Origin of the sequence: Haliscomenobacter sp. (assembly GCF_041740695.1) — a bacterium.
GTDB lineage: Bacteria > Bacteroidota > Bacteroidia > Chitinophagales > Saprospiraceae > Haliscomenobacter.
In genome coordinates this window covers 1-54,853 of the sequence record NZ_JBGSLK010000023.1, presented here as the reverse complement: position 1 = coordinate 54,853, position 54,853 = coordinate 1, and the positions used below count along the sequence as shown (strand labels likewise).

The window sequence follows — 54,853 nt, the reverse complement described above, 5'->3', positions numbered from 1 at the left end:
TAGGCTCCGCAGGCGACTCTGACACGTCCTTGTCCAAGTCGCTTGCGGAGCCTAAACCTTCTCAACCTCCCTCAACCTCCCTCAACCTTTATCAAAATGGAATTAAACCATAAATCGCTCGGCCAAGGCGAACCGCTCATTGTGTTGCACGGCCTGTTTGGCACTTTGGACAATTGGCAAACCCTGGCTAAATCCTGGGCAGAGCATTACCTGGTCTACCTCGTTGACTTGCGCAACCACGGGCGTTCGCCACATGTGGATGGATTGAGTTATCCGGCGATGGCGCAGGATTTGCACGATTTTATGGAGCTAAACTGGATCCACAAAGCTCATGTCCTGGGGCATTCGATGGGGGGTAAAGTGGCCATGGAGTTCGCATTGACCTATCCAGACATGGTGGATAAACTCATCGTAGTTGACATTGCACCTCGTGCTTACGCCCCTGGGCACGACGAAATTTTTACCGCCCTTTTTGCCATTGACCTCAACACCTTGGAAAGCCGTCAAGCCGCTGAAGCCGTCCTCGAACAATACATTCCAGAATGGGGGGTACGGCAGTTTTTGCTTAAAAACCTGTCGCGAATCAAAGAAGGTGGTTTTGAGTGGAAAATGAACTTGCCGATCATTTATCGGGATTATGCCCAGATTTTGGCGCCGCCAAGTGAGGCTGATCCATTTGAAGGCCCCGCTTTGTTCATTCGGGGGGAACAATCTCGGTATGTACGCGACGAGGATATCCTGCACATTCAAGAACTTTTTCCTCGCAGCACGTTGCAGACTGTACCCAATGCAAGTCACTGGGTACATGCGGAGCAACCGGAGCTATTAAATGGGATGGTGATGGAGTTTTTGGAGAAAGGGTAGTGCTACATCAGCACATTAACAAATTAGCACATCAGCACATTAAGACATCAACATGATCATCGGTTTCATCCTTTTCCCTCGCCTCACCCAGCTCGACCTCACCGGGCCTTACGAGGTTTTTGCTCGTTTGCCAGAAACGCAGGTTTTGCTCTTGGCCAAAACCCTTGATCCCATTGTCACCGAAAAAGGTTTGGCCATCTTGCCCAATAGCACTTTTGATGCGGCACCCCAGCTCGATGTGCTCTGTGTACCCGGTGGGCCAGGAATCAACGACTGTTTGCAGGACGAAGTGCTGCTCCAGTTTTTGCGCCAGCAAAGTCAAGGAGCACGTTACGTCACCTCGGTGTGCACGGGAGCCTTGATTTTGGCGGCAGCAGGTTTATTGGATGGCTATCAGGCGACTACACACTGGCTTTCGCTGGATTTGTTGCGCCAGTTTGGGGTAGAGGTGCGCACAGAGCGGGTGGTACAAGACCGCAACCGCATCACGGGTGGCGGCGTTACAGCGGGTATCGATTTTGGACTGACAATTGCAGCGGCGCTGTTCGATCAAACGACTGCGGAGGCCATTCAGTTGATGATGGAGTACAATCCACAGCCACCATTTGAGAGTGGGCACCCTTCAACGGCGAGTAACGAAGTGATTGAAAAGGTGGAATTGGCGGCGGCACCATATCAGGAAGAAAGAAAAAAGATAATTGAGGGGTTACGGAAGTAGGTTATTTCAAACCTTGCCAACCCACGGATTTATCCGTGGGAGGCCACATACAGCACCACCCCATGACTTTAGTCGTGGGTCGTGGGCAGACGGCGCTAGCAGACTTACAACTCTGCTAACAACACCTTAATAATCCCCGACAATCTTTTCTCCGCCCCCTTGGCCACGGTCACCACATCCTCCAAACTCGTCTCCCGAATGTCCTCAATCGGATAACAACGATTCGTTGCCACGCTGGCTACAAAAATCGGCAAACTCATGTGCCGAGCCACCAATACCTCTGGCACTGTAGACATCCCCACCACATCAGCACCCATCATGTGGGCAAAATTGTATTCCGCAGGCGTTTCCAGATTGGGACCTTGCAGGCCCAAATACACCCCTTCGTGCGCCGCAACCCCTTGGGAACGCGCAATTTCCAGTGCCCTTATATTCAAAGCACGGTCGTAGGCATTCAACATGTCGGGAAAACGAGGCCCCAGGCGTTCGTCGTTGTGGCCCCGCAGTGGGTTGTCAGCTTGCAGGTTAATGTGGTCTTTCAGGAACACCAAATCCCCGGCATAAATATGCTGATTGACACTCCCTGCCGCATTGCTGATGAAGAGGCGCTGAATGCCGAGGAACTTCATCACACGCACCGGGAAAGTGATTTGTTGCATGCTGTAACCTTCGTAGTAGTGAAAACGGCCAGCCATGGCGGCCACTTTACGACCAGCCAGGTAGCCAAATACCAATTCCCCCTTGTGGCTTTCCACCGTAGAAATAGGGAAATGAGGGATGTCTTTGTAAGGAAAAACGGCCACCCTGTCGATTTCCTGGGCCAAATCGCTGAGGCCAGTGCCGAGGATGATTCCAAAATCGGGTTCAAAATCCGTTTTTGAACGCAAATAAGTCAGGGCTTCCTGAATTTGATCGTATAGCTGCATGATGGAAAATTGAAGTCCAAAGATAGGGAACGAAAATAAAATAAAGTAAACACTTGACAAGCTCTTTATTGATTTCGCTGCGTTACTCGTCAGTTGCGTAGTTCACTATGCGCCTTCCTCGTGCCTTGCCAAATCAAAAAACAGCCAAGTCAACCGGTTTACTTTATTTCATTTTCGTTCCTAACAAATCATCACATGGTAGATCGGCTTTACTTACCTTTGTAGCCAAATTTGGCTTCATCTATGAGAGTACTATTCATCTTTGTTTGCATGAGCTGTTGTTTTTGGTCTTGCAAAAACGAAAACCTGGAAATCCCCCAAGACCAGGTTGCACAAGTATTGACGGAATATGGTAAAACCAATCCCGAAACCGAAGCCGTCATTCACACCAATGAGGGGGATATCCACCTGCGCTTCTATACCGAAACGCCCTTGCACCGCGCCAATTTTGTGCGCATGATCAAGGCAGGCCATTACAAACAAGGCCATTTTTACCGCATCATCAGCAGTTTTATGGTGCAGGGAGGCAGTGAAGCCGAAGGGAAGTACCATTACCTGGTGCCCAACGAAACCAGCCCGGATCGCTTGCACAAATACGGTACCTTGGCCATGGCGCATTTCGATGAGGGCAACCCTGAAAACAACTCTTCTGCAACCGAATTTTACATCGTGCGGGGTCGGCGTTTTTTGAATGAAGACCTGGAAGAGTTGGCCGAAAACTACAATCCTGAACAGCTCAAAATTTTTGAAACCATCGGTGGTGCCCCCAACCTCGATGGAAAATATACCGTATTTGGTGAAGTAACTAAAGGTATGGACATCATTGAAAAACTGTCCGAAGTGCGCACCCGTGGCGAAGACGAACCCGAACAGAAGATTCGTTTCTCTCTGGAATTGAAATAATGTCCGAAAACAATACCCTTTCCGACCAGGCCGCTAAGCCACAAAACGCCAACATTGCCAGCATCGAATTGTTGCGCGGCCTGGCTTCTGCGGTGGTTTGTTTGTACCATTTTACCAATGGCCACAACAACTTCATTTCCGAAGCCAACTGGATCAAAGCCATTACGGGCAAAGGCTGGTTGGGGGTGGAAATCTTTTTTGTCATTTCTGGGTTCATCATCCCTTATTCCATGGCGCGGAGCCACTACCGCTGGCGCGATTTTCCGCTGTTCATGCTGAAACGCTGGGCGCGGATTGACCCACCTTTTTGGTTGAGCATCTTGTTTGTACTGGGCTTAAATGTATTGGCTACTTTGTGGTTGGTTCCATCTTTCAAGGTATCCTGGTCGCGCTTGTTCCTGCATTTTGGGTATTTGATTCCTTTCTTTCCGCCCAACCAATGGCTCAATGGGGTGTACTGGACACTGGGTGTAGAGTTTCAATACTACATTTTGGTGGGGCTCCTCTATCCTTTGCTCTTTCATAAACGCAGCTTGTCCTTTTGGTTTACGGCTGCGGGGCTCCTAACCATTACAATATTTACCAATCAACCCGCCTTTTTTTTCGATTACAGCATGTTTTTCATTCTGGGATTTGCCCTGTTTCGGCGTTTTGATGGCCAGCTGAAGCCCTGGGAATTTTACCTTTTTTCAGCCATCGTTTTTTGGGTCATCGAGTACAAGTTTAGTCTGCAATACCTCGTGGCTGGATTTATCCCTTGGTTATTGATTGCCTTTTGGCCAGATTTAAAAATACGCGGCTTGCGTTGGTTGGGCATGATTTCTTATTCCTTGTACCTGATCCATTTGCCGCTAGGCAAAAAGTTGATTCCCCTGGCAGCCCGCTATATCGAAGGGGATGGGCCGCGTTTGGTCTTTGTCATTTTCCTGTTTGCTTTTACCCTCTCGTTGGCTTATGGTTTTTATCAGCTCATTGAGCGGCCGGCGATGCGTTGGTCCAAGCTGGTACACTATGGGGAGCGGGAAGTGAAAAGTGAAAAGTGAAAAGTGGGCACCAGTCAATTCCAGCGCCACATAATTTTTCACCCTTCACTCTTCACTTTTCACTCTCAAAAGTTTGGCAGGCGACCAATAACACTAAATTTTCTTCTGACTTTCCTCGGAAATCTGTATATTACCGCTCTTAGTTAGAGGCCCACTTCCAATTTCAAAGTATGCGATTTGTATTGTCACTTTGTTTCTGGTTTTTTGTTACCGGGGCCATTGCGCAAGATGCGTATGTGGTGGTAGATAGTATTGCCATCAACGGAAACAAACGCACAAATATCCAGGTCATCCTCCGCGAACTTCCCTTCCAGATTGGAGACACCATTTTACGCAAAAATTTAAAGGACCGCCTTGCCTGGGCCAAACAACAGGTGCTGAACACTGGCATGTTCCGTGAAGGTATCATCAGCCATACCCCTAGTGCTACCAAGCCCGATCACATTTGTATTGCTCTGGATTTGGCGGAGAGCTGGTACATTTATCCCACGCCTTATTTTGAGTTGGCCGACCGCAATTTCAACGTGTGGTGGGTGGATCAAAACCGCTCCCTCGATCGCATCATTTACGGGATGGACTTTGTACACCGCAACTTTTCGGGCAATCGCGATCGTTTTCAGATCAAATTCACCAATGGCTATACCCGCAATTATTCCCTGGGGTACAAATTGCCTTTCATCAACCGGAAAAAGACCCTGGGCATAGATGCAGCTGTTTCCTTTGCACAAAATCGAGAAATCAACTACGCGACAACACAAAATCGCCAGCAGTTTTTTAAAGACGAAGACAAGTTTGCTTACCACCGCTTTCGCTCGCGCTTTTCCATGGTGTACCGGCCTAAGTTGCGCGAACAGCACGAAGCCCGGCTTAGCTACGAGGACAACAAAATCATGGATCAAATCGCCAAAGACCTCAATCCGGATTTTTTCCTGCAAGGGCGGAGCCGCCAACGCTATTTTTCATTGGCTTATACGTATACCTACGATTCGCGCGACTGTCGGCCTTACCCGCTCGAAGGGCAATATTTTTCAGCTACTTTGGAAAAAGATGGTTTGGGTCTCGTGTCCAACGACCGCAGCGCCCTGACTTTCAGCAGCCGTTACGCCCAGTTTTTGCCCTTGGGCAATCGTTGGAATTTCTCCTTCATCGGCCGGGCCAAATTCTCCTTCATCCGCAGCCAACAGCCCTACAACGACAACCGTGCCGTTGGTTATTCCGACAACGATTTGGTTGGTTACGAGTATTACGTCATCGACGGACTGGACATGGGCATCATCAATACCAGCTTTCGGGTCAAAATTGCGGACAATCGCCTCTGTTTTGGAAAAATCATCCCGGTAGAACGCATGCGGGAACTACCTTTTAAAGTATATTTGGCCGTGAACAACGACTTTGGCTACGTCAACCATCCTTTTGATTTTGGAGCCAACTCATTTACCAATCGGATGTTGTGGGGCAAAGGGATCGGCCTGGATGCAGTATTCTTTTTCGATAAGGTTTTTAAAATCGAATACAGCTTCAACCACCTCTGGGAGTCGGGGATTTTTTTTCATTTCAACATGAATATTTGATGCGGGTTGTCGTATACGCCTACGTGCTGAAGGATCATGATGTGCCGCACATCCAGCGCCTGTTTGATGCCTTGCACGAGGAAGGCATTTCGGTATACGTGTACGGCCCATATCTGGACCTGATGCGTGACAAAATCGTGTTTCAAAAGCCGGTAGGCGAGTTTGATGGTTACATCGATTTTACCCTGAAAAAATTTGACTTCTTGATCGCACTGGGTGGGGATGGGACCATCCTGAGCGCCATTACCCACGTCCGCGAATCGGGGGTACCAATCCTGGGCATCAACCTCGGGCGCCTGGGCTTTTTGGCGAGTATTGAAAAAAAACGCATCCGCGACGCCGTACAATTGCTGGCCAAAGGGCGTTACAGCATTGAAGAACGGGGCTTGTTGTACCTCGAAAGCAGCATGCCCTTGTTTGGAGACACCCGTTTTGCACTCAATGACTTTACCATTCTGAAGCGCGATACCTCCTCCATGATCACCATCCACACTTACATCAATGGCTCATACTTGAATACCTATTGGGCGGACGGGATCATTGTGGCTACTCCAACGGGTTCCACGGGCTATTCCTTGAGTTGCGGGGGGCCGATTATTTTCCCCAATTCCGGCAATTTTGTGATCACTCCGGTAGCTACCCACAACCTCAATGTACGCCCAGTGGTCATCTCCGACGATTCGATCATTTCTTTTGATGTAGAAGGACGAGCTGAAAACTTCCTCTGCACCTTGGATTCCCGTTTTGAAACCATTACTTCCGCGCATCAATTGGCGGTGCGGAAAAACGATTTTTCCATCAATCTGGTGCAATTGCACGATTATGGGTTTATGGATACCATGCGGGATAAGTTGGCTTGGGGGCAGGATTCACGGAATTAGTGCGATTGGGCCCTGCTTCGTAGTGCTATTCTTTTCACCACCTTAGAAACTAAAGGAACGAAGGGTCACCTCAGGGGATGGTGCGTTTTAGTTTGACGTCGCTTGTTGTTTAATCGCCGCTTTGTACAATAAGGGTGCCAGCCCAAATTTTTTGCGGAACGCATTGTAAAACGACACTTTGTTGTTGAATCCCGCCAGGTAGGCGATCTCTTTGACCGACAACTCTGGTGCGGCCTCACTCAGCAGTAGCTCCCGCGCTTTTTCCACCCGTAAATTGTTGATGTACTCATAAAAATTGCAGCCAATCACCTCATTGATCGTTTGGGAAAGATGGTATTTGGACACATCCAGGCGCTGCGCCAGTTGCTCCAAACTCAATTCCGCCTCCAGGTACAATTCTTCCTGTTCCATTACCAGTTTTAATTTGCGTTCGATGGCCGACAACACACTTTGGGGCAAAGCAGAACTGGGATTTTTGCTCACAAGTACCGGGTTTTTCCACCCCAAACCATCAAATACCGCTGGCTGCGTATAGCCCGCGTAGGCAATAAAAAAAACCAAAACCGTCATGGCCATCGAGATTTGATAATCCCAACTCAGGTTGAAAAAAGAGAAACGGATCAGTACAAAATAACTGCTGTAACAAAGGGCAAAACCCAAAAACGCCCAAGCCAGGCCACGGGTCCAAAAATTGATGCTGCTGTTGATTTTGCTTTGCCGATAGGCATAACGGATGATCCAAATCGAAAAGCCGAGCAGGTAAAACAAACGAGCATACAACAAAACTAACCTGATCCAGCCAGCCTGAGGGTAAATGGCCTGGCTTTGTAAAGCACTGGTTTTGTACGCCGCCGAACTGAAATACCAGGGCAAAAAAGGCAAGATCGCGAGGCAAAAAGGCAAAAAGAGCAGGTAGTCTAGCGGGCGCGGCCAGTAACGCTCATACACCCAACGCTGGTAAAACCACAAAAGCGGGCCAAACAAAAATGGAACCTGCAAGCCCAACATCGCAAAATGGGGAAACTGGTAAATGTACCGCGTCCACCACAAAACGTATTCGGCCATCATCAACCCAAAACCACACAACAAGAGTGCCAGCCACAAGTTGCCCCTCCGCTCCCGATCGGCTTTACGCCAAAAAACCAGGGTGAGGAACCAGGCCTGAAAAACGGCGAGTGCAAAAAGGATTGTCCAGGTATCCAGTGAAGGGGGCTGCGGCATCGCTTCTTTTTTGGCAAATAATACACATTTGTAAGAAGAAAGGGTAAATCTGGTTTCAGGTTTACTCCACTTTGCCAGTGAATGTACACATTTGGACAAAAAAGAATGCAGAACACCCGACTAGAATTCAAACCGTTGCGCTGCGGAGGCACCTTTGGGATGGCCTCCGCTATCTGGCTCGCCTCCGCCTTTTGGTTTGGCCTGTTGGCCCAAAGCCAATTTTCCCTTTTGAAAGACAGCCTTAACCCCGCGCTGAGTTTTCAGAATACTCCGGCTCGTTACAAGGGCGCTGCCTGGATTGATCTGGATGACGACAATCGCCCCGATCTGCTGGTTTGTCAGCGCTTTTTGTTCCACAACGAAGGTAATGGCAAGTTCCGCCAATTGCCCGATGTAACCCGTACTCATGGCGCGCAAGGGGCAGCCGGAGCAGCCTGGGGTGACATCGACAACGATGGCGACCCCGATATGATCCTGGCCGCACGCAATTCCGGGCTGTACCGCAACGACGGAGCGGCTGGTTTTGTCAACATCAGCCTGGCGCTACCTGGCCTGCGCGACAGCTTCCCCGCCTGGGATGCCACCTTGGCCGATGCCGACAACAATGGCCGTCTCGATCCGCTTTTTGTACACGCCCGCGGTTTTCATGGTAATCCGGCCTCACCCTGTAAGTTTTTTTTGCAAGGCAGCGATGGCCAATTTGTGGCCCAAAGTGGCTGGTCTTTTGTAGATTCCCTAGGGCCTTTCACCATTCCAACCTGGAGCGATTACGACTTGGATGGCGATCAGGATTTGTTCATTGGCAGCGGTCCCGGTGGCCGACCGGGTTTTGACCATTGTTTTCAAAATCAGCTCAAAGAAACGGGCACTTTTGGGTTCAAACGCCTAAAAACTTATCCCTTCGACCAGCCACAGGATGGGCAGGTGTACAATTTTCCCGATGTAGACAATGATGGTGACTTGGATCTGTGCCTGAGCAATTACAGCGGTGCGGTGTCGGGGCTTTGGCGCAATGAGGGCGGCAAATACGTCCCATGGCCCAGCCCTTTTTCCAATCGTCGCAGCTACCTGAGCAACAACTGGGCCGACCTCGACAACGATGGCGATCTGGATGCGCTCTTCACCCGCGATTCCGCCAATTATGTGCATTGTTACTGGAATGATGGCAAAGGTAATTTAAGCGAAACCCAAACCCCTACCGCTGCGGTTTTTGGCCTCGCTGGGGTCTCTCTGGCTGATTACGACAACGATGGCGACCTGGATTTGTATACCAATGGAGCTGGGGCGGCCCGCTCGCTCTTTCGCAATGAGTTGGTTAGCGGCAGCCAGCGGCATTGGTTACAGCTCAAATTGCAGGGTACCCGCAGCAATCGATCGGCGCTGGGCGCACGGGTTTGCATCAAGGCGAATGGCCTTTGGCAAACCCGGGAAGTGTTGGCGCACAATAATTTTCAGGGACACAATGACCTGCGGGCGCATTTTGGATTGGGCTCAGCACTGCTGATCGACTCCATGCGGGTCTTTTGGCCTTCGGGGCAGGTCGATGTATTCAGTCAGTTGGTGGTGGATCAGTTTTTCAAGCTGGAAGAGGCCGGGCGTTTGCAGGTGATACCAGAGCAGGTCATTGATTTGGTGGTAAAACCGGGGCAAAAAAAGGGGGCATTGCAATTGAACTTGCCAACGGGCGTTCAAGCAGGTTCATTGTCGCTGGCGAATGAACAAGGAGTGATGATTCCGGTGGATTTTCAGGTCAAGGGAAGCAGCTTGCTTTTGACGGCGGGGAAAAAGATGGAGGCAGGGAGGTATTATTTGACTATTTGGGGAAAGGATGGGGTAAACGTGCGGGGTCGGTTTAAACTAGCAAATTAAATCCTGAGGTGATTCCTTTAGTGTCTTAGGTTTCTTAGGTGGTGAAATAATTTTTTTACCACCTAAGAAACTTAAGACACTAAAGGGACACCTTAGCAAAGCCATGAATTTACTCCTAAAGTTTTACTCCTTTTTGAACTTTTACCAATAGCTTTAAGCCCCAAAAACACAACCATGCCACGCACCGCCCTTGCCGCCCTTCGCACTGCCCTCCAACGCCAGGAAATCGCTGCTTACATCGTGCCCAGCAACGACCCGCACCAAAGCGAATACGTGCCCGAATATTGGAAGCTCCGCGAATGGTTGTCTGGCTTTACGGGTTCAGCGGGTACGCTGGTGATTACGGCCACTGAGGCGCAGGTTTGGACCGATGGGCGTTACTTTCTTCAGGCGGAACAAGAACTGGCTGGCGGCCCCTTTGTGCTCAAAAAGCAACAAGTGCCCCATGCCCCCGAGCACATCGACTGGTTGGTGGCCAACTTGCCTGCGGGTGCGGTGGTGGCTGGGGATGGCAAACTCTTCAGCATACAACAGCAGCGCTACATCGAAAAACGTTTTGCGGCCAAAGGCATCGAATTTGATACCCAGCTCGATTTGTTAGGGCCACTCTGGGAAGCGCGCCCGGCCTTGCCTCTCAACCCTGTTTTTGAGCAAGATACCTATTTTGCTGGGCTGAGTCGGGCGGAAAAGTTGCAGGCGCTGCGCATCGAAATGCAAGCCCTAGGCTGCACCCAGCACCTGGTGTGTACCCTCGAAGACATCGCCTGGCTGCTCAACCTGCGCGGCAGCGACGTGGCCTACACGCCTGTGTTTGTAGCTTACCTGATCGTAGGTTTGGAAGATGCCTGCTTGTTCATCCATTCTGCCAAAGTGCCTGCCGATATTTATACCCAATTGCAGCAGGATAAAGTCCGCTTGATGCTCTACACGGGCATCGATGGGTTCTGCGCCGAAATGAGTGCCCGCGACACCATTTTAATCGATGCAGGCTCTTGCAGCGGGCACCTGTACCACTTGCTGAGCAAAGTGCGCATCAAAGAGGGAGAGCACCTAATCCGGCGACAGAAAGCCATCAAAAACCACGCGGAAATCTACCATTTTAAAGGCGCCATGCGCAAGGACAGTGTGGCACTTTTGCAGGCTTTTCGCTGGTTGGAAGCGGCCTTAGCCAAGGGTGAGACGCCGAGTGAGTACGATTTTGCCCAAAAAATTGCCGCCTCTCGCGCCGAACAAAGCGATTACGTCAGCGAAAGTTTTCCGGCCATCATTGGCTACCAAGGCAATGGCGCCATCATTCACTATCGCCCCGCCCAGGAGGGATCGGCGCGCATCAAACCCGAGGGGATTCTGTTGGTTGATTGTGGGGCACAGTACCGCGATGGCACCACCGACATCACCCGAACCATCGCGTTGAGTGAACCAAGCGCACAACAGCGCCTACATTTCACCTTGGTGCTCAAAGGGATGATTGCCCTGAGCAGCGCGGTATTCCCCCGAGGTACCAACGGCATGCAACTGGATGCCCTGGCCCGGCAACCCCTCTGGCAGCACGCCCTGAATTACAACCACGGCACCGGACATGGCGTTGGCGCATTCCTGAGTGTACACGAGCCCCCACAGGGTTTTGCCAGCAATGCTACGACCAGCAGAGGCACAACTGCCCTAGAGCCTGGCCACATTTGTTCGAATGAACCCGGTTTTTACCTCGCCAATGAATACGGCATTCGGATCGAAAACCTGATCCTTTGTGCGCCGCACGTGGAGAGTGAATACGGCGAGTTTTTGCACTTTGATACCTTGAGTCTGTTTCCGATTGATCTGAACTTGATTGAGCAGCATTTGTTGACTGCTGCAGAGGTGCAGTGGCTGAATGTTTACCACGAGCGAGTAGTAAGGGAGCTGTCGCCTTTGCTTAGCGAGGAAGAGTTGAAATGGTTGCTTGAAAAAAGTAGGCCAATTTGATTTTAGCTGATGTGCACATAGGCCCGATCCACTACGCCAGCCAAGGGGGGATTCTTTTTACTCAATTTCACTTCGATTTTAGTGGCAAAGGGAAATTGCATTTTTAGCCGATTGTAAATGCGCTGCGCCAGGGTTTCGATCAGGCGGGTCGTTTTTTTCATTTCCATTTTGCAAATCTCGTAGATCATTTCGTAATTGACGGTGCCAGTGAGGTCGTCGGCAATCGTCACCTCACGCATACTTTTGTCCCCAATTTGCACGTAAACATCTACGATAAAATAGGTGCTGGTAACCTGTTCTTCCTCGTAATAGCCATGATTGGCAAAAAACTGCATACCCTCCAGTGCAATCGTCGTCATAAAAGCGGATTTAACGGCGCGAAAATACTAAAACTGAGCAGGATAAATCCGTATTTTTGTAGATTGAATGAATTATTAAAATCCTAACCACAAAAAACAAACAGTATGTCCTTAGAAAATGGGGCGAGCACACCGCCAATTCAGAAGCGAGCACGTGAGGATCGCTTTCAGGGGCACGATTATTACAACATTGATGAGCTGCTCAGCGAAGACCATCTCTTAGCCCGCGATGCAGTGCGTACCTGGGTCAAACAAGAAGTAACTCCCATCATTGAAGAATATGCAGATCGGGCGCAGTGCCCTACTCATTTGTTCAAAGGTCTGGCCGAAATTGGCGCTTTTGGGCCTAGCTTACCCGAAGAATATGGCGGCGGCGGCATGGATGAAATTGCCTATGGCATCATCATGCAGGAGCTGGAACGCGGCGATTCCGGGATCCGCTCCATGGCCTCGGTACAAGGCTCCCTGGTGATGTACCCAATCTATCGGTTTGGCTCGGAAGAGCAACGCCGCAAATACCTGCCCAAACTGGGCAATGGCGACTTCATCGGCTGTTTTGGCCTGACCGAACCCGATCATGGTTCCAACCCCAACGGGATGGTGACCAACATCAAAGAAGATGGAGATTCCTACATCCTCAATGGGGCCAAAATGTGGATCACCAACTCCCCCTTGGCCGACGTAGCCGTAGTTTGGGCCAAAGACGAAGGTGGAGTGGTTCGCGGGGTGATTGTCGAACGCGACATGAAGGGTTTTTCCGCCCCCGAAATTCATGGCAAATGGTCGCTGCGCGCCTCCATTACCGGGGAATTGGTTTTTGAAGATGTACGGGTACCCAAAAGCAACATCTTGCCCAATGTACAGGGCATGAAAGGACCTTTGTCCTGTTTGTCCAAAGCCCGTTATGGCATCGCTTGGGGCGTGATTGGTGCCGCCATGGATTGTTACGATTCCGCGCTGCGCTACTCCAAAGAACGCATGCAGTTTGGTCGGCCAATTGGTCAGTTCCAGTTGACCCAGAAGAAGTTGGCGGAAATGATCACTGAAATCACCAAAGCTCAACTGCTGGCTTGGCGCCTCGGCACCCTGGCCAACCAGGGCAAAGCTAGCCCTGCGCAAATCTCCATGGCCAAACGCAACAACGTACACATGGCCCTGGAAGTAGCCCGCGAGGCCCGACAAATCCACGGAGGCATGGGCATTACCAACGAATACCCGGTAATGCGCCACATGATGAACCTCGAAACCGTGCTCACTTATGAGGGCACTCACGATATTCACCTGCTGATTACGGGCCATGATGTGACCGGCCTCAATGCTTTTCAATAAAAAGTGAAAGAGAAAAGGTGATAATTTGACCGGAAACGGTAGTTTTGTAGTAGTGAAAGGCTTGGCTTTTGATCAGGGTCTGGATGAAATTTTTAGTTAAAATTGAAATTTTCAGCTCTTCTCAGCGGCTAAGCCTTTCTTTTTTTATGCAAATGGTATAATTTGGGTATGAGAAAAGACCATTTGGCACTTTTTCAACGTTCCTTTTCCAATTAGGCAAACTATCCGAAAATACTGTTATATGAGGAGTGGACTATTCTTTTTTGGGGCCCTGGTACTTGTTTTCGGAGGAACCAGCAGCTTTGCGCAAGCCCAGGAGCAAAAGATTCAACTCAAAAACGCGTCTTTTGAGGATACCCCTAGACACAGTCAAACGCCGAAGGACTGGATTGACTGTGGCTTTCCCGGAGAGTCAGAACCGGATGTACAACCCAGCGGGGAGTTTGGGGTAACCATGCTGCCGCAAGATGGTGATACCTATCTGGGGTTGGTGGTGCGCGACAATTCCACCTGGGAAAGGGTCAGCCAACGCCTGACTGGACCCATGGAAGGAGGCAAATGTTATGAGTTCAGCATTTATTTGGCCAAAAGCCCACAATACTTGAGCCAGAGCCGGGTGACCGACGAAAAGGTAAACTATGTGCGCAACGCCAAAATACGAATTTACGGCGGTTTTTCACCTTGCCATCGCCAACAATTGCTGGCCGAATCGCCCTTGATCGGCAGCTACAACTGGCGGCAATTCAATTTCAAGTTTGAACCTACCGACGATTTTACCTACATCACCTTTGAGGCATTTTATCAAACGCCCAATTTGTTTCCTTACAATGGCAACATCTTGCTGGACAATGCTTCTGCGCTGACCGCAGTACCTTGTAAGGAAAAACCGGAAAAACCCGTTGTGACCAACAAACCCCCGGTAACCCCTCCTCCTGGAAAAGATACTTCAAATGGCCCCAAAACCGCTGGAGGGCCTCGAAAACCTACAGTAGACAACCCTAAAAACACGGATCCACCGGTTTCAAACCCGGTAAGACCTCCGGTCAACTCAACAACTGCAAACACCACGCCTAAAGGCCCGAAAGTCATCGAGAATCCTAACCTGGATACCCTGGACAATTTTACCAAGGGACAAACCATAAGGATACGCTCCATTGTTTTTACTGTGAATGACACCACCTTAAACCGCAGTTCTTATGTGGATTTAGATAAGCTCAACAACTTCTTGAAGCAAAATGATAAAGTGGTGATTGAAATCGGGGGTCATACCAATGGTCTGTGCGACGATTCCTATTGCAATAGTTTATCTTTGCGCCGGGCCAGAGCTGTGGCCAATTATTTAATCAAACATGGGACCAATCCCGATCGCCTACAAGTGAAAGGTTATGGTAAAACCCAACCTTTGTCAGCGGTTAAAAACGCCCCATTGAACCAAAGGGTGGAGGTAAAAATCCTGGAATTGTAGTTGAAATATCATCTTATGTACAAGTTGTTTTTAGCTGTAGCCGTATTGTTCAGCACAGTAGGGTCTGGTGTTTTTGCACAAGACACCTTGATTTATCTGCAAAATCCTTCGTTTGAAGATGTACCCCAGGCCAATCATTTGCCCAAAGGTTGGGTGAATTGTAACGCGGATGCAACCCTGGCACCTGATATCCAACCCAGCGGCGATTTTGGGGTGACTACTCCGGCTCAGCATGGCAAGACCTACATGGCCATGGTGGTGCGCGACAACGAAACCTGGGAAAAAATCAGTCAAAAACTGAGCAAGCCACTGAAAGGGGGCAAGTGTTACGAGTTCAAAATTTTCCTGGCGCGTAGTGAAAAATACATTGGCCAAAGTGAAGCCAAAGGAGGGCAAGCCAATTATGGCACCCCGGCCAAACTCCGCATTTATGGCGGTTTTTCGGCTTGTGACCGCCAGTTCTTATTGGCTGAAACAAACCTGATTGTACATTTCCGCTGGTTGGAGTACAACTTTCGCTTTGAGCCTACGGGCGATTATACGCACATTACCTTTGAGGCTTTTTACAAAACGCCGAATTTATTCCCTTACAACGGCAACCTCTTGCTGGACAATGCCTCGCCGATCACCCCCATCACCGAAGATTGTGAGGAAAAACCGGAAGTAGCCAAGGTGACCCCACCTAAAAAGGACAGCATCGTCAATCCCGTTGTCACCACCCCTCCACCTGCACCGATTCAGCCACCCGTGGCGGAGGCCAAAGTAGTGCTCAATCCAAACTTCAGCACGCTCAAAACGGAAGACCTCAGCAAAGGGCAAACCTTCCGCATGTCAAGCATCAATTTTGCCGTCAACGATACGATCATCAATCGGGCTTCACACCCACAATTGGACGATTTGGTCAAGTTTTTAACCAACAACCCGGCGGTACTCATCGAGATTGGAGGCCACACCAATGGTTTGTGTGAAGATAATTTTTGTAACCGTTTGTCCCAACGCCGGGCTGCCGCCGTCGGGAATTATTTGATCAGTAAAGGGGTTGTACAAGGGCGCTTGGTAATGGTGGGATACGGCAAAACGCAGCCGGTTTCAGCGGTGAAAAATGATCCGAAAAATCAACGGGTGGATGTGAAAATTTTGGAATTATAAAATAAATCACTTGTGACTCCGCGACAAAAAACCTTTCTAAATGTTTAGGGTATATGCACGGCATTGATTAGCCTTGCAGCAAAAAGACACACCCGGCATTGAATGGTAGACCTATCGGCACCCACCTGGCGTATTTACCGCAGCAAGCTGGCTGATCCAGCGGCCCTGGAAGCTTTTAAAACCAAGCTGATCCAGTGGTTGGCTCGTTTTGAACAATTCAGCTACCTCGATTCCAATGGGCATCGTCATGATGCGTATCAGGCTTATGATTTGCTGGTTGGAGTAGGTTGTTTGGACGCCATCCAGGCTCGGGCGGGAGAAGACGCTTTTGAGCAATTGACCCAATTCAAAAATCAATATCCGCAGGAATACCTCTTTGGCTATCTGGCTTACGACTTGAAGAACGAGTTGGAAAAGTTGGATTCCTGCCATTCCAATCCAATGGAATGGCCAGATTTGTGCTTTTTTGTACCCGAACACCGCATCAGTGTGCAGGATCAGGTGCTGACGATTGTTTCGGCGACCCAGGCGCCTGAAGACCTTTACCGGGAGATTCACCAAACCAAAGTCCAAACTACCAAGATTGCCGGAAACATAGAGCTTCTGCCCCGCATCCAGCGAGAAGATTACCTACACACCGTAGAACAAATTCGTCAGGAAATTGGCTGGGGGAATATTTATGAAATGAACTTCTGCCAGGAGTTTTATCATCCCACCTGCGATTTAGATCCCTTCGCACTGTTTCAACACCTGCGGCTTAAAACGCAGGCACCCTTCGCCGCTTTTTTTCGCTGGCAAGCGCATTTTGCCCTGTGTGCGAGCCCAGAGCGTTTTTTGGCCAAACGGGTCCAAAAACTGATTTCCCAACCGATCAAAGGCACCATCCGCCGGGGCAAAACCGAGGTAGAAGACGCTGCGCTCAAAACCGAATTGTTTCTCAGCCCCAAAAATCGCTCCGAAAACGTGATGATCGTAGACCTCGTGCGCAATGACCTGGCCCGCAGTTGCCAGCCAGGAACGGTAAATGTGGAGGAGCTGTTTGGCATTTACAGCTTCAACACCGTACACCAGATGATTTCGACGGTGACAGGGACTTTGTCCACCGAAGTTTCGGACATTGAAGCCATCAAAAGGGCTTTCCCCATGGGCTCTATGACGGGCGCGCCGAAGCTGCGTAGCATGCAATTGATCGAGCAGTTGGAGCGGAGCCGCCGGGGGCTGTACTCCGGGGCAATTGGTTATTTTGCGCCGAATGGTGACTTTGATTTTAATGTGGTCATCCGCAGTTTGTTGTACCAGCAGGAAAGTGGGTACTTGTCCTTGCAGGTGGGTGGTGCGATTGTATTTGACTCTGATCCCGAGGAGGAGTATGCGGAGTGTTTGTTGAAGGCTGAAAGGTTGCGGGAGGTGTTGCGGGGCTGATCATTTTTTCGTGGAACGATTTTTTACCTTTCGTCAAAAACAAAGCTTTGCACAACTCTTTTCTACCTCAAGCTGTTGATCATCCAACAAGTCTATTAATAAATTTATCATGATCACCTGCTTGCTTAACCTGATCTCATTGCTGTGGGTAATGGATCAACCCGCTTTTACTGAAAACCTGAATGGTAGTACGATTACGGTAAACATCACCCATGTCAGGAACAAAGAAGGCTCGATTCGATTGAGTATTTTTAAAGATGAAGCCAGGTTTAGTGCTGAAAAAGCATCCAAAATTATGCTGCTCAACAAAAATGAGCTTTCTGAAGGAAAAATGAACACCAGCGTACAATTGCCCAGCGGCACCTACGGAATCGCCGTCTTGGACGACGAAAACAGCAATGAAAAAATGGATTACGGGGTGATGATGCCCAAAGAAGGATTTGGTTTTTCAAATTTCTACCTGACTGGGCTCAGAAAACCCAAGTTTGAGAAGTTTAAGTTTTTGGTAGGGGATGCGAATTTTTCGGTGGTGATTAGGATGAAGTATATGTAGGTTGAGCTTGGTTTAATCAAACGTTTAGACTTGAGCAGCTCACTATTTTCCCTCATCTCTATTGTTTTACAATTCGTTTTACAATTCGCCCACCTTTAGTTTGTATCGTCAAGTTATAAATACCACTTGGCAAATTCGATAAATCTAAACGATTGGCTTGTTCCGTGATTAAAGCCTGTCCGGCCAAATTCGTGAGACTTAGGCTTTGGATTGCTTCCTTTGTATCTACGGTTATGGCTCCCAAGGTGGGGTTAGGGTAAATTCTAACCTCTAAAGAGGGGGTGTTAGCGATGGAAAAAGCGTTGGTTTGTGCATTTGAACTGGCTCTAAAAGTCAAATCAAAATTAACATTAAGCCCAACCCCTGCCCTTCCAACATCCCATCCTTGACCTGGTATTTGTGTGCTTTCGTCAGTTACTGCAAAATATTCTTTGTCGTTAGAATCAGAAATCATCCAACCCAATTTGAACCGAGAGATTTTAAAGGTAACCCCCTCAGTTACCTTGATGAAACTCATTGCCCCGTTACGTTCAACGAATGGCTTGTAAGTACCGTCTAATTGGGTACTGCCAGTTTTTGACAGGATAATATCATTTGCTTTTGTTGTAAACATAAAGCAAAACATGAAGAGAATCAAAATGAGCATTTTTGTCATTGTTCCTGAAATTTTAAAAATGATAAATGATTAGGACAAAAGTGTCATTCAACTACGATTTCACCGCTCCAAATAATTATTCGGTACATTTTTCATGGGGTTCCCTGACTCTTTTTCAAAAATTCGGTCGGTGAAAAGCCTGTCTGCTTTTTGAAAGCCCGATTGAAAGTTGTTTTAGAATTGAAGCCGCTATCGTATGCGATGCTACTGAGCGTAAAGTGTTGTAGTTGCCCATCGTTTATTCTTTGCAGAAAAGCCTCAATGCGATAAGTATTGATGAGGTCATTAAAATTTTGCCCGAAAGAAAGGTTGATGAGCGTTGAAAGGTGACTAACATTTAGATCGAAGCGCTGTGCTAATTCGGATAAACGCAATTCGGGATTGAGATATGGATGTGTAGTTTCTATGAATGTTTGGATAATATGTTTCCAGTGTTTAATCTCTTCCTCAGAAAAATGTTGTTGCTCTACGTTTTCTGCAATCTTGTTTTCGACCAAAGATATTTTAGGAATTTCAAAATCCAGCGTTGAAACGGGCCGACTATACAGTCCATAAATACTGACGTAATAAGTTAGGCCTAAATTGATCAAATAAGCCCACCACATTTTATCGTATTGTGCGCCGATTGTCAACTCCATAAAAGTCAAACTGACATCAACCGTAGTAAAAATGAAATAGGCGATTAAGAAATTGCGAATCCATGAAATACTCAGCAAAGGTAAATTTGCATAACGGTCTGCGATCCAGGATTGGTAAGCTTGATAGATTTTGAAAAAGCGACGAATATGAAAGAAGAATAACAAAACATTGCAAAAGCTGAATAAGGCATCAATGTTATACCAATTATTTACCTCGAACCACCACCATTTTGCAAATTCTTTTCCTTGAATGGCTATTGCTACGTGATAGGCAAAATAAATAATGTAGAGCCAATAATGCCTCAGCTCCTTAAAACTTATGCACCATTGACTATTTAACCTACTTTGCAGAAATAAAAACGAAGTGGGCAAAACAGCCAATTCCAGGCCATTCCAGGGGTAGAACGTCAGTTGATTCCACAAAACACCTATTCCCATCCAACCAAATAGATGAGGAATAGTAGACAATCCCATAAGGAGAATGAGTAACGCTAAAATAAAATCTGAATGATTGTTTTCAGTACGAGCTCTAATCATTAAAATAGCCATGAAAAGTATAGATTGAAACAATGTCATCAAGAGAATAATGGCATAGATGTTTATTGTTATTTCGGCCATTTATTGTTTCTTGTTAGGATTCTTTGATTAGACACCTCACCCCAAATACTTCCCAATCACATCCAACACCGCCCTCGCCGCCTTCAAACTCCCCACTCCATCTTTCACCAAGATAAAATGCTGATGCGACTGCTTAAAACTCAGCCCATGCTCCTTGCCTTTGGCCCCTACAAAAGCCACGATCTTGTGGAACATTGGGCTTTCATAAAACGCTGACTGCGGATTTTCTACAAAATAGCAGCGCAGTTTTTCATTTTTGAGGATCACCCGTTCAAAACCCAGGCGTTTGCAGGTCCAGCGCAGGCGCAGGCCTTCGAAGAGTTCCTTCAGCTGAGCAGGCGTGCGCCCAAAGCGGTCGCGCAGGTTGCTCTGGAAAGCTTCCACTTGATCTTCGGTTTCCAGGCGGTCCAGTTCGGTGTACAAGTTGAGGCGTTCCTGAATGCTGGTCACGTATTTTTCAGGGATGAGCATTTCCACATCGGTTTCGATGGTAACGTCGCGCACGTACTGGCGGGTCGTTTTTTCCAGTTCTTCGGCGAACACATCCTTAAAGTCCGTTTCCTTGAGTTCGATAATGGCCTCTTCCAGGATTTTTTGGTAAGTCTCGTAACCAATGTCCACGATGAAGCCACTTTGCTCCGCACCCAGCAAGTTGCCTGCCCCCCGGATGTCGAGGTCGCGCATGGCGATGTGGAAACCGCTGCCCAGTTCCGAAAATTCCTCTAGCGTTTTGAGGCGTTTGCGGGCGTCGCTGGTGAGGGTGGATTGGGGTGGACTAAACAGGTAACAGTAGGCCTTTTTGTTGCTCCGCCCCACCCGGCCGCGCAACTGGTGCAGGTCGCTCATGCCAAACTGGTGGGCGTTGTTGATGATGATGGTATTGGCGTTGGAAATGTCCAGGCCGGTTTCGATGATGTTGGTACACACCAGTACATCGTATTGTTTGTCGATGAAGTCGACCAGGGTTTTTTCGAGTTTGTCGGCCTCCATTTGGCCGTGCGCGGACGCTATTTCCACATCCGGGCACAGGCGACGAATCATCATTTCGACCTCAGCCAGGTTTTTGACCCGGTTGTGTACAAAAAACACCTGTCCGCCGCGGTTCACTTCGTAATAAATCGCCTCCTTGATGATGTCTTCGCTAAAAATCCGCACTTCGGTGTGGATCGGTTGGCGATTGGGTGGCGGGGTGCGAATGATGGAAAGGTCGCGCGCCGCCATCAGGGAAAATTGCAGGGTGCGAGGAATCGGTGTCGCGGTCAAGGTCAGCGTGTCCACGTTGACTTTGAAATTGCGTAGTTTTTCCTTGGAAGCTACCCCAAATTTTTGCTCCTCGTCGATGATCAGCAAGCCCAAATCTTTAAACTTCACCTCCTGGTTCAGCAGCGCCTGGGTACCAATGATCAGGTCAATTTTCCCTTCCTTGAGCCTTTGAAAAATTTGTTTTTTATCCGCCGTCGAACGGAAGCGGTTGATGTAATCCACCGTCACCGAAAACTCCTTGAGCCGATCGCCAAAGGTTTTGGCGTGTTGCAGCGCGAGGATGGTGGTGGGCACCAGCACCGCAACTTGTTTGCCGTCCAAAATCGCCTTGAAGGCCGCCCGAATGGCAACCTCGGTTTTGCCAAAACCTACATCGCCACAGATTAGGCGATCCATGGGGTAGGGCTTGGTCATGTCGGCCTTGGTATCGATGGTGGCCTGCAACTGATCGGGCGTATCTTCGTAAATGAAGGAGGACTCCAGTTCCACCTGCATGTAATTGTCGGGGGCGAATGCGAAGCCGGGCGAAGCCTTGCGCTGGGCGTAAAGTTTGATCAACTCACCCGCAATGTCCTTGACCTTCTTTTTGGTTTTGGCCTTGAGGTTGCGCCAGGCATCGGAACCCAGTTTGTTGAGCTGCGGGGGCGTGCCCTCCTTGCCAACGTATTTGGCAATTTTGTGCAAAGAGTTGATGCTGACGTAAAGCAGGTCGTTGTTTTTGTACACCAGCCGCACACATTCCTGCACGTGGCCGCTCACATTGATGGTTTGTAGGCCTTTGAACTGGCCAATACCGTGATCGATGTGGGTCACAAAATCGCCGGGTTGCAGGTCGCGCAGCAGGCGCAGGTTCAAGGCCTGTTCCTTGCTATAGCCCTGGCGGAGTTTGTAGCGGTGGAAACGATCAAAAACCTGGTGATCGGTGTAACAGACAATGTTGAGTGCCGGGTCGACGAAGCCTTGATGCAAACCCTGCACGATGGGGAAAAACTCCACCTTGGCGCGCAAGTCTTCAAAAATGGTATAAAAACGTTCAACCTGCTTGGGGTTCTCGGTAAAGAGGTAATTGGTCCAGCCTGCGGCGCTATTTTGGTGAAGGTTTTCGATCAGCAGGTCAAAATTGCGGTTGAAACTGGGCTGGGGTTTGCCGCCGTACTTGATCTCGGCGGTGCTGGTGAGTGGCTGCGGTGCATTGGAGAGCAGCACGATGGGGTGCTGGCGCACGTCTTCCACCACGTCTCCGGGGTACAAAAAGGCACGATCGCGGAAAACCTCGGCGAGCTCCGTTTCGTCCAGGATGGAAATGGTTTTGGCAAACTTCTCGGCATCTTCAAAACAGCGCTGCAAACGATCGATCAAGATTTGAAAATCGTGGATCCAGATGACCGTGTCTTCTTTGAGTACCCGAAACAGCGATACTTTGTCCTCCTGTTTGAAGCGGGTATTGATGTTGGGCACAATCGACACCTTGCTGATGTTTTGCGCCGAAAGTTGGCTCAAGGGGTTGAAGGTGCGGATGCTCTCCACCTCATCGTCGAATAGCTCAACGCGGTAGGGCAGGTCGTTGCCAAAGGAAAAAATATCGATGATGCCGCCCCGCAGGGAAAACTGGCCGGGTTCAAACACAAACTCTTCACGCGTAAATTTGTACTCGACCAGTACCTGGATCAAAAACTCGGGATCCAGTTTTTCGCCTTTGGCGATTTCGATGCGTGTTTTGCTCAACACCTCCGGTGCCACTACCCGCTCAAATAGTGCCTCGGGGTAAGTCACGATGATTTGCCCCCGCGAAGCATTGCTCACCCCATTGATGACCTCGGTGCGCTCCAGCACATTGGTCTGGTTCAACTCCTCAAACCGCAGCGGCTGCTTGAAGGAGTCGGGGAAAAAATGTACGGGCTTTTTGCCAAACAGCGCGGCCAAGTCGTTTTGCCAGTAAGCGGCTTCTTCTTTGTTGTCGGCTACAATGAGGTGATTGGCGGGGTATTGCTGGTACACTCCCTCGATGACAAAGGCGAGCTGGGCACCCACCAATTCGAGCAACTTCACCCGGGCGGGGCTCTCGTTTTTGAGTTCCTGTACGATGTTGCTCGTGCGGCTATCCTGTCGGTAGGCGTCGAGTAGTGTTTGTAAGTTTTTCACGGGTGCAAAGATAGTGAAATTGGGAAACGGTATGGAGGATCTAATGGTTTAAAACAATTGAGTGAGTAAGCGACTCAGCGTTTTTTAACCATCAATATGTAATATATTTAGCAACAAGATCAAAACCCCGCATTGGTTGAAACAGAACCAATCGACCCTGTGGGCGACCGAGTTTATTCAAAATTCCGTATGCCTCCTATTCACCGATCCCTTTACTTCCCCGCATACACCGCAGCTCCCACAATCCCCGCACTGTTCAACAACTTCGCGGGTTTCACAGGGGTATGCACTTTGAGCAGGTGCCCAAAATCTTTGAACTCCTTGCTCACGCCGCCGCCCAGGATAAACAGGTCGGGGGTCAGCAGGCGCTCCAGGTGGCGCAGGTATTCGCTGAAGCGGTGCGCCCAGTCTTCCCAGCTCAGGTTTTCCTCTTCGCGGATGCGGTTGGAGCAGTAGTGCTCGGCGATGCGGCCATGCAGGTAGAGGTGGCCAAATTCAGTATTGGGCACCAGCGTACCGTTGACAAACTGCGCAGTACCCAGGCCAGTACCAATGGTGATGAGGATGACGACCCCTTCCACGTCCTTGCCTTGCCCGAAAGTCAATTCGGCCAAACCCGCAGCATCGGCATCATTCAGGGCTTTGACGGGGTTGCCGCAGGCAGCGCTGAATTCTTCTTCAATGTTATGTCCGATCCAGCTTTTGTCAATGTTGGCCGCCGATTTGGCGACGCCGTGTTGAACAATTGCTGGAAACCCACAACCAATAGGGCCTTTGTAGCCAATTTTTTTAATCAAACCGGCAAAAGCTTCGGCAATCATGCTGGGATTGGCCGGGGCGGGGGTTTCCACCCGAATGCGATCGCCGACGAGCGCACCCGTTTTAATGTTGACCAGTGAGCCTTTGATGCCAGAGCCTCCTACGTCGACTCCAAGGATGTGTTTAGACATGTTATATTATTCGGGTTACTTAATGACTTTAACTTTCATTTTGACGTCCTTCGCGGGACGGTCGCCGGGGGTAGTCGTCTGGGCAGCAATTTTGTCGATCACCTCCATGCCTTGAATCACCTGGCCAAAAACGGTGTATTCGCGGTCTAGCATGGGCGTACCACCACTTTGCTGATAGGCGTCGCGCTGGGCCTTGCTGTAGCGGAAATTGCGGGCACCTTCAATCTGGTTGAGCTGTGCATCTGTAACCGGACTGCCGTGTACAATGTAAAACTGCGAGCCCGAAGAGCGTTTTTGCGGATTGTTGGTCCGCGCAGCAGCCAGTGCCCCTTTCACGTGCACCAGGGAGTCGACGAATTCGGCTTCGATGGTATAACCGGGGTCGCCCATGCCCAGTGCTTGGCCGGGTTTAGCAGTTTTGGAGTTGGGATCCCCCCCCTGAATCATAAAGCCACTGATGACCCGGTGAAAGAGGGTGCCATCGAAGAAGCCTTGTTCGCCCAGTTTGAGGAAATTGTCGCGGTGCTTGGGCGTACCATCCGACAAACGCACCAACATATTGCCAAAGTCGGTTTCGATCATGACCAAACAAAATTTTGGGGCTTTGATCGAAACTTTGTCTTCGAAGGTTTTGCTTTTACTTCCAGTTTTGGCGATCAATTTGACGGCGTAGGTTCCCGAGGCCATAAAAGCATGTACTGGAGAAGCTTCATCAGAAGTATTGCCATCGCCAAAATCCCAATGGTAAGTCTCGGCAGGTTTAGGAGTGGTATTCGTAAAGGTGACTGGCGAAGGAGCTTCGGTGGCACCAGAATACATAAAGGAGGGTTTGAGGCTCGCACAGGAGCTCAGGGCCGCGAGTAGCAGCAGGATAAGGTAATGATTGAGTACGTTCGATTTCATAGGTATAATTTGGTTGAGGGAGGTTGAGAAGGTTGAGGCTGCCGCGAGCGACTTAGACAAGAACATTGTCAAAATCGCTCGCGGCAGCCTCAACCTTCCTCAACTTCCCTCAACCTCTCTCAACTATTCATTCCAGCCCTCCATTCTCCGCTTCCAATTCTTGGAAATACTGGATCACTTTAGACTTGAGGTATTCTTCTTGTGCTTCTACCCCACGGGTTTCGAGGGGCATAACCAATTCGTAGTGCGGCCAGCCATCGGCATCCCGTCCTACAAAACGATAATAGCCATCATAAGTCAACAGGCGACAAACGGCGATGTGCATCAAATCCTGTTTTTCTTCCTTGGTGTATACTTTTTTCCAGCGACCCTGCTCCTGGATGCCAATGAGGAACAACACCGCATTGAGATCGGGCATCACGTCTTTGCCAAAAGTTTTTTGTACCAAGTTTCGGACCCGTAGCCACTCAAAATCCGTTTCCCAATTGCTCATGTTGATTTTTTTTCAGCGGCGCAAAGGTACGCACCAGATCACAATTAATCAATGTTATTAATGATGATCTGGTGCTTATGCTTTTTTACTCACTCTTCACGTACTACAGTTGGAATTTGACGGGCTCTCAATGCAGGCGGAATGGAAGCAAGCCCGCCGATGGTTAGCACGGTAATGCAGACCACCACAAAATCGATAAAGCGAATGCTCACCGGATAGGCATCTACGGCAAAGGTGCCCGGCATGGAGACGATGCCAAATTGTTTTTGCAAAAAATAAATCGACAATGCCAGCACAAAACCCAGCACAACCCCTAGAACGGTCAGCAACAGGCCTTCGGCCAGGAAAATATTGCGAATGGTATTGTCGCGTGCACCCATGGATTTGAGGATGGCGATGTCTTTCTTTTTTTCCAGTACAATCATCCACAGCGCACCAATCATGTTGAAGGCCACCATGAGCAACATCAAGCTGACAATGGCAAAACTCATCCATTTTTCCAGGAGCATGAGTTTCATAAAAGCCTCTTGTTGTTGATAGCGGTCTTTGACTACATATTTAGGGCCCAGCAATTTGGAGATGGTTTTGGCCACTTTCCGGGAATTGACATCGGGCTTGATTTTGATTTCCAGTGCGCTGATGGCGTCGGGCATGTTGAGCAGGGCTCGGGCAAAATCAAGGGTCGTAAGCACATACTGGCCATTGTGCTCCTGTTGAACCGCAAAGGTGCCCGATGGGTAGGTGATGTCGCGGCGAAATTGCTGATCTAGGGCCCCGGCTTCCTTACGTTTGGGCATGTACACGACGAGGGGCGAAATAAAGTCATCGATGTTGATGGCCAATTGATTGCGCATTTCCATGCTGACCACTGCCATGTCTACATCCCCGTTGCGGAGCTGGTAAGTACCTTCGCGTACGGTAGAATCCAGCTGAGTGACTTTGACAAAATTGTCGTCCACGCCCTTGAGGTTGCCAAAATCCTGCTTTCCGTCGTATTCAAAAAAGGCCACTTCTTCGAGGGTTTGAGAGACAAACGCCACGCCGGGAATTTTTTCCAGTTTTTTGTACAACTCGCCTTGAATGGTGAAGGTTTTGCCCTGCGCAGGGGTGATTTTGATGTCGGGGTTAAAACTGCTGTACAGCGAATTGATGACTTCTTCAAAACCATTGAACACCGAAAGAATCAGGATCAGGGCTGCTGTACCTACGGCCAACCCAAACACTGCAATCCCCGTGATGAGGTTGATGATGTTCGTAGATTTTTTGGCAAAAAGATAGCGCCGGGCTACCCGCCAAATCAATCCCTGGTTGTGTAATCGAAAAGAAAAAGGCATGTGCAGTACAATTGTCCCGGCAAAGTTACAAAGCGTAGGTTAACTTATGACTTTATACAAGAATTAAAAAAAAGCAGGGTTTTGGCAATATGGGTTTCCCAATATTCCCAGGAATGCCCTCCCGGAAATTCTTCGTATTGGTGCGGGATATTCAGGGCCGTCAAATCCTGATGCAGCTGCCGATTGTGCTCAATCAGGAGGTCTTCTGCTCCGCAGTCAAAACGAAAGGCAGGTATTTGCGCTTGATTTTTTTTCATCCAATCAAATACGCCATTTTGCTCCAATGCGGCTGCTTGTAGTGCTTGAAAATCGGCCACAAACAACTTGAGTTGATCAAAATGAGTAATGGACGATAAGCCCGAAAAAGCTCGAAAAAGCCCCGGGTATTTTGCCCCCAGGCGCAAGGCCCCATACCCCCCCATCGACAGTCCAGTGATGAACAGTGGCGAATCCGCGGTGAGCTGCGGAAATTGCTCGCGCATGACCTGCACGACATCCTCGGCAATCCAGGTTTCGTAATTCTCCTGCTGGTGGGGCACATAAGCGCTGCCATCGCCAAACAATCCATCGGAGGGCATGGCCAGGATCATGGGGGCGATCTCGCCGCGGTCGATCAGTTGCTGAGCGGTTTCGTGTACGTGCCCATGAGCAGTCCAGGCCCAGTGGCTGCCGTATACGCCGTGCAGGAGGATAACCAGGGGGAGGCCGGGTTCCAGTGCTACGCCTTGTGGCACAAAAACACAAATGTCGGCGCGTTTTTGCAGGGCGTTGCTTTTGACGGTAATCCAGGTTAGTCCGCCTAGTTCGGCGGTTTTGGTAGTAAAAAATTGGGTTTCCATGGACGGAGTTTTTAGGGTTCCCAAGTTCCAGGGTTCTTTGGCTTGGGGTTTATCACCCGATGCTAAGTTTTATAAAATTATTGCAACAAAAAAAATTATAACCAAGCAGCCCCAAGTGAATCGACTAGCGGCATTAGCCGCGAAACGTCAATAGGAATGGGAACGAAGGCAGATTTTAAGGTGCGTAGCACCGGAACTTTTCTGCTGTTCCGGTGCTACGCACCTTAAATGCACTGCCTGGCCTAAATGCTATCGACGTTTCGCGGCTAATACCGCTGGTCGTAAGCACAAAATAGTACGATCTGTATAATTTTTGTCTAAGCCATTGGTCAAAACTTAATATTGGGCGACAGGGTTCCAAGGTTCGGCTTCCCTCAACCTTGGAACTTAGGAACCAGGAACCTTGGAACCCTTTAAAAAGTAACAACCCCTTTTGCGTTCTTTCCGGCGTGCATGTCTGCGAAGGCCTGCGCGAGGTCCGCGAGGGGATAAGTTCGGGTGACCATTTCATCCAACAGCAAGACGCCCCGGGCGTACAAATTTTGCAGGATGGGAAAATCCAACTGCGGGTTACACTTGCCGTACAAGGGGTTGATGTATATTTTGTCCCATTCAAACAAATTCATGTCGATGTTGATTTCCTGTTCAATGCCGCTTACTTGTACAGCCATGCCCGCGTTGCGCACCATGGCGAGGGGCGCAGCGCCCAGTTCGGGAATGGCGGTACATTCAAAAGCGTAATCGGCGCCGCGGCCTTCGGTCATGGTTTTGACCGTTTGGGCAGCTTGTAACAAGCCCGTATCGGCTTTATCGGCCAGGAGGAGATGGGTGGCACCATAGGTTTTGGCCATTGCCAGGCGTTCGGGATTCACGTCAATGGCGATGATTTTACCCGCTCCGGCGATGCGGGCACCTTGGATCACATTGAGCCCAACGCCCCCGGTGCCCAATACCACTACGGAAGTTCCTGGTTTCACTTTGGCGGCATTGATCACAGAGCCGTAGCCCGTCATCACCCCACAGCCCACAATAGCGGCGGAGGGAAAGGGCATGGGTACCTGGATTTTGACACAGGCGGCCTCCCTTACCAGCGCGAACTCGGCCATGGTGCCTAGGCTAAAGGCCCGTTCAATGGCTAGTTCCTGGTAGGTGGTAGAGCTGAAGGTAGCATGCCCGCCGCTAATTTTGTTGCCTGCTGTTACAGCAGAGTTGCGTTCGCAGAGGTGTTGATTGCCCTCCAGGCACTGGAAACATTTGTAGCAGGGAATGGCCCAGTTGAGCATGACTGGGTCACCAACGCTCAAAGTACTTACCTCCGGCCCACAAGCCGCTACTATACCTGCGCCTTCGTGGCCCATCACGAGGGCTTTGCCCCAGGATTGGGAATCCCAATCGGTATGGCAAATTCCGGCAGCTTTGATTTCGATCAGGACTTCGTCGCCCTGGGGAGCCTGAATCTCGATCGCATCGATGACAAAATGGCCTTTCCCATCGGCAATAGCGGCCTGGCACCGCATCAAATCACAGGGTTGAGGGGCGAATCAATGAGGCTGCCTACAGGTTTGGACATCAACCAACGTTGGTGGTCGGCCTCCTGGTGTTTATTTTTGGGTTGCGCTACGCTACAGCCATCGGCCAGAAAAATTACGGTCATCACTTCGCGCATGGTCGCCGAGTTGTTGCCCGGTGCCGAGTGCAGGGTCCAGCCAGCGTGGAAGGTAGCGTCGCCAGCTTTCATGGTGGCGGGCTGGGAGATGGGGTAGCCATTTTCTTTGACCAGGTTGCCGAGCAATTCTTCCGAATCATCAGAGATGGCCAGGTTGCCGAGGAAGCCCAATTCCTTTGACCCAGAAGCGAAGGTCAGCATGCCCATTTCCACGGTAATGTCCACTAAGGGCATCCACATGGTAACGGTATTGTCGGTATCAATGGGCCAGTAATATTGATCCTGATGCCAGGGGGTATGGCCTCCCAATGGTTCTTTAAATAAGGCTTGATCGTGGTACAAGCGAACCCGTTCTACGCCCATCAATTCGGCAGCGATGTGGGCAAAACGTTTGGCCAGGGTGTAGTGGCGCACTGCTTCGTCGACCTCCCAGAGGTTCATGATTTGCAAAAAGGCTTTGCCGTAGGTATCGCGCTCTTCCATCTTGCGCTTTTCGGTATTGAAACGATCGGCAGCATCGACAATGACCTCGCGGTAAACGGTCATTTCTTCCTCGGAAAGAATATTGCGCAACAGGATATGGCCATTTTTTTGGTATTCGGCTTGTTGCTGGGCTGAGATGGCATAAGTTGGGTCCAACTTAGGCAGGGTACTGACTTGCGACATATGGGTTGATTTTAGAAATGAAGATAATCAATTTTATTTTTTTGCCGTTCCCAAAATAGCTTCTCATTCGTTTTTTGGCAATTCATACTATCTTCCCCCATTAAATATCACTCACCATGCTCATCAGAGGAGTTGCACTACTCGCAGCCTGCTACGTCATCGGACAACTGATCGGAGAAACCCTGGGGCGTTTGCTCCACATCGACGCCAATGTAGGTGGAGTAGGTTTCGCCATGCTTTTGCTCATTTTATCCCAAAACTGGCTGGAACAACGCGGGCGTTTCCATCTGGAAATGCAAGAAGGGGTCCTGTTTTGGAGCAAAATGTACCTGCCAGTCATCGTGGCCATGTCGGCTACCCAGAATGCCAAACTCGCCTTATCGAGTGGATTGGTGGCGCTACTGGCCGGGGTTGTGCCCGTGTTCGTTTGCCTGGCCATCATGCCCTTGATTGCCAAACTTAATCCCAAACCCGAATAAACGATGGACTACATTACCACAGTTTTGGTCAAAAATGGCCTCATCGTGGCCTTTTTGGTGACGGGTTTGCTCATGATTGCGGCGGAGTATTTGTCTAAAATTTTGACAAATAAAAAAATACCTGGCTCGGCGATTGCTATTTTTAGTGGGCTGGTGCTGGCCTACTTTGCCGGGGTAGCGACGGGCGGCAGCAAAGGCATTGCCGACATCAAAGTTTTGTCGGGCTTTGAACTAATGGGTGGGGCGATGTTTCGGGATTTTACCATTGTTTCCACCGCGATGGGGGTTAGTTTTGGCATCATCAAAAAAACGGGTTTGGCTGGGGTGGTTTCGCTTTTGGTGGGGGTGGTTTTGTCCTTTTTTGCCGGGGCGCTGATTGCCATTGCGATGGGGTATCACGACGCGGCAAGCATCACGACCATCGGCGCGGGAGCCTGCACTTTTGTGGTGGGTCCGGTGACGGGTACGGCGGTTGGCGCGGGTTCGGATGTGGTCGCCATCAGCATTGCGGCCGGAGTGGTCAAGTCCATTTTGGTGACGATTGGGACTCCTTTGATGGCCCGCTTCATTGGCTTGAATACGCCCCAATCGGCGATGATTTATGGTGGCTTGATGGGTACTACGAGCGGGGTGGCCGCTGGGCTAGCCGCTACAAACCCAAAACTGGTGCCTTACGGGGCGATGACGGCGACGTTTTATACGGGCTTAGGGTGCTTGTTGTGTCCTTCGGCATTGTTTTTATTGGTGAAAGTGTTTTTTGCTTAAGCCCACATTACTCTGTATGACGCAAAAAATTACTTCCCGATTTTTTTAGAGGCTTTTGAATAGGAAGCTCACTTGAAATGAAGCGTTCGACTTCCTATTCAAAACCCAAATCGAGAAGTTAATTTTTCTGCGGTACTCGCCTATTTTTATTACTTTTGCGCTCCGAAAATCGTTGTGCATGAGTTTTGTAGAAGAATTAAAAAAGCGCCGCACTTTTGGCATCATCAGTCACCCGGATGCTGGTAAAACCACGCTGACCGAAAAATTGCTGCTCTTCGGGGGGGCCATTCAGGTAGCTGGTGCGGTGAAGTCCAACAAAATCAAAAAAGCGGCCACTTCCGACTTCATGGAAATTGAGCGGCAACGGGGTATCTCCGTAGCTACCTCCGTGATGGCCTTCGATTATCGTGGCCTCAAAATCAACATCCTGGATACCCCCGGTCACGAAGACTTTGCGGAAGACACCTACCGCACCCTCACCGCCGTGGACAGCGTGATCGTGGTCATCGACGTGGCCAAAGGAGTAGAGCCCCAAACCGAAAAACTCGTGCGGGTATGCCGCATGCGCAATACGCCCATCATCGTGTTCATCAACAAGCTGGACCGCGAAGGGAAAGATGCTTTTGACCTGCTGGACGAAGTGGAGTCCAAACTCGGTCTGAGTGTAACCCCCCTTAGCTGGCCCATCGGCATGGGTAGCCGCTTCAAAGGGGTATACAGCATTTATGAAAAAAACCTGATCCTCTTTCAGTCCCACGGTAAGCAGGAGGATGAAGAAGTCATCAACATCACCAGCTTAGACGACCCAACACTGGACAAAGAAGTGGGCGCAGACATGGCCAAAACCCTGCGCGAAGAAACGGAGGTCATCAAGGACCTCTACCCCGAATTTGACCAGGAGTACTACCTGGCAGGTGAACTTTCACCGGTGTTTTTTGGCTCGGCAGTCAACAACTTTGGGGTGCGTGAATTGCTGGATTGTTTTGTCGAAATTGCCCCTGAGCCCCTACCCCGCGAAACCGAAGAGCGCCCCGTCAACCCGACCGAAGATCAATTCAGTGGATTTATTTTTAAAATCCACGCCAATATGGATCCCAACCACCGCGACAGGATCGCCTTTTTGCGCATCTGTTCCGGTAAGTTTGAACGCAATACCAACTACCTGCACGTTCGCCAGAACAAAAAGATGAAGTTTGCCAACCCAACTTCTTTTATGGCGGCCAAAAAAACGGTCATCGACGAGGCTTTCCCCGGCGACGTGATTGGTTTGTATGACTCAGGGAACTTCAAAATTGGTGATGCATTGACCAGTGGTGAAGTGCTGCACTTCAAGGGCATTCCCAGTTTTTCCCCCGAACAATTCCGCTTCGTCAACAACGCCGACCCCCTCAAAACCAAACAATTGGCCAAGGGTCTGGACCAGCTCATGGACGAAGGGGTTGCACAAATGTTTACCCGGGATACCGACGGGCGGCGCATCATCGGCACGGTAGGTGCCCTGCAATTTGAAGTCATCCAGTACCGCCTGGAACATGAATACGGGGCCAAAGTGACCTACGAACCCGCCTCCCTGCGCAAAGCCTGTTGGATTTCTTGCCTGGATGAGGTGGCTTTGAAAGAATTTACAGCTCGCCGCAAAAAAGACCTGGCTCACGATACCGAAGGTAAACTGGTCTTTATGGCGGAGTCGGAATGGTCGTTGAAGATGGTGCAGGAGAACCACCCGAAGGTGCAGTTTCACTTTACGAGTGAGTTTTAAGTACCAGATCACAATTAATGATGTTTATTGCTCGCGAAATATGGTCAAAAAAGATAGATTTCGCGACGAATAAATTGTGATTGCTCGCGAAATGTGATAAATTGATAGCGATTTCGCAACCAATCGCATTTTACCATGCCAAACCAGACCTTAATCGGGCGCAGTGAGGAAAGAGATATTTTAGAAAAGGCCCTATTAAGCAATCGGGCTGAAATGATTTCTATCATTGGCCGCAGGCGAGTAGGAAAAACGTTTTTAGTCAAATCCGTGTATCAACAAACGCTGGACTTTGAAATCACGGGTATACAAGACGCTTCCCGCAAAGAACAGTTGCGCAATTTCGGTCTACAACTCGCCAAATATTCTCAGGGAGCATTTCCCATTACTGAGCCCAAAGACTGGCTGGAAGCTTTTTATTTGCTGTCCAAGTTTTTGGAGCAAAAACAGAAGTCTGGCAAATTCGTTGTTTTCCTGGACGAGCTCCCCTGGTTGGCTACCCATAAATCTGGTTTTTTAAAGGGCTTGAGCTGGTTTTGGAATAGTTGGGCGGTGAATGAAAACATTGTAGTGATCGTTTGTGGTTCTGCGGCCTCGTGGATGATCAAGAACGTTGTGCACCACAAAGGCGGCCTGCACAACCGCGTTACTAAACGAATTTACCTTAAATCCTTCTCGCTCCACGAAACCGAACTCTTCTTCAAGGGAAAAAACATCAACCTGGATCGGTATCAAATCCTGCAACTCTATATGGCGATGGGCGGAGTGCCGCACTACCTGGAGGAGGTAGAAGCAGGGAAAAGCGCCATACAAAACATCAACGCCATTTGTTTTTCCGAAAACGGGGTGCTTTGGGATGAGTTTTCAAAATTGTATACTTCCTTGTTTGAAAACGCTACTGCGCACATCAGTGTGATTCGTGCTTTGGCCAACAAACAAAAGGGACTCACGCGCCAGGAAATTGTGAAACATACCAAACTGCCGGAAGGTGGGGGAACCAGCACAGTTTTGGAAGAGCTCATTCATTCCGGTTTTGTATCGCTTTATTTACCCTTTGGCAAGAAGAAAAAAGACAGCCTCTATCGGCTCACGGATGAATACTCTCTGTTTTACCTGCACTTCATGGAGCAAAATCGCCAGACTGGCCCCAACATCTGGCAACAATTGAGTCAAACCCAAAGCTACGTCAGTTGGGCGGGTTATGCTTTTGAAAACAGCTGCTTCAAACACCTTTGGCAAATTCGCAAAGCACTGGGTATAACAGGGGTATACGCCAACGCTTCTTCTTACCTCAAAAAGGGTAGCACTGAAGAAGATGGAGTGCAAATTGACCTGCTCATTGATCGCAACGACCATGTCATCAATTTGTGCGAGATCAAATTTTACAATTCAGCGCTGAGCATCGATAAAGCCACGGCATTGGATTACCGGAATAAAATCGGCATCTTCAAACAGAGTACACAAACGAAAAAACAAGTGTTTTTTACTTTGATTAGTACGTTTGGACTAAAGCAAAATCAACATAGTTTGGGTTTGGTGGACTTTGTGCTGGAAATGGATGATTTGTTTGAGGGCTGAGGGGATGATTTTTGCTCCTAATGAATTTTGAAGGCAAGACTACTAGCGTTCAAAACATCCAATGCCTAGTAGCCTTGCCTGCAACTCACAGAAATAATTTATTGTGCAATCATCAATTTTGTATTCAATACATTCGCGTCTTTCCTCAAGGTAATGAGGTACATTCCCACTGGGAGTTCAAATTCTTGAGGAAAGTTCAATACCCCCTTTGCTTGCAACAAGTGATTTTGCCGAGCCAACACCTTTCCACTGAAATCTGAGATTTGTACGTCCCATTGTCCTGGGTGCAAATCTTCGTAATGCATGCTGATCTTTTGGCCTTTAGTTTGGGGGTTGGGTACACAATAAACACGTTCACGAACTTTAGCCAATTCGTTGATTGAGGTAGTAAATGGTACGGTGTACGTGTAAATTTTAAAACATCCCATTTGATCGCTGATGGTTAAGGTGTATTGCCCGGCAGCCAATTTGCTGCGAACTTTCACGGAATCACCATTTTCCCAACGAATACGATAAGGAGGGAACCCGCCACCGATTTGTTGAATATCGAGTTCACCAAGTGACATGTTGATTGGCGTACTACGCACTTGTACCTTAATGCGCAACGTATCATCAGGCGATAAAATGCTGGGGCTCTCGTACGCACCCAAGTCCACCTTACAATCCTGAACACGGGGCTGGCCCAATAGATCTAAAGCTGTCAACTCCGGATGCCACCGCCCTTTATTGATTGCCACTGAACCAGGGGCCAGCTTTAAGCCCTGTACACTAGAGCTATCAACAAATTTGGGGTATTGGCTAAAAATATTACCGATACCACAGCCTGTGGTATCGCTGGTAGAGGTACAAGCTGGTGCGCTGAAAAGGCAGTGATTAAAGGAGAAGTCTTCCAGGTTTGCCGCTGTGGTATTTTGAAGTGTAGCTGAAAGAGATGTTTGGTTATTGTAAAAAATAGTATTTTGAAGGTATACACTAATTTGAGAAACCGCTTCTCTGGCATTCCTCACGATTTCTCCTTGTTTGTTGCCAAAAAAAGTGGAATTTAAGATTTGGAGTTCAATTTTACCATCACTGTATTGACTAGCATAAATGACTGGCCCTGTATTTTTGTAAAAAAGGCTATTGTTGATGGTTGCTTTTATTGAATTCCCTTTTCCTGAATAATTGATAAAATTAATAATTCCGAATAATTTTCTACTTATACTGTTTTTATTAAACACACAGCGATTAATGTTACAATCAACCTTGCTCAACTTAGTGTTCTTTTCTATTTTAATTCCATTGGCACCCAAACTACTTGTGGCGGCATCAATTTTACAATCTTCTATATTTAATTTAATATACGCATCTATACCATTTACAGCAAGGGAAATAGCTCCTCCATCAGCAGGGCTCAAAATATTTGAAAATTTATTTTTGTGAATATTAATATTGTGCGGTGTCATTAATCCGGCAGCGGGATCGCCAAGCGCTACTATATCGATAACCCCGCCGCCAACTAATGATTCGGAGTCGAATTCACAGTCCTTTATAGTAATTGGATTGTTTGTACTCTCTATTCGTATAATCGAAGATCCAGAAGATTCGTTTTGGTTAGAAATACATTGTGTGAGCTCTATACCTCCAGAGAAAGTATGATGCATTACTGCTGCGAAAAATTGTGCCCTATTAAAGGCAAAGCGGCTTTTATCAACCGCTACTTTTGAGGAAGCATTATATATTTCCGAGTAAATAGCACCTCCCGATTCTGCTGCGTTTTCCTCAAAACTGCAATTCTCAATTTGCAAGTAGTTGCTGATTTTCAAGGCATTTTCCAGTATAGCTATCCCGCCACCATTGACAGCAAAATTATGCCTAAATATAGTGTTTTTTATGATTATTTTTGCCGCTTGTTTTCGGTCATTTATAATCAGGAGACCTGCACCTTTAGATTGTGGTATAGCAGAGTTAGGACTCTTAACATTAGCACGTCCCCCTTCTATTGCAATCCCGTCGATTATAGCTGAATCAGTATTTATTAAAGTGATTACATGAAAAGAGTTAAGTTGCGAATTTTCAGAACCACTAATTTTGCCCGAAAGAATAGTAGGGAAAAGGGGCCAATCTCTTTCATTAAAATTCTGCTCTATTCCTTTAAAACCGCCAAACAATTTGATCCCAGCAGGAATATTGAAAGATATAGTTCGGTCAGAGCTTGTAGTAGGAGTGTAAATACCTTGAGCTATCCACACAGAGTCTCCAAAGTTAGTCTTTTTTAAGGCCTCTTGTAAACTTAAAAATGCGGTCTTCCAACTCTGGCCGTCCGCTTCTGAACCAGCGGAGGACGTAGCTGCAACATAAATACGTTTACTTTTTACATCCTGAGTAAAACTTGAAGTCATAGATGAAACAAAAAAAAGAAAAACCAGTGAAAAAGTTTTATTGTTCATGGGATAATGGATTTATGACCATCTGGAGAGCAATATCTTCCAGATGGTCTTTATTTGGAAGATAAGATTAAAGCTTGAAAAACGTTCCGGAATAAAGTTTACTACCTAGAGATAAAGAGTAATAAATGACCCCAGCACTTAAGCCGCGTAGATCATCAATCAGCGTTATTTTATTGGCACCTGCATCAATAATTCGATTGAGCGATATCGATTTGCCAAAATTGTCACGTAGCATAATATCAACTTTTATTTTGGCCTGCACATTCACTTCAAAGTTGATCTCGCCATTGGTTGGGTTTGGAAAAACGTTGATCAATAAATCGTTTGTAGTATCTCCTTTTTTGATTTCTTGGGCAGATACCAACAAATCGAGGTTAAGCAAGCGGCCATTTTCATCGTAAAAGAGATTCTCCAGTGTTTGATCGTTCAATTGGAACACTTGGCTCAAATCACAAACCTTTGCTTGAGGTATAGCTATCATTCGAAATAAATCTTTCTTTTCATTTAGTTTTATTTTTTCATTTTTCTCAAAATCCAACCATACAGTTCTTAATTCGCCTTCTTTTAAATTTTTAACGTTGTAATTATCAAGGCTAAAAAAATTAGCATCTCCTCGATCTACTCCAGAAATTTTTAGCAGTTTGGGATCAAATTTCAACCCCATTTGATAAGCATAAATATTTCCATCCCCTTTTGCCGCAATACTAACAGAATAAGATTTACCTGATTCAAGACAATTAGATTCCATAGCCTGCAATCGGTATTTTTCAACAGTACGTAAATCTGGGAACCTTTCTTCACTCCTAAATGTGCTAGCGGAATTGACTACAGCCGAAAAATTAACATCACCCGATTTAATGGATTGGAATGAAAACGTGCTACTCTGGTTGATATTGGGGTTGGTCAGATTTATTTCTAAGTCATCAAAATAGGTTTTAGTTCCTCCAATTATTGCTTGGTTATAAGCTAAATACTCTCCAGCGCTCGTTGTCCAAATTGCAGAAAAAGGATCATTGTTAAATTCATTCAAAAAAACAGAGTTTTGGAGTGCAAAAGTAGGAACCATACGCCAAGATGGCACATCGGGAAAAGACGTGATTTGGTTTAAAATTAATTGCTGAATTTTTATTTGATCAGTATTCGAAATGACTCCATTGTTGTTAACATCTGCTGCAATCCAAGCGTAAGGCTTAGGTAAAATTTCTGTGCCAAGGACATGTTTTTGTACTTTTATTAGGTCCAAAGTTGAAACTCCGTTTAAAGCAGCAAAATTTCCAGATCCGTTTCGCGTAGGAGCGACCTTCGCTATTGTATTTTGAGGAAGAAAAATTCCTTTGTCAACTACATAAGCTCCCCCTGCTAGTGGAGTAGTGCTCGTCACCGGAGCTCCCCCGTTTTTAGAGAGTTGAACATCCATGCCTCCAAATTGGGATACATTGGTAACACTTCCAGTGGAAGATAAGACAGTACGATAAACATAAGCATTTTCCGCAGGAAAAGGTACGGCAGGAGGGTTTGTGCCTTGAATCAAAAAAGCCCTATACATATTAGTGGTTAGTTCATTATAAATTTTTTTGCAACTGATTAGGTGAAAAATGGTCTAACCCACAGTTTAAGAAATAAGACATTATGTTTTTTTTATCCGGTGCAAATGAATTAGTTAAATTATTGTTTGGAGGCATTATTCTTAAATCTCTAATTTCGCAAGGTGTTGAGGAACAATCAAAATTACAGTTGCCAGAACAGGTAAATATTGTATTTGGGCATCCTTCAAAAGAAACTGCATCTTGAGGAGTATCACAAATTTTATCTCCTTGTTCGCTACAATCTGTTTCAGGAAGGGTAAGATATGCAGTTCCATGAAATGTATGCAATAGATTGAAATAATGACCTAACTCATGAGAAAGTACAGAAGTATAATTGAGGTCACTTGTTGCTATAATGGTTAGTGCATTATTAATTGGAAATTCTGGGTCGGGATGGATAGCTCTACCTTTTACACCTGGTTCGGCAATATAATCATTAACAATATACACATTTATTGCATCGTCATCATGTATCGCATTATAAAGCGCCACTACATTTGTACCATTATTGTACAATGAACTTGACTCATGAAAAGTAAAAGCAGAAGGGTAGAAGCTGATATTGGCGGGAGCATAAACCGTATTGGCATAATTTATGGCGTCCCTGATTTGTTGAACAGGATTATACGGAAATACAATCTCATTAATGCCAGGTAATGCTCCATTTGATGTGATAATGTAAAAGTGAATCGGCAAACTGTAACTAGTTTGAAATGGCGAGGAGGAAGATACGGGGGAAGCAAATACATGAGAAACGGGAGGAGTTGTACCACAAGGACCTTGTGGGTATAGATTAATAGCATAAATTAAAAAAAATAAAAAACTTGAAAACTTGAAAACTTGAAATTTCATTTCAAAAGATTTAGTCGTTAGGAGGAATGTTATTATCGGCGCAAATATGCTACCATTTTTATTTGGCCTCCAAATTTATAATGTTAAATTGCTGACAATATTGGGTTATTTTTTCGATCCTGTTTTTTTACTGAAGCCTTCAAAGTCGATATTTTTAACTTTACTATCTTGGCGAGAACATCATAGCATGAAAATTCTATTTAGATGATAAACAAGTTTTTTTTGGCATTACTAATGCTTGCAACTACAGCGGCATCCGCCCAAAACCTGCCCAAACCCAGCCCGGCCCAGCTCGCCTGGCAACAACTGGAAACCACCGCTTTCCTGCATTTCACCGTCAATACCTACACCGACAAGGAATGGGGAGATGGTACCGAAAGCCCGAGTATTTTCAATCCCGTCAAATTTGACGCCAAACAATGGGTCAGTGCCCTCAAAGCTGGGGGCTTCAAAATGTGCATCATCACGGCCAAGCACCACGATGGCTTTTGCCTCTGGCCCTCCAAATACACCGATCATTCGGTCAAAAGCAGCCCCTGGAAAAACGGGCAAGGCGACATTGTAAAAGAAGTAGCTGACGCCTGCCGGGCGCAGGGACTCAAGTTTGGTTTTTACCTCTCGCCCTGGGATCAGCACGAAAAAAGTTACGGAACCAATCAATACAATGATTTTTACAAAAATCAATTACGCGAATTGCTAAGCAATTACGGTGTAGTGCACGAAGTGTGGTTTGACGGGGCCAGGGGGCCGAATGCCAAAGACATGGAGTACGACTTCCAGGGGTATTGGGCGATGGTTAAAGAGCTACAACCTCAGGCCGTCTGTTTTTCCGACGTAGGCCCAGGTGTACGCTGGGTCGGCAACGAATCGGGCAATGCGGGCGAAACCTGCTGGTCGCCCATCATCACCATGGGTATGGCACCCGGCGTGGCGGATTCCAAATACCTGAACACTGGCGATGAAAAAGGTACCGAATGGATTCCTGCGGAGACGGATGTGTCCATTCGCCCAGGTTGGTTTTATCACCCCAAGGAAGACGACAAGGTGCGCTCGCCCCAAAATCTGGTGAACCTGTATTACCAATCCGTTGGCCGCAATAGCCTCTTGCTCCTCAATGTGCCACCTAACCGTGAAGGCCTGCTGTGCCCGCAGGACGTAGCTGCCATTAAGGAATTCCGCAGCATCCTGAACGAGACCTTCAAAAGCAACCTCGCCAAATCCGGCAAAAACAAAAAACTGGCCGACAACAAACTCAGCACCTGGATCAGCGCCCCGGAAAAAACGGCCATCGAAATCAACTTGTCCAAAGCCGCTACTTTCGACCGTTTCATGGTGCAAGAAAACATCGCCGAAGGCCAACGCATCGCCGAAGCCCAACTGGAATATTGGGATGGTTCCAACTGGAAACTGATCAAAAACTTCACCACCATCGGCTACAAACGGCTGCTGCGTTTTGATCCCGTTACTGCCTCCAAACTACGCCTCACTGTGCTGCACGCCCTCGCCCCTGCCCAGATTGCGGAAGTAGGGGTGTACAAAGCGTCGACTAAAGAAGAGTGAAGAGTGAAGAGTGAAAAATGAAAAATGAAAAATGAAAAATTAGAAGGACATTTCTAACCCTCCAAATTTATAAGCATCAAATAATGGTAAACAGTTGAAAAACAACTGGTGTACCTGCTTTTCACTTTTCACTATTCACTTTTCACTTTTTTTAGTTCCCGCCCACCATTTTCCCACCCACCTGCATCTACCAAGTAGTTTTTATTACATCATCTTTTTCCACAACAAAGCCAATTAGCCACTCAGGTAATTGCTTCGGCGGCGCCCCGAAGCAATCCTGAGCGGATTTTGTAAAAATCAAAAAAAATGATGACTCGCATGAATGCAACTGACCCAATGCACGGGACTCAGGAGGGAGGAAATGTGCAAGCTAGAGGAGCAATAAGTGTATTTCCCGGCACCAGTCCCCTGTTTCAACTGTCTTGGCTGCGCGAAGTATTTCGGTACCGCAACCAGGAGTACGGCGCGTATTACCTTCGTCAACAATATCCACGCAACATGATGTGGGGTGGGTTGTTGTCGATCAGCTTGATTGGATTGTTATATGGAGGTTCTTTGTTGGCCCAGGCACTGCAGGAAAAAATGATTTCGATGCGGGAGTATACTATGCCCAACATGGTAACTCCGCCACCGCCAGTAAAAGAAGAAACCCCACCGCCACCACCAGTGACTCCGCCGCCGCCGCCAGCTCGGCCCACGATTATTTTTGTGGTGCCCAAAGTATTGGATGACAATCAAGTTCCGGAAGAATATGAACCACCAACGCAAGCAGATTTAGTGGATAAAAACCCAGGCACGGTGACTTCTGCTGGCGACCCAAATGGAGTAGATTATATTCCTGAGGAAACGCCAATTGAACCGCTTCCCCCACCAATAGTCGTAGAGGGGGAAAAAGAGATCAAAGAAAGCATACCCTTTGTTTTTGTTGAACAAATGCCTGCTTTTCGGGGCGTTTTACAAAAATACCTCGCAGAGCAATTGGAGTACCCTACCATCGCCAAAGAAAATGGAATACAAGGTATTGTCGTAATTCAGTTCGTGGTAAATGAAGAGGGAAAAATTACCAATCCGTTTATTGCCAAAGACATCGGTGGTGGCTGTGGGGAAGAGGCGCTTCGGGTAGTGCGTTCCATGCCCGAATGGCTCGCCGGGAAACAAAGGGGGGTACCAGTAAAAGTGCAGATGAATTTGCCAGTGAAGTTTAAGTTAGAATAGTTCTAGGGTTCCAGCGTTCCTAGGTTCCAAAGTTCCATCCGGCACTTCGACTTCGCTCAGTGACCAGATGGAACTTTGGAACCTAGGAACGCTGGAACCTTTTATTGTTTCTCAAACGCTTTCCGCTGCAAGCCTGGAATAATTCGCAGCGCATTTTCATAATACACCTTCTTCAAAATTTTATCCGGCAGGGCCATGCCGTACATCCGCCAAAAAGCGTGGTAACGCTTGTGATAGGGAAAATATTCGTCCGCAGTTTCCAGCACCCGGAAATAAGTCGGATACTCTTCGGGGTGATAAGCATCTTTTCCAAACAACACCCGATTTTGGTACTTCTCAAAAAACGCCGCTGAGGCCCGGGGTTGGCGACCCAGTTCCGCGATGATCGCCCCACACTCCACATACATATTGGGATACATGTCGAGCAACTGGCCTAGTTTGGTCAGGTCGTTGGCGTACCAACCGAAGTGGGCGTTGATGAAGGTAGTTTTTGGATTTTTTTTGAATACGTTGTGTTGTTGCTTGATGAGCGTATCAAATGGTGCAGGAGTGGTATCCGTACGTTTGCGACCGGGATTGAGTTTGAGTTCCAACCAACGTTCGTTGGTTTCGTCCACTGGTTCCCAGAACTGCTTGGGGTCGGCGGTGTGGATGAGTACGGGGATGCCCAGTTCACCACATTTGGCCCAAACGGGGTCGATCCGGGGATCGTCGATGTGGATGTAATTGCCCTGGCTGTCTTTTTCGGACAGGCCCAAACTTTTAAAAATCTTTAAACCTTTCGCACCATTTTTAACGTCAAATTCAATTTGTTTGACGGCATTGCTGGTCCAGTCGGGCTCGTCGATGCCTCTAAAGCTCAGGTTGGTAAACACCGCAATCCGGTGTTCCAGGTTGTACTTTTTGACGTTGTCGGTGATGGCCTTGAGGGCTGCACCACCCCGCCCGCTCAGGTTCATACAAATGCCCATGTTGAGCGAATCCATTTCGCGAACCAGTATGGTCAAGTCCTGGGTGGCCATGTTCCAATGGTGGCTGTGCACGTCCAGGAATGGGAATTTGGAGCGGGTAATTTTGTGCTCAGGTACGACCAAGGATGACGGTGGATCGTATTTTTCAAAATCCATAGTTTGGGTCTGGGCCGATGCTGCCAGTGGCAGGAAGGCCATAAAAAAACACAGGTAAAACAAATGCTTCATTGATGTCGTATTACTCAGGTGTGAAAATGTATGGTTGAGAAGGTTGAGGGAGGTTGAGAAGGTTGAGGCTACCGCAGCGACTTGGACAAGGTCTTTGTCAAAAACGCTCGCGGCAGCCTCAACCTCCCTCAACCTTCTAAACTTTCTCAATCAAGACTACAAAATAATCCCGAACTTTTTGGCACTAATATTCTGCCATTTTTTTACATTACTGGAGTATTTAATCCAAACAAACCCATGGCATTTTTGAATCGTGCTGTCAACAACCACAAATGGATTTCCTGGAAACTGAATCCCATTCCCGGTACCATCCTCGATTTCAACCTCGCCATTGCCATTTTTTTCATCGATCTGTTGATTGGGATTACCGGGTTTATGTGGCTGGAGCAGTTTGAATTCATTGACGCCTTTTACCAAACAGTGATAACCATCTCTACGGTTGGCTTTACCGAGGTAAAAAAGCTGGATGATACCGGAAAAATTTTCGTTTCAGTCTATATTTTATTCAACATTGGGGTGTTTGCCTACATTTTATCGGTTATTTCCTACTATGTCATTCAAGGAGAAATTTTTAAAACCATGCACCTGAATCAAGTTAAAAAATCCATTGAGCAACTGTCCAACCACGTGATTGTTTGTGGCTATGGCAAATACGGCCGGGAGATTACCCAACATTTTTTGCAGCAAAAAATCCCTTTTGTCATCATCGACATCAACCCCGAGCGGATTGCAGCCATCCAGGGGGCTGCGCAGGAAATTTTGTACATCGAAGACGATGCTACGCACGATGAGGCTCTGGTAGCAGCAGGAATTTCTCGCGCTCGGTCACTGATCGCCGCTTTGCCCGAAGATTCCGACAATGTATTCATCGTACTAACTGCCCGACAGCTCAATCCGCAGCTCGACATCATCAGCCGGGCCAAAGACCCCAAGTCGCAAAAAAAACTCATGCTGGCTGGTGCCAACCACGTGGTGATGCCTGAACAAATTGGGGGTTTCTACATGGCCACCCTGGTGTCCAAACCAGGAGCGGTAGAGTTTTTTTCCTTCATCACCAATGAGCACAGTTCAGATATTGGATTTGAAGAATTGGCTTATGAAAATGCCCCGGCTAAGTGTCGGGGGCTTACCTTAAGTGAGCTGAGAATTCGGCCAAATACGGGGGCCAACGTCATCGGCTTTCGGGATGCTACCGGGTATTACCACATCAATCCGTCCGCAGATGCCACTCTCCTTCCCAATACCAGCTTTATTGTTTTGGGCGACAAAAGGCAGTTGAATAAATTGAAAGAATACTTGCAGGAGTTTTAACTTTGGGCGATAAAAAAATAAGTGTTCATTTTGTCAAAGAAATAGATGAGTAAACGGTTCATTTTAAGTGCCTTATCTATTCCTTTGGCTTAGGGAAAATGAACACTTATTTTTGCCCCACTACTTTGGTTTTTCCTAAAAAATAGCCTAACCATGAAAAAAACCCTTCTCCTTTCCCTCCTTTTGTGCGGTTTATTTCCATTTTGGAGCACTGCACAAGAAACCAGCCCTAACCGCAAAAAAATAACCATTACGGCCGAACAAGTCCAAAGCACGGTAGCCGGCGAATCCTCGCTACGCAATGCCCAAACCATTTCCACCCTCAAACCCCTCAAGATCAAATTTGCCGATCGGGTAGAAAACTTCTTCACGCTGGCACTCAACTGGCCGAAAACCATCAGCGCCAACACAAACCTGAGTTTTGAATACCGTGAAAAAAAACGCAACAAATGGAGCGAATGGAAAGCTTTACCCGTTGATCGGCACGGAGAAGAAGAATCCAGTGTAGAAGCTACCGAAATGAAACAATTGGAAGCGCGGGTAAAAAGTATTCAACTCCGGGTGCTGCAACCAGCGGGCCAAGCTTTGCCCGAAGGCATCCAAATCAATTTGTTCAATCCGGTTTTACCCCAAAATTCGGGTTCTGCTTCACTGATTGTAAAACCAGGCAACCTTGGTCCAGTGTTGCCCGAATTGCGCTCTTGCCCCTGCCCTTTGCCCCAAATGGTCGGACGAGATACCTGGGGTGCACCCAGCCCTTGCCCATCGCCGGGTTATGCTGCCGTTACGCACCTGGTGGTGCACCATTCCGCCGGGGTGAACACTTCCAACAACTGGGCGCAAGTCGTGTTGAGCATCTGGGATTTTCACGTGAATACCCGCTTGTATTGCGACGTAGCTTACAACTACCTCATCGACCCCAATGGCGTGTTGTACGAAGGCCGAGGTGGTGGCAACAACGTCATTGGCGCCCACTTTTGCGCCACCAATACGGGTACCATGGGAGTGTGCCTACTCGGTAACTTTCAAGAAGTGGAACCTACTGACGCGATGTTGAATACCCTGGCCAATGTACTGGCCTGGAAAAGTTGCAACTCAAATCTTGATCCTTTGACCAAATCCATCCATGCCCGGAGTACCCTGGATTTGAACCACGTTTGTGGCCACCGCGACGGTTGTGCGACCGAATGCCCCGGCAGCAATGTGTACAGCAAGCTGGCCAGTGTACGTGCCAAAGTGGTCAGCAACATTCAGGCTTGTAACTTTACCGTTGGCATCGATGACCCCAAAGGTTCAGACTACCACATCGACATCATCCCCAACCCCGCCCAGCAGAGCTTTCGCCTGCAAGTGAGTAACGGCCTGCGCATTACCCAACTGGAGCTGTACAACCTGATGGGGCAGCGCATGGGCGGCGTACAGTTTGATGCCAGCACCTTGCAGGTCAATTGTGGGAACCTGCCGCGGGGTGCATATGTTGTAAGAGTACTCGATGCGCAAAATCGGATCAGTGCCCGGCAAATTGTATTGCAATAATGACGACTGAAGACTTCAAAAAAATCTCTGCTACCGTCCCCAAAGATCCAGGGGTTTATCGCTTCATCAACGATGAGGACATCATTTTATACGTCGGCAAGGCCAAAAACCTGAAAAACCGCCTGACGAGTTATTTCGGAGAACGAAAGGATCGCCTCTTTCGCACCCGCTTGATGGTCAAAAATGCCAGCCGCATCGAATTCACGATCGTCGAAACCGAAACCGATGCCCTCCTGCTCGAAAGCGCTTTTATCAAAGAGCACCAGCCACGCTACAACGTGATGCTCAAAGACGATAAGTCATACACCTATATTTGTATCAAAAAAGAACATTTCCCCAGGGTGTTTTTCACCCGCCGGGTCATTCGGGATGGATCTACTTATTTTGGTCCTTACACCAACAAGGGACGGGTGCAAATCATTTGGGATTTGTTGCGCCAATTGTTTCCCCTGCGTACCTGCCAACTCAATTTGGCCCCCGAAAACATTGCCGCCGGTAAGTTCAAGGTGTGCCTGGAATACCACATCAAAAACTGCCAGGGCCCCTGCGAAGACCACGAGGATGAGTCGAGCTACAATGCCAAAATTGAACAAATCAAAAACATCCTCAAGGGAAATTTTGGAGCCGTGATCCAACACTTCAAGGGTTTGATGCACCAATACGCTGAGCGAATGGAGTTTGAAAAAGCCCAAGACATCAAGGAGAAATTGACGGCTTTTGAAGATTATCAGGCGAAAAGTACCGTGGTCAGTTCCAGCATCCGGGATGTGGATGTGTTTTCGATTGCGAGTGATGAAAAAGAGGCCTACGTCAATTACCTGCGGGTGGTCAACGGGGTGATCATTCATACCCACATGCAGGAATTGGTCGTAAACATGGAGGAGGAAGAGGCAGATTTATTGGCGTACGCCATTCCGCTAATTCGCGAGCGTTTCAACAGCATTGCACCGGAGTTGATCCTGCCTTTTGAGGTGCAGGTAACCGATAAAAACCTGATGGTAACGGTGCCCAAAATTGGTGAAAAACGCAAACTCCTCGAGCTTTCCCTCAAAAATGTACAATACTACCGCGCCCAGAAAAAACGTGATGAAGCCACCAAAACCAAACGCCAGACGCCCGCCGAACGCATCCTGCGCACCCTCAAGGCCGACTTGCAAATGAACGAACTGCCGATGCATATCGAGTGTTTTGACAACTCGAACATCCAGGGCAGCAACCCGGTTTCTTCTTGCGTGGTGTTCAAAAACGCTAAACCTTCCAAACAGGATTACCGCCATTTCAAAGTCAAAACCGTAATCGGCCCCAATGATTTTGACACCATGAAAGAGGTGGTGTTCCGCCGCTATCGCCGCCTCCTGGAGGAAAACCAGTCTTTGCCCCAATTGGTCATCATCGACGGTGGCAAAGGCCAACTAAGTGCAGCGATGGAAAGCATCAATAAATTGGGCCTGGCCGGCAGAATGACCATTGTGGGCATTGCCAAACGATTGGAAGAGATTTTTTTTCCCGGTGATTCAGTGCCACTGTACATCAACAAAAAATCGGAATCGCTCAAGTTGATCCAACAGGCCCGCAACGAGGCGCACCGTTTTGCGATTACTTTTCACCGCGACCAGCGCTCCAAAAATTTCATCGATACCGAACTGAACAACATTCCGGGCATAGGGGAAAAAACGGCTCAAAAGCTGCTGACGCACTTTGGGTCAGTAAGAAAAGTGCGTGAGGCATTGGCTTCGGAGTTGATTGAGGTGCTGGGCATGGCGAAGGCGAAGGTGGTGAAGGCGTATTTTGATAAGGAAGGGGAGTAACATCACCCCACCCAATACAAAAATCCCCCCAACACCAACATCGTCACGCAGCCCAACAACGCAATCGCCGCCAGTGGCCGCTTGAGCGCAAAAGTGCTCAGCACATACACAATGACGATGCTGAGGCCAAAACCCCAGGAAAGATTGACCAGCAAAAACGCCTCTTTGGACGAGGCTGGAAAATGTGGATTAGCGCCAGCCATGCGCACGGCCATGGAAACAGAAGCCAGGATGCCAGCGGTGTACAACAAGCGCTTGATCCACAAGTTGCTATTGTTCATTTGTTCTTGTTTTCAACAACTATAATTCCCCCTTTCATGACCAGTCGGATTTTGCGCAAATCGCTGATGTTTTGATCGGGGCGACCATCTACGATCAACAGGTCGGCCAACAGACCAGGGCGGATGGCTCCTAATTCGGCCGACAGCCCAAACACTTTTGCATTGGTGGAAGTGGCCGATTTTAAAACCTCCAAAGGCTTCATACCATAATCCACCATCATTTCCAGTTCACGGGCATTGTCGCCATGGGTAAATACACCCACATCACCTCCTGCCAGAATGGTTACGCCCTCATCCAGCGCCTGTTTGAAACTTTTGCGTTTTTGCACGATGCGCTCTGGCTCTGGATCAATGCCCTTGCGCCAGCCCCGATACTGCAAAATCGCATCTCCCGCTGCTAAAGTAGGGCATAGTGAAACGCCTTTTTCCGCCATTAGTTTAAAAACTTCGGGTGTACCCGCGTCGCCATGTTCTATGCTTACCACTCCGGCCAGGGCAGCTCGGCGCATGCCTTCCTCGGTGCCCGCGTGCGCAACGACGCTACGCCCACTGCTGGCAGCCGTTTTGACCATCAATTGTAATTCTTCGAGGGAAAAAGTAGCTCGGGCTTCCCCACGTAGCCCCCAGCGGTAGTCGGCGTAGACCTTGACCACGTCAGCACCCTTGCCCATTTGTTCGCGGACTACCTTGATGAGGTTGTCGTGCCCATCGGCCTCCTCGGCGCCCAAAGGCACATCCACATGGGGCGCAAAACCCTTGGGCCCGTAACTCCCGGTCGCAACAATGGCTGGGCCCGCCACCAACATCCGTGGGCCAGGGATGATGCCTTTTTCAATGGCTTGTTTCAAACCCACATCGGCGTAACCAGCCCCTTCCGAGCCCAGGTCACGTACGGTGGTAAAGCCTGCTTCGAGTGTTTTGCGCGCATGCACGGTTGCCCGTACTACCCGCTCTGCCTCGGATTCCACCAATACCTGATCATTCCAGGACGTTTCATTGTAAGGATGCAACAACAGATGGGAATGGCCTTCGATGAGTCCCGGTAAAAGGGTAGTACCCGGCAATTCCAAACGCCGAGTATTGGCTGGAGCCTTAATTGAAGCAATTGGACCTGCCGCACTAATTTTGTCTTTTTCAATCAAAACCACCCAGGATTCCTGCATCACTTGGCCGTCAAAAACCCGGTCGGGAATGAGCAAAAGAGGCGAGCTGCTTTGACTGCTGAGTAAAAAACTCCAAGCCAGACTAAAAACCAGAACAAAAAGCTGAATTTTCCCTTTCATAAATCAACTACGGTAACGATTGATCCAGAGTGCGAGGCCAAAAGCAATGACGACCAGGATCAAACCAAACATAAAGATGCTGTAACAGATGCGGAGAAAGCGGTATTTTTGGGCGAGTACCTTTCCTAAAAAATAGATGTCGCGGGTCATGGAGCCGTATAAAAAATCGCGGTCTTGGATCATTTCCTTCATGCCCCAATCAAAGTCTTCCAGCTTCATGTTGTAAAAGTTGCCAAAAAACAGCAGGTTGGTTTGTTTTTTGGCAATGTCCTCGCGGGTGAATTCTCCTTTGGTGATTTTTGGCCGGGTGGACAAAATGGCAAAAACCAAAGCACTCAAACAAACCGCCAACAGCAAAAAAGTCGGCAAAATCAATTCTGGATGGGTATTAAAATTGGGAATCAAACTTGAAATCGCGATCGACATGATGATGGCATTGATACTGAGCATGATGTTCGCCTTGTTGTCGGCAATGGCGCTCAGGTTCAAGTGCGTTCGATAGGTGTTGCGATACATGGTTTCGACACCTCGGCCCAGGTTGAGTTCTTTCAGCTCTTTTTGAGTTTTTTTCTTTTGTTTTTTCCACTTGCGCTCCTCTTCACTGCCTTCTGAAGGCACGATGCGCTGTTGGTATTTTTTGAGTTGTTTGATGTTTTTGAACTTGCCATTGTCGAAGTACTGACGGCCCAACTCGGTATGGTAATGGTGGCTGGTGATGAAATCCAGTTCATTTTGGACCCATTCCTCTTCGTTCATGAAGCTTTGCCGGGTCATGAGCAGTTCCTGACGCACCCTGCTACAACGATCCCAGTACAATTCCGATCCCAGGTGGCTATAATCTGAATCGCGGATGATTTCTTCCAAGAGATTGCGTGGCTGGAACTTGATTTGGGTGGCTTCAATCAGGTGCTCCACCCTTTGGATGTTTTGTTCGGTGTAAGCATGTGATTCCAAAAAGCGCCGGGCATTGATTTGTCCCCGTGCTTCGTGACCAGCAGCCCCTTGATCGTAACCAGTATCATGAAACCAGGCTGCGATAATCAACACTTCGGTATCATTGCTGGATAGGGCATAACCAGTCCCCAAACGCTGCGCTGCCTCAATCACATCGCAGGTATGTTGAAAATTATGGTAGAAGTATTTCTCGTCGATGTGATCGCGAAAATACTGTTTGACGTATTTTTCGGCAGCCGAAGTCAGATTTTGTGGCGGAGATTGAGTGGTTTCCATATAATAGAGCTTCCTCCGACCAAAGTAGGATATTTTTGGGAAAAAAGAAAGGATCGGACTTTAGTAGTGGGGCAAAAATAAGTGTTCATTTTTCCTGAGCCAAAGGATTAGATGAGACACTTAAAATGAAACGTTTACTCATCTAGTCCTTTGGCAAAATGAACACTCATTTTTTCTCGCCCCTTAGCTTGTTGTTTAATTTATTTGCCCTTTTTAGACATATTGATAAAAAGCTTATGCCCAAAACTTCGTTACTAGAAAAAATCCTTAGTTTGGCAACTATTGAGTTAATTTGATGATGAAACATTGTATGCGCCTTGTATTGTGGGGATGGATGATTTGTTGCGGTGTGGCCAGTGGTTCACTCATCGCCCAATCCGCTCAATACCAGTTCAAAGTATACAACCTCGAAGATGGACTTAGCCACCGTGATGTGTTCAAAATTGCTCAAGACAACAGCGGATTCATTTGGGTGGCCACCATGGATGGCCTCAACCGCTTTGATGGCTACGAGTTTGAACGCTACAGCAGCCGCAAAGACAGCAAACGCTCACTACCTCTGGATGCCATTTCAGACATGACCATTGGCCGGAGCAATGAACTTTGGTTGGCGGGGCAAAATCATGTGAGTGCCTTTTACACCGAGTTTCACCAAATCCAGACCCATCACCTGCACCAACATACCGAAGACAAGACCCATTCGGCCAGTAAAACTTCCCTCACGCCACACAATCTCTTTCACGATACCCAAGGCGCACTGTGGATGGCCGCCTTGGAAGATAAAACGGGCCAGGTATCGCTACAACGACTGGATGAATACGGCAAGCTGCACAAGGTGGCCGACTTAAAGGGCAAATCCCCCCGGCGCCCCATCATCCAATTCAATGGCTACATTTTTGTAGGTGCCCAAAACAATGAATTGTGGTTGTTGTCGCCCCAAACGGGCAACAAAGAAAAAGTCATCACGCTGCCTGGTCCGGCTACCGAAAGCAATCGGGCAGTACATCTGCATGCCACGGGTGGGCGCTTGTGGATTTTGACGGCTACGGGCAAGGTGTATACCCTCAGCAACCCGGAGGCTGCCCTCGAATTGCATGCCATCAATCAATATATTCCCCAAGGTGGTTTGTACAATTCCATGCTGATCGACCCCCTGGGCAACATTTGGCTGGCGGGGCAGGGCAAACTCTGGCACTTCATCACCCAAAGCAATGTGCTGGAAAACTACGATGAACGAGTGCGCTTTTTGCTCAAATCCATGCCCAATTACCGCCAGGTTTTTCGGGATCAATCGGGGGTGATCTGGGTGGCCAGTGACTATGGAGTGATCAAAATTGTGGAATCGGAAAAACTCTTTACCCAGTATTTGAGTGGGGGAAATGAAGACTGCCGGGATTTGCAATGTAGCATTCGAGGCATGGCGGAGGATGAGGAAGGCCGCATTTATTTGTCTTACTACAACGCTATTCACGTATTGGATCCACGCTCTAACGCTTTGCGTCCACTTTTTCCTTACCACAATTTTTCCAATTTGCCCTTTGGTTTGGTTTACCATCAGGGGCATTTGTATACGGGTAATGGTTGGAAAATCAACCCCAAAACCCTAAAACAAAGCAAACTTTTTGCCGATGCTGATCGAGAAATCGGGGGCGTAGTAGCCGTTGGAAGTAGAGGTATGATCTGGTTCGGCTACGGCGCTAATCTGTACCAGTACGATCCTAAAAAGCAAAAACTACAACGTTACCGGGGTAATCAAGGCGCCTGGACCGACCGCTTAGGCGAAATCAGTTTTTTGCACCCTGGGCGAACTCCAGACATTTTATGGGTTGGAACAATGGATCAGGGCCTCTATCAATTGAACCTCAAAACCGGAAAACGAAAGCATTTTTACACTGGCAAAGGCAGCCCGGTGGAGGTGTACCCTCGCCGCATCAATTGCATTTACGAGGATCGGCGGGGAGTGTTGTGGGTTGGAACCGATAAGGGCCTGCAAAAAATCAATTTTAAAACTGCCCAAAGCACCAACTACAATCGGCGATCGGGTTTGTCCAACGACATCGTTACCGCCATTTTACCGGAAGGAGATTCCTGCCTGTGGATCAGTACTTACCTGGGCCTGAACCGCTTGAGCATCAAACGGGAGCAATTTTTGCCCTTTATGGAACAAGATGGTTTGTCCAACAACGAATTCAACCGCATTGCGGCCTTAAGAACCAGCAATGGCCGATTGTATTTCGGTGGTTTGGACGGGGTAAATGCCTTTTTTCCAGGGCCACAGTTTTGGCGTAAAGAAAGCAAAGCTTACGAGGCCCCGATGCTTTTTACCAAATTCACCCATTATAGTGGGGATCGGGATACCATTTTCACCCGGACCGCCGGGATCAACAAACAACGTTCGGTGTTTTTGCGCAACCGCGACCGCTATTTTACCCTGAGCTTTGCGGTAGCCAATTACCGCGAACCCAACCAGAACCGCTTTGCCTACATGCTGGAAAACTATGAAGGGAACTGGACCCCTTTCGACAACGAACACATGGTGATGTACAGCAACATCCCCGCTGGGAATTATGTGTTTAAGGTCAAAGCCATCACGGCGGGCAGCCTGAACAAGGCCAGCCAAATGGAAATCGAAATGATCATTGAGCAGGCTTTTTACAAATCCTGGACTTTTATCATCACCTGTGTCGTCTTGTTTTTTGGAGGACTTTATGCCTTTGTGCGCTACCGCATCTACACCATCCGCAAACGGGAAAAAGCCCTGGAACGATTGGTCAGGATGCGCACTAGCGAATTGGAGGATGAAAAGCACAAATCGGATCAACTGCTGCTCAATATTTTACCCGCCGAAACCGCCGAAGAACTCAAAACCAAAGGCAAAGCCAGCGCCCGCCGCTACGATAATGTAACGGTCATGTTCACCGATTTTAAAGGTTTTTCCAGCATTGCGGAGCAAATGGAGCCAGAGCAGCTCGTTGAAGAAATTGACTACTGTTTTCGGGCCTTTGACGCCATCATCGACCGCTATGGTTTGGAAAAAATCAAAACCATCGGAGATGCTTACATGTGTATGGAAGAAGGTATTGACAGCAGTCCAAGGGAAAGTGTCAGCCGGGTGGTGAAGGCAGCGCTTGACATACAACAGTTTTTAAACGAAACAGCCATCCAGCGCCGCGAACAAAACCTGCCCGCATTTGAAGCACGGATTGGCATCCATACCGGTCCGGTAGTGGCCGGAGTGGTGGGCACCAAAAAATTCGCTTACGACATTTGGGGCGATACCGTCAATATTGCTTCTCGGATGGAGTCAGAAGGGGCAGCCGGAAAGGTCAATGTATCGGAAACGTCATACCGTTTGTTGAATGGCGAGTTCAGTGGGGAACTACATGGGCAATTTAAGGACCGGAATAAGGATAGGATTGATATGTATTTTGTGACGTTGCGGGAAAACACTAAAGCGTAACATATAGTGAACAAAAGCCCCCAAGGTGACAATGAGCGACATTTTTAAAGCACAAAGGCCACAAAGAAGGGCACAAAGATCACAAAGTTGTCAACGTCTAACTTTGTGATCTTTGTGCCCTTC

Annotated in this window: 43 protein-coding genes; 23 read left to right on the top strand and 20 right to left on the bottom strand. The window is 48.1% G+C overall.

Going from position 1 to position 54,853, the window contains the following annotated elements:
- Positions 1-96 precede the first annotated feature (96 nt).
- Together ACEW9O_RS04990 and ACEW9O_RS04985 are read left to right on the top strand one after the other, a co-directional pair.
- The gene (locus ACEW9O_RS04990) at positions 97-864 is read left to right on the top strand and encodes an alpha/beta fold hydrolase (RefSeq protein WP_373549032.1); all 768 of its coding nucleotides are present in this window, start codon (positions 97-99) and stop codon (positions 862-864) included.
- Positions 865-916: 52 nt separating this feature from the next.
- A complete protein-coding gene (locus ACEW9O_RS04985) occupies positions 917-1,582 on the top strand; it encodes a DJ-1/PfpI family protein (protein WP_373549031.1) in 666 nt (221 codons plus the stop codon).
- Between the two features lie 104 nt (positions 1,583-1,686).
- On the opposite strand, the gene ACEW9O_RS04980 is transcribed toward ACEW9O_RS04985, so the two are convergent.
- Positions 1,687-2,508, bottom strand: a complete 822-nt coding sequence (locus tag ACEW9O_RS04980) for a purine-nucleoside phosphorylase (RefSeq protein WP_373549030.1) — start codon at positions 2,506-2,508, stop codon at positions 1,687-1,689.
- 243 nt (positions 2,509-2,751) lie between these two features.
- Between ACEW9O_RS04980 and ACEW9O_RS04975 the strand changes: the two genes are divergently transcribed.
- From ACEW9O_RS04975 to ACEW9O_RS04960, 4 genes are all read left to right on the top strand, one after another.
- Entirely contained in the window at positions 2,752-3,411 is a 660-nt protein-coding gene (locus ACEW9O_RS04975; protein ID WP_373549029.1) for a peptidylprolyl isomerase, read from the top strand.
- Positions 3,411-4,454, top strand: a complete 1,044-nt coding sequence (locus ACEW9O_RS04970) for an acyltransferase family protein (protein ID WP_373549028.1) — start codon at positions 3,411-3,413, stop codon at positions 4,452-4,454. The genes ACEW9O_RS04975 and ACEW9O_RS04970 overlap by 1 nt, the downstream gene beginning before the upstream one ends.
- 170 nt (positions 4,455-4,624) lie before the next feature.
- Entirely contained in the window at positions 4,625-6,025 is a 1,401-nt protein-coding gene (locus ACEW9O_RS04965) for a hypothetical protein (RefSeq protein ID WP_373549027.1), read from the top strand.
- Complete coding sequence (locus tag ACEW9O_RS04960; RefSeq protein ID WP_373549026.1) at positions 6,025-6,906, top strand: NAD kinase; 882 nt, start codon at positions 6,025-6,027, stop codon at positions 6,904-6,906. The genes ACEW9O_RS04965 and ACEW9O_RS04960 overlap by 1 nt, the downstream gene beginning before the upstream one ends.
- Before the next feature lie 87 nt (positions 6,907-6,993).
- Here ACEW9O_RS04960 and ACEW9O_RS04955 read toward each other — a convergent pair whose 3' ends face one another.
- The gene (locus ACEW9O_RS04955; RefSeq protein ID WP_373549025.1) at positions 6,994-8,127 is read right to left on the bottom strand and encodes a helix-turn-helix domain-containing protein; all 1,134 of its coding nucleotides are present in this window, start codon (positions 8,125-8,127) and stop codon (positions 6,994-6,996) included.
- A gap of 105 nt (positions 8,128-8,232) precedes the next feature.
- Between ACEW9O_RS04955 and ACEW9O_RS04950 the strand changes: the two genes are divergently transcribed.
- Both ACEW9O_RS04950 and ACEW9O_RS04945 read left to right on the top strand, forming a co-directional pair.
- Complete coding sequence (locus ACEW9O_RS04950) at positions 8,233-9,996, top strand: CRTAC1 family protein (protein WP_373549024.1); 1,764 nt, start codon at positions 8,233-8,235, stop codon at positions 9,994-9,996.
- Between the two features lie 174 nt (positions 9,997-10,170).
- Complete coding sequence (locus tag ACEW9O_RS04945) at positions 10,171-11,958, top strand: M24 family metallopeptidase (RefSeq protein WP_373549023.1); 1,788 nt, start codon at positions 10,171-10,173, stop codon at positions 11,956-11,958.
- A 2-nt stretch (positions 11,959-11,960) separates the two neighbouring features.
- On the opposite strand, the gene folB is transcribed toward ACEW9O_RS04945, so the two are convergent.
- Positions 11,961-12,317, bottom strand: a complete 357-nt coding sequence (folB, locus tag ACEW9O_RS04940; RefSeq protein ID WP_373549022.1) for a dihydroneopterin aldolase — start codon at positions 12,315-12,317, stop codon at positions 11,961-11,963.
- Positions 12,318-12,422: 105 nt separating this feature from the next.
- On the opposite strand from folB, the gene ACEW9O_RS04935 reads away from it, so the two are divergent.
- The 5 genes from ACEW9O_RS04935 to ACEW9O_RS04915 all read left to right on the top strand — a co-directional run bounded on the left by ACEW9O_RS04935 (position 12,423) and on the right by ACEW9O_RS04915 (position 18,235).
- Positions 12,423-13,646 (top strand): acyl-CoA dehydrogenase family protein, encoded by a 1,224-nt coding sequence (locus ACEW9O_RS04935; RefSeq protein ID WP_373549021.1) that lies wholly within the window; start codon positions 12,423-12,425, stop codon positions 13,644-13,646.
- Positions 13,647-13,887: 241 nt separating this feature from the next.
- Positions 13,888-15,111, top strand: a complete 1,224-nt coding sequence (locus ACEW9O_RS04930; protein WP_373549020.1) for an OmpA family protein — start codon at positions 13,888-13,890, stop codon at positions 15,109-15,111.
- 15 nt (positions 15,112-15,126) lie between these two features.
- The gene (locus ACEW9O_RS04925; protein ID WP_373549019.1) at positions 15,127-16,260 is read left to right on the top strand and encodes an OmpA family protein; all 1,134 of its coding nucleotides are present in this window, start codon (positions 15,127-15,129) and stop codon (positions 16,258-16,260) included.
- 102 nt (positions 16,261-16,362) lie between these two features.
- On the top strand, positions 16,363-17,682 hold the full coding sequence (locus tag ACEW9O_RS04920; protein WP_373549018.1) for an anthranilate synthase component I family protein: 1,320 nt from the start codon (positions 16,363-16,365) through the stop codon (positions 17,680-17,682).
- A gap of 109 nt (positions 17,683-17,791) precedes the next feature.
- Positions 17,792-18,235 (top strand): DUF2141 domain-containing protein, encoded by a 444-nt coding sequence (locus tag ACEW9O_RS04915; RefSeq protein ID WP_373549017.1) that lies wholly within the window; start codon positions 17,792-17,794, stop codon positions 18,233-18,235.
- Between the two features lie 58 nt (positions 18,236-18,293).
- Here ACEW9O_RS04915 and ACEW9O_RS04910 read toward each other — a convergent pair whose 3' ends face one another.
- The 10 genes from ACEW9O_RS04910 to ACEW9O_RS04865 all read right to left on the bottom strand — a co-directional run bounded on the left by ACEW9O_RS04910 (position 18,294) and on the right by ACEW9O_RS04865 (position 30,402).
- Positions 18,294-18,890: a T9SS type A sorting domain-containing protein gene (locus ACEW9O_RS04910; protein ID WP_373549016.1), complete on the bottom strand. Its 597-nt coding sequence runs from the start codon at positions 18,888-18,890 to the stop codon at positions 18,294-18,296.
- Between the two features lie 92 nt (positions 18,891-18,982).
- Positions 18,983-20,077, bottom strand: a complete 1,095-nt coding sequence (locus tag ACEW9O_RS04905) for a helix-turn-helix domain-containing protein (protein ID WP_373549015.1) — start codon at positions 20,075-20,077, stop codon at positions 18,983-18,985.
- Positions 20,078-20,182: 105 nt separating this feature from the next.
- Positions 20,183-23,551, bottom strand: a complete 3,369-nt coding sequence (gene mfd, locus ACEW9O_RS04900) for a transcription-repair coupling factor (RefSeq protein WP_373549014.1) — start codon at positions 23,549-23,551, stop codon at positions 20,183-20,185.
- 212 nt (positions 23,552-23,763) lie between these two features.
- Entirely contained in the window at positions 23,764-24,501 is a 738-nt protein-coding gene (ppgK, locus tag ACEW9O_RS04895; protein WP_373549013.1) for a polyphosphate--glucose phosphotransferase, read from the bottom strand.
- Between the two features lie 15 nt (positions 24,502-24,516).
- A complete protein-coding gene (locus ACEW9O_RS04890) occupies positions 24,517-25,404 on the bottom strand; it encodes a peptidylprolyl isomerase (RefSeq protein ID WP_373549012.1) in 888 nt (295 codons plus the stop codon).
- A 127-nt stretch (positions 25,405-25,531) separates the two neighbouring features.
- Complete coding sequence (locus tag ACEW9O_RS04885; protein ID WP_373549011.1) at positions 25,532-25,897, bottom strand: hypothetical protein; 366 nt, start codon at positions 25,895-25,897, stop codon at positions 25,532-25,534.
- Between the two features lie 89 nt (positions 25,898-25,986).
- Complete coding sequence (locus ACEW9O_RS04880; RefSeq protein ID WP_373549010.1) at positions 25,987-27,231, bottom strand: FtsX-like permease family protein; 1,245 nt, start codon at positions 27,229-27,231, stop codon at positions 25,987-25,989.
- A 44-nt stretch (positions 27,232-27,275) separates the two neighbouring features.
- Positions 27,276-28,070: an alpha/beta hydrolase gene (locus ACEW9O_RS04875; RefSeq protein WP_373549009.1), complete on the bottom strand. Its 795-nt coding sequence runs from the start codon at positions 28,068-28,070 to the stop codon at positions 27,276-27,278.
- Between the two features lie 413 nt (positions 28,071-28,483).
- Entirely contained in the window at positions 28,484-29,587 is a 1,104-nt protein-coding gene (locus ACEW9O_RS04870; RefSeq protein WP_373549008.1) for an alcohol dehydrogenase catalytic domain-containing protein, read from the bottom strand.
- The gene (locus ACEW9O_RS04865) at positions 29,587-30,402 is read right to left on the bottom strand and encodes a phytanoyl-CoA dioxygenase family protein (RefSeq protein WP_373549007.1); all 816 of its coding nucleotides are present in this window, start codon (positions 30,400-30,402) and stop codon (positions 29,587-29,589) included. Before ACEW9O_RS04865 ends, ACEW9O_RS04870 begins: the two co-directional genes overlap by 1 nt.
- A gap of 116 nt (positions 30,403-30,518) precedes the next feature.
- On the opposite strand from ACEW9O_RS04865, the gene madL reads away from it, so the two are divergent.
- The 4 genes from madL (at position 30,519) to ACEW9O_RS04845 (ending at position 34,980) form a co-directional block, all read left to right on the top strand.
- Complete coding sequence (gene madL, locus ACEW9O_RS04860) at positions 30,519-30,881, top strand: malonate transporter subunit MadL (protein ID WP_373549006.1); 363 nt, start codon at positions 30,519-30,521, stop codon at positions 30,879-30,881.
- Positions 30,882-30,884: 3 nt separating this feature from the next.
- Entirely contained in the window at positions 30,885-31,646 is a 762-nt protein-coding gene (madM, locus tag ACEW9O_RS04855) for a malonate transporter subunit MadM (RefSeq protein ID WP_373549005.1), read from the top strand.
- Between the two features lie 178 nt (positions 31,647-31,824).
- Positions 31,825-33,405 carry a peptide chain release factor 3 gene (locus tag ACEW9O_RS04850; RefSeq protein ID WP_373549004.1) on the top strand — a complete coding sequence of 527 codons (1,581 nt, stop codon included), beginning with the start codon at positions 31,825-31,827 and terminating at the stop codon, positions 33,403-33,405.
- A 135-nt stretch (positions 33,406-33,540) separates the two neighbouring features.
- Positions 33,541-34,980 (top strand): ATP-binding protein, encoded by a 1,440-nt coding sequence (locus ACEW9O_RS04845; RefSeq protein WP_373549003.1) that lies wholly within the window; start codon positions 33,541-33,543, stop codon positions 34,978-34,980.
- A 98-nt stretch (positions 34,981-35,078) separates the two neighbouring features.
- On the opposite strand, the gene ACEW9O_RS04840 is transcribed toward ACEW9O_RS04845, so the two are convergent.
- The 3 genes from ACEW9O_RS04840 to ACEW9O_RS04830 all read right to left on the bottom strand — a co-directional run bounded on the left by ACEW9O_RS04840 (position 35,079) and on the right by ACEW9O_RS04830 (position 39,847).
- Entirely contained in the window at positions 35,079-37,409 is a 2,331-nt protein-coding gene (locus tag ACEW9O_RS04840; RefSeq protein ID WP_373549002.1) for a choice-of-anchor Q domain-containing protein, read from the bottom strand.
- 67 nt (positions 37,410-37,476) lie between these two features.
- A complete protein-coding gene (locus tag ACEW9O_RS04835) occupies positions 37,477-38,955 on the bottom strand; it encodes a hypothetical protein (RefSeq protein WP_373549001.1) in 1,479 nt (492 codons plus the stop codon).
- Between the two features lie 16 nt (positions 38,956-38,971).
- Complete coding sequence (locus tag ACEW9O_RS04830; protein ID WP_373549000.1) at positions 38,972-39,847, bottom strand: M43 family zinc metalloprotease; 876 nt, start codon at positions 39,845-39,847, stop codon at positions 38,972-38,974.
- A 204-nt stretch (positions 39,848-40,051) separates the two neighbouring features.
- On the opposite strand from ACEW9O_RS04830, the gene ACEW9O_RS04825 reads away from it, so the two are divergent.
- Together ACEW9O_RS04825 and ACEW9O_RS04820 are read left to right on the top strand one after the other, a co-directional pair.
- Positions 40,052-41,407, top strand: coding sequence for an alpha-L-fucosidase (locus ACEW9O_RS04825; protein ID WP_373548999.1), 1,356 nt, complete (start codon positions 40,052-40,054; stop codon positions 41,405-41,407).
- A gap of 318 nt (positions 41,408-41,725) precedes the next feature.
- Entirely contained in the window at positions 41,726-42,622 is an 897-nt protein-coding gene (locus ACEW9O_RS04820; RefSeq protein ID WP_373548998.1) for an energy transducer TonB, read from the top strand.
- Between the two features lie 101 nt (positions 42,623-42,723).
- On the opposite strand, the gene ACEW9O_RS04815 is transcribed toward ACEW9O_RS04820, so the two are convergent.
- Positions 42,724-43,821 (bottom strand): amidohydrolase family protein, encoded by a 1,098-nt coding sequence (locus ACEW9O_RS04815; RefSeq protein ID WP_373548997.1) that lies wholly within the window; start codon positions 43,819-43,821, stop codon positions 42,724-42,726.
- 237 nt (positions 43,822-44,058) lie between these two features.
- On the opposite strand from ACEW9O_RS04815, the gene ACEW9O_RS04810 reads away from it, so the two are divergent.
- The 3 genes from ACEW9O_RS04810 (at position 44,059) to uvrC (ending at position 48,476) form a co-directional block, all read left to right on the top strand.
- A complete protein-coding gene (locus ACEW9O_RS04810) occupies positions 44,059-45,132 on the top strand; it encodes a TrkA family potassium uptake protein (RefSeq protein WP_373548996.1) in 1,074 nt (357 codons plus the stop codon).
- A gap of 153 nt (positions 45,133-45,285) precedes the next feature.
- Positions 45,286-46,668, top strand: coding sequence for an N-acetylmuramoyl-L-alanine amidase (locus tag ACEW9O_RS04805; RefSeq protein ID WP_373548995.1), 1,383 nt, complete (start codon positions 45,286-45,288; stop codon positions 46,666-46,668).
- Positions 46,668-48,476 (top strand): excinuclease ABC subunit UvrC, encoded by a 1,809-nt coding sequence (gene uvrC, locus ACEW9O_RS04800; protein ID WP_373548994.1) that lies wholly within the window; start codon positions 46,668-46,670, stop codon positions 48,474-48,476. The genes ACEW9O_RS04805 and uvrC overlap by 1 nt, the downstream gene beginning before the upstream one ends.
- Positions 48,477-48,478: 2 nt before the next feature.
- Here the strand turns inward: uvrC and ACEW9O_RS04795 are convergent, their stop codons facing one another.
- Genes ACEW9O_RS04795 through ACEW9O_RS04785 form a run of 3 tightly spaced genes read right to left on the bottom strand, consistent with a single transcriptional unit; the run spans position 48,479 to position 51,270 of the window.
- Positions 48,479-48,757 (bottom strand): hypothetical protein, encoded by a 279-nt coding sequence (locus ACEW9O_RS04795; protein ID WP_373548993.1) that lies wholly within the window; start codon positions 48,755-48,757, stop codon positions 48,479-48,481.
- On the bottom strand, positions 48,754-50,040 hold the full coding sequence (locus ACEW9O_RS04790) for an amidohydrolase family protein (protein ID WP_373548992.1): 1,287 nt from the start codon (positions 50,038-50,040) through the stop codon (positions 48,754-48,756). The genes ACEW9O_RS04795 and ACEW9O_RS04790 overlap by 4 nt, the downstream gene beginning before the upstream one ends.
- A 3-nt stretch (positions 50,041-50,043) precedes the next feature.
- Positions 50,044-51,270 (bottom strand): Pycsar system effector family protein, encoded by a 1,227-nt coding sequence (locus ACEW9O_RS04785; protein ID WP_373548991.1) that lies wholly within the window; start codon positions 51,268-51,270, stop codon positions 50,044-50,046.
- 310 nt (positions 51,271-51,580) lie between these two features.
- On the opposite strand from ACEW9O_RS04785, the gene ACEW9O_RS04780 reads away from it, so the two are divergent.
- On the top strand, positions 51,581-54,730 hold the full coding sequence (locus ACEW9O_RS04780; RefSeq protein WP_373548990.1) for an adenylate/guanylate cyclase domain-containing protein: 3,150 nt from the start codon (positions 51,581-51,583) through the stop codon (positions 54,728-54,730).
- The last annotated feature ends 123 nt before the right edge of the window (positions 54,731-54,853 follow it).

Coding starts and splice junctions, on each gene's coding strand:
- ACEW9O_RS04990 (WP_373549032.1), top strand. CDS start 97: ATGGAATTAAACCATAAATCGCTCGGCCAAGGCGAACCGCTCATTGTG.
- ACEW9O_RS04985 (WP_373549031.1), top strand. CDS start 917: ATGATCATCGGTTTCATCCTTTTCCCTCGCCTCACCCAGCTCGACCTC.
- ACEW9O_RS04980 (WP_373549030.1), bottom strand. CDS start 2,508: ATGCAGCTATACGATCAAATTCAGGAAGCCCTGACTTATTTGCGTTCA.
- ACEW9O_RS04975 (WP_373549029.1), top strand. CDS start 2,752: ATGAGAGTACTATTCATCTTTGTTTGCATGAGCTGTTGTTTTTGGTCT.
- ACEW9O_RS04970 (WP_373549028.1), top strand. CDS start 3,411: ATGTCCGAAAACAATACCCTTTCCGACCAGGCCGCTAAGCCACAAAAC.
- ACEW9O_RS04965 (WP_373549027.1), top strand. CDS start 4,625: ATGCGATTTGTATTGTCACTTTGTTTCTGGTTTTTTGTTACCGGGGCC.
- ACEW9O_RS04960 (WP_373549026.1), top strand. CDS start 6,025: ATGCGGGTTGTCGTATACGCCTACGTGCTGAAGGATCATGATGTGCCG.
- ACEW9O_RS04955 (WP_373549025.1), bottom strand. CDS start 8,127: ATGCCGCAGCCCCCTTCACTGGATACCTGGACAATCCTTTTTGCACTC.
- ACEW9O_RS04950 (WP_373549024.1), top strand. CDS start 8,233: ATGCAGAACACCCGACTAGAATTCAAACCGTTGCGCTGCGGAGGCACC.
- ACEW9O_RS04945 (WP_373549023.1), top strand. CDS start 10,171: ATGCCACGCACCGCCCTTGCCGCCCTTCGCACTGCCCTCCAACGCCAG.
- folB (WP_373549022.1), bottom strand. CDS start 12,317: ATGACGACGATTGCACTGGAGGGTATGCAGTTTTTTGCCAATCATGGC.
- ACEW9O_RS04935 (WP_373549021.1), top strand. CDS start 12,423: ATGTCCTTAGAAAATGGGGCGAGCACACCGCCAATTCAGAAGCGAGCA.
- ACEW9O_RS04930 (WP_373549020.1), top strand. CDS start 13,888: ATGAGGAGTGGACTATTCTTTTTTGGGGCCCTGGTACTTGTTTTCGGA.
- ACEW9O_RS04925 (WP_373549019.1), top strand. CDS start 15,127: ATGTACAAGTTGTTTTTAGCTGTAGCCGTATTGTTCAGCACAGTAGGG.
- ACEW9O_RS04920 (WP_373549018.1), top strand. CDS start 16,363: ATGGTAGACCTATCGGCACCCACCTGGCGTATTTACCGCAGCAAGCTG.
- ACEW9O_RS04915 (WP_373549017.1), top strand. CDS start 17,792: ATGATCACCTGCTTGCTTAACCTGATCTCATTGCTGTGGGTAATGGAT.
- ACEW9O_RS04910 (WP_373549016.1), bottom strand. CDS start 18,890: ATGACAAAAATGCTCATTTTGATTCTCTTCATGTTTTGCTTTATGTTT.
- ACEW9O_RS04905 (WP_373549015.1), bottom strand. CDS start 20,077: ATGGCTATTTTAATGATTAGAGCTCGTACTGAAAACAATCATTCAGAT.
- ppgK (WP_373549013.1), bottom strand. CDS start 24,501: ATGTCTAAACACATCCTTGGAGTCGACGTAGGAGGCTCTGGCATCAAA.
- ACEW9O_RS04890 (WP_373549012.1), bottom strand. CDS start 25,404: ATGAAATCGAACGTACTCAATCATTACCTTATCCTGCTGCTACTCGCG.
- ACEW9O_RS04885 (WP_373549011.1), bottom strand. CDS start 25,897: ATGAGCAATTGGGAAACGGATTTTGAGTGGCTACGGGTCCGAAACTTG.
- ACEW9O_RS04880 (WP_373549010.1), bottom strand. CDS start 27,231: ATGCCTTTTTCTTTTCGATTACACAACCAGGGATTGATTTGGCGGGTA.
- ACEW9O_RS04875 (WP_373549009.1), bottom strand. CDS start 28,070: ATGGAAACCCAATTTTTTACTACCAAAACCGCCGAACTAGGCGGACTA.
- ACEW9O_RS04870 (WP_373549008.1), bottom strand. CDS start 29,587: ATGCGGTGCCAGGCCGCTATTGCCGATGGGAAAGGCCATTTTGTCATC.
- ACEW9O_RS04865 (WP_373549007.1), bottom strand. CDS start 30,402: ATGTCGCAAGTCAGTACCCTGCCTAAGTTGGACCCAACTTATGCCATC.
- madL (WP_373549006.1), top strand. CDS start 30,519: ATGCTCATCAGAGGAGTTGCACTACTCGCAGCCTGCTACGTCATCGGA.
- madM (WP_373549005.1), top strand. CDS start 30,885: ATGGACTACATTACCACAGTTTTGGTCAAAAATGGCCTCATCGTGGCC.
- ACEW9O_RS04850 (WP_373549004.1), top strand. CDS start 31,825: ATGAGTTTTGTAGAAGAATTAAAAAAGCGCCGCACTTTTGGCATCATC.
- ACEW9O_RS04845 (WP_373549003.1), top strand. CDS start 33,541: ATGCCAAACCAGACCTTAATCGGGCGCAGTGAGGAAAGAGATATTTTA.
- ACEW9O_RS04840 (WP_373549002.1), bottom strand. CDS start 37,409: ATGAACAATAAAACTTTTTCACTGGTTTTTCTTTTTTTTGTTTCATCT.
- ACEW9O_RS04835 (WP_373549001.1), bottom strand. CDS start 38,955: ATGTATAGGGCTTTTTTGATTCAAGGCACAAACCCTCCTGCCGTACCT.
- ACEW9O_RS04830 (WP_373549000.1), bottom strand. CDS start 39,847: ATGAAATTTCAAGTTTTCAAGTTTTCAAGTTTTTTATTTTTTTTAATT.
- ACEW9O_RS04825 (WP_373548999.1), top strand. CDS start 40,052: ATGATAAACAAGTTTTTTTTGGCATTACTAATGCTTGCAACTACAGCG.
- ACEW9O_RS04820 (WP_373548998.1), top strand. CDS start 41,726: ATGAATGCAACTGACCCAATGCACGGGACTCAGGAGGGAGGAAATGTG.
- ACEW9O_RS04815 (WP_373548997.1), bottom strand. CDS start 43,821: ATGAAGCATTTGTTTTACCTGTGTTTTTTTATGGCCTTCCTGCCACTG.
- ACEW9O_RS04810 (WP_373548996.1), top strand. CDS start 44,059: ATGGCATTTTTGAATCGTGCTGTCAACAACCACAAATGGATTTCCTGG.
- ACEW9O_RS04805 (WP_373548995.1), top strand. CDS start 45,286: ATGAAAAAAACCCTTCTCCTTTCCCTCCTTTTGTGCGGTTTATTTCCA.
- uvrC (WP_373548994.1), top strand. CDS start 46,668: ATGACGACTGAAGACTTCAAAAAAATCTCTGCTACCGTCCCCAAAGAT.
- ACEW9O_RS04795 (WP_373548993.1), bottom strand. CDS start 48,757: ATGAACAATAGCAACTTGTGGATCAAGCGCTTGTTGTACACCGCTGGC.
- ACEW9O_RS04790 (WP_373548992.1), bottom strand. CDS start 50,040: ATGAAAGGGAAAATTCAGCTTTTTGTTCTGGTTTTTAGTCTGGCTTGG.
- ACEW9O_RS04785 (WP_373548991.1), bottom strand. CDS start 51,270: ATGGAAACCACTCAATCTCCGCCACAAAATCTGACTTCGGCTGCCGAA.
- ACEW9O_RS04780 (WP_373548990.1), top strand. CDS start 51,581: ATGCGCCTTGTATTGTGGGGATGGATGATTTGTTGCGGTGTGGCCAGT.